The sequence below is a fragment of the Streptomyces sp. NPDC088747 genome (genome assembly GCF_044751025.1).
GTDB lineage: Bacteria > Actinomycetota > Actinomycetes > Streptomycetales > Streptomycetaceae > Streptomyces.
This window is the reverse complement of record NZ_JBIVKZ010000025.1, coordinates 1-55,486: the sequence shown is the minus strand read 5'-3', so window position 1 is coordinate 55,486 and position 55,486 is coordinate 1. Positions and strand designations below refer to the sequence as shown.

At 70.8% G+C, this 55,486-nt stretch carries 54 protein-coding genes (1 of these 54 cut by a window edge); 28 read left to right on the top strand and 26 right to left on the bottom strand.

Going from position 1 to position 55,486, the window contains the following annotated elements; genetic code table 11:
• The 3 genes from ACIP79_RS39485 to ACIP79_RS39475 form a co-directional block, all read left to right on the top strand.
• On the top strand, positions 1-484 hold the 3' end of the coding sequence (locus ACIP79_RS39485; RefSeq protein WP_401232272.1) for a zinc-dependent alcohol dehydrogenase family protein. Its footprint begins 485 nt before the window's first position; 484 of the gene's 969 nt are visible here — the last part of the coding sequence; the start codon falls outside the window, past its left edge; the stop codon is at positions 482-484.
• 103 nt (positions 485-587) lie between these two features.
• Positions 588-896 carry a MiAMP1 family antimicrobial peptide gene (locus ACIP79_RS39480; protein ID WP_383688325.1) on the top strand — a complete coding sequence of 103 codons (309 nt, stop codon included), beginning with the start codon at positions 588-590 and terminating at the stop codon, positions 894-896.
• A gap of 151 nt (positions 897-1,047) precedes the next feature.
• The gene (locus tag ACIP79_RS39475; RefSeq protein ID WP_387184486.1) at positions 1,048-1,581 is read left to right on the top strand and encodes a GNAT family N-acetyltransferase; all 534 of its coding nucleotides are present in this window, start codon (positions 1,048-1,050) and stop codon (positions 1,579-1,581) included.
• Here ACIP79_RS39475 and kstD read toward each other — a convergent pair whose 3' ends face one another.
• Positions 1,582-3,378 carry a 3-oxosteroid 1-dehydrogenase gene (gene kstD / locus ACIP79_RS39470; protein ID WP_401232034.1) on the bottom strand — a complete coding sequence of 599 codons (1,797 nt, stop codon included), beginning with the start codon at positions 3,376-3,378 and terminating at the stop codon, positions 1,582-1,584.
• Positions 3,379-3,628: 250 nt separating this feature from the next.
• On the opposite strand from kstD, the gene ACIP79_RS39465 reads away from it, so the two are divergent.
• Positions 3,629-5,281, top strand: coding sequence for a GMC oxidoreductase (locus tag ACIP79_RS39465; protein ID WP_401232031.1), 1,653 nt, complete (start codon positions 3,629-3,631; stop codon positions 5,279-5,281).
• Positions 5,282-5,305: 24 nt separating this feature from the next.
• Here the strand turns inward: ACIP79_RS39465 and ACIP79_RS39460 are convergent, their stop codons facing one another.
• Both ACIP79_RS39460 and ACIP79_RS39455 read right to left on the bottom strand, forming a co-directional pair.
• A complete protein-coding gene (locus ACIP79_RS39460) occupies positions 5,306-5,785 on the bottom strand; it encodes a carboxymuconolactone decarboxylase family protein (RefSeq protein ID WP_383690883.1) in 480 nt (159 codons plus the stop codon).
• Between the two features lie 10 nt (positions 5,786-5,795).
• On the bottom strand, positions 5,796-6,872 hold the full coding sequence (locus ACIP79_RS39455; RefSeq protein ID WP_401232028.1) for a dihydrodipicolinate reductase: 1,077 nt from the start codon (positions 6,870-6,872) through the stop codon (positions 5,796-5,798).
• 282 nt (positions 6,873-7,154) lie between these two features.
• Between ACIP79_RS39455 and ACIP79_RS39450 the strand changes: the two genes are divergently transcribed.
• Positions 7,155-9,203, top strand: coding sequence for a SpoIIE family protein phosphatase (locus ACIP79_RS39450; protein ID WP_401232025.1), 2,049 nt, complete (start codon positions 7,155-7,157; stop codon positions 9,201-9,203).
• A gap of 166 nt (positions 9,204-9,369) precedes the next feature.
• Here ACIP79_RS39450 and ACIP79_RS39445 read toward each other — a convergent pair whose 3' ends face one another.
• Both ACIP79_RS39445 and ACIP79_RS39440 read right to left on the bottom strand, forming a co-directional pair.
• Positions 9,370-10,371, bottom strand: a complete 1,002-nt coding sequence (locus ACIP79_RS39445) for a GlxA family transcriptional regulator (RefSeq protein ID WP_401232022.1) — start codon at positions 10,369-10,371, stop codon at positions 9,370-9,372.
• On the bottom strand, positions 10,359-11,006 hold the full coding sequence (locus ACIP79_RS39440) for an HD domain-containing protein (RefSeq protein ID WP_401232019.1): 648 nt from the start codon (positions 11,004-11,006) through the stop codon (positions 10,359-10,361). The genes ACIP79_RS39445 and ACIP79_RS39440 overlap by 13 nt, the downstream gene beginning before the upstream one ends.
• A 302-nt stretch (positions 11,007-11,308) precedes the next feature.
• On the opposite strand from ACIP79_RS39440, the gene ACIP79_RS39435 reads away from it, so the two are divergent.
• From ACIP79_RS39435 to ACIP79_RS39420, 4 genes are all read left to right on the top strand, one after another.
• The gene (locus ACIP79_RS39435) at positions 11,309-12,460 is read left to right on the top strand and encodes a S1 family peptidase (protein ID WP_401232016.1); all 1,152 of its coding nucleotides are present in this window, start codon (positions 11,309-11,311) and stop codon (positions 12,458-12,460) included.
• Between the two features lie 143 nt (positions 12,461-12,603).
• On the top strand, positions 12,604-14,103 hold the full coding sequence (locus ACIP79_RS39430; RefSeq protein ID WP_401232014.1) for a metallophosphoesterase family protein: 1,500 nt from the start codon (positions 12,604-12,606) through the stop codon (positions 14,101-14,103).
• Positions 14,104-14,184: 81 nt separating this feature from the next.
• Entirely contained in the window at positions 14,185-14,550 is a 366-nt protein-coding gene (locus ACIP79_RS39425; protein ID WP_401232011.1) for a cupin domain-containing protein, read from the top strand.
• Positions 14,551-14,617: 67 nt separating this feature from the next.
• Positions 14,618-15,238 carry an L-threonylcarbamoyladenylate synthase gene (locus ACIP79_RS39420; protein ID WP_383689004.1) on the top strand — a complete coding sequence of 207 codons (621 nt, stop codon included), beginning with the start codon at positions 14,618-14,620 and terminating at the stop codon, positions 15,236-15,238.
• Between the two features lie 86 nt (positions 15,239-15,324).
• On the opposite strand, the gene ACIP79_RS39415 is transcribed toward ACIP79_RS39420, so the two are convergent.
• Both ACIP79_RS39415 and ACIP79_RS39410 read right to left on the bottom strand, forming a co-directional pair.
• Complete coding sequence (locus ACIP79_RS39415) at positions 15,325-16,035, bottom strand: AAA family ATPase (protein ID WP_401232007.1); 711 nt, start codon at positions 16,033-16,035, stop codon at positions 15,325-15,327.
• A 122-nt stretch (positions 16,036-16,157) separates the two neighbouring features.
• A complete protein-coding gene (locus ACIP79_RS39410) occupies positions 16,158-16,394 on the bottom strand; it encodes a DUF6296 family protein (RefSeq protein WP_401232004.1) in 237 nt (78 codons plus the stop codon).
• Positions 16,395-16,574: 180 nt separating this feature from the next.
• Here ACIP79_RS39410 and ACIP79_RS39405 point away from each other — a divergent pair, with 180 nt between their 5' ends.
• Positions 16,575-19,322: a SpoIIE family protein phosphatase gene (locus ACIP79_RS39405; protein WP_401232001.1), complete on the top strand. Its 2,748-nt coding sequence runs from the start codon at positions 16,575-16,577 to the stop codon at positions 19,320-19,322.
• On the opposite strand, the gene ACIP79_RS39400 is transcribed toward ACIP79_RS39405, so the two are convergent.
• Complete coding sequence (locus ACIP79_RS39400) at positions 19,313-20,941, bottom strand: MFS transporter (protein ID WP_401231999.1); 1,629 nt, start codon at positions 20,939-20,941, stop codon at positions 19,313-19,315. The genes ACIP79_RS39405 and ACIP79_RS39400 overlap by 10 nt on opposite strands.
• Before the next feature lie 203 nt (positions 20,942-21,144).
• Here ACIP79_RS39400 and ACIP79_RS39395 point away from each other — a divergent pair, with 203 nt between their 5' ends.
• Positions 21,145-21,324 (top strand): antitoxin, encoded by a 180-nt coding sequence (locus ACIP79_RS39395; RefSeq protein WP_383689646.1) that lies wholly within the window; start codon positions 21,145-21,147, stop codon positions 21,322-21,324.
• A gap of 43 nt (positions 21,325-21,367) precedes the next feature.
• Here the strand turns inward: ACIP79_RS39395 and ACIP79_RS39390 are convergent, their stop codons facing one another.
• From ACIP79_RS39390 to ACIP79_RS39370, 5 genes are all read right to left on the bottom strand, one after another.
• Positions 21,368-22,228, bottom strand: a complete 861-nt coding sequence (locus ACIP79_RS39390; RefSeq protein WP_401231996.1) for an ABC transporter permease — start codon at positions 22,226-22,228, stop codon at positions 21,368-21,370.
• The gene (locus ACIP79_RS39385; RefSeq protein ID WP_401231993.1) at positions 22,188-23,123 is read right to left on the bottom strand and encodes an ABC transporter ATP-binding protein; all 936 of its coding nucleotides are present in this window, start codon (positions 23,121-23,123) and stop codon (positions 22,188-22,190) included. The genes ACIP79_RS39390 and ACIP79_RS39385 overlap by 41 nt, the downstream gene beginning before the upstream one ends.
• Complete coding sequence (locus ACIP79_RS39380; protein ID WP_401231990.1) at positions 23,120-23,575, bottom strand: MarR family winged helix-turn-helix transcriptional regulator; 456 nt, start codon at positions 23,573-23,575, stop codon at positions 23,120-23,122. Before ACIP79_RS39380 ends, ACIP79_RS39385 begins: the two co-directional genes overlap by 4 nt.
• 103 nt (positions 23,576-23,678) lie before the next feature.
• On the bottom strand, positions 23,679-24,743 hold the full coding sequence (locus ACIP79_RS39375) for an NAD(+)/NADH kinase (RefSeq protein WP_401231987.1): 1,065 nt from the start codon (positions 24,741-24,743) through the stop codon (positions 23,679-23,681).
• Between the two features lie 19 nt (positions 24,744-24,762).
• Positions 24,763-25,467 (bottom strand): GAF and ANTAR domain-containing protein, encoded by a 705-nt coding sequence (locus ACIP79_RS39370; RefSeq protein ID WP_401231985.1) that lies wholly within the window; start codon positions 25,465-25,467, stop codon positions 24,763-24,765.
• Between the two features lie 165 nt (positions 25,468-25,632).
• Between ACIP79_RS39370 and ACIP79_RS39365 the strand changes: the two genes are divergently transcribed.
• Positions 25,633-26,472, top strand: a complete 840-nt coding sequence (locus ACIP79_RS39365; protein ID WP_401231982.1) for an alpha/beta fold hydrolase — start codon at positions 25,633-25,635, stop codon at positions 26,470-26,472.
• Positions 26,473-26,782: 310 nt separating this feature from the next.
• Complete coding sequence (locus tag ACIP79_RS39360; RefSeq protein ID WP_401231979.1) at positions 26,783-27,190, top strand: hypothetical protein; 408 nt, start codon at positions 26,783-26,785, stop codon at positions 27,188-27,190.
• 202 nt (positions 27,191-27,392) lie between these two features.
• Here the strand turns inward: ACIP79_RS39360 and ACIP79_RS39355 are convergent, their stop codons facing one another.
• Positions 27,393-27,566: a CsbD family protein gene (locus tag ACIP79_RS39355; RefSeq protein WP_401231976.1), complete on the bottom strand. Its 174-nt coding sequence runs from the start codon at positions 27,564-27,566 to the stop codon at positions 27,393-27,395.
• A gap of 169 nt (positions 27,567-27,735) precedes the next feature.
• Between ACIP79_RS39355 and ACIP79_RS39350 the strand changes: the two genes are divergently transcribed.
• From ACIP79_RS39350 to ACIP79_RS39340, 3 genes are all read left to right on the top strand, one after another.
• Positions 27,736-28,116: a MauE/DoxX family redox-associated membrane protein gene (locus ACIP79_RS39350; RefSeq protein ID WP_401231974.1), complete on the top strand. Its 381-nt coding sequence runs from the start codon at positions 27,736-27,738 to the stop codon at positions 28,114-28,116.
• Positions 28,113-28,580 (top strand): peroxiredoxin, encoded by a 468-nt coding sequence (locus ACIP79_RS39345; protein WP_401231971.1) that lies wholly within the window; start codon positions 28,113-28,115, stop codon positions 28,578-28,580. Before ACIP79_RS39350 ends, ACIP79_RS39345 begins: the two co-directional genes overlap by 4 nt.
• Before the next feature lie 111 nt (positions 28,581-28,691).
• A complete protein-coding gene (locus ACIP79_RS39340) occupies positions 28,692-28,961 on the top strand; it encodes a hypothetical protein (RefSeq protein WP_401231968.1) in 270 nt (89 codons plus the stop codon).
• Positions 28,962-29,296: 335 nt separating this feature from the next.
• Here the strand turns inward: ACIP79_RS39340 and ACIP79_RS39335 are convergent, their stop codons facing one another.
• Positions 29,297-32,119 (bottom strand): AAA family ATPase, encoded by a 2,823-nt coding sequence (locus ACIP79_RS39335; RefSeq protein ID WP_401231965.1) that lies wholly within the window; start codon positions 32,117-32,119, stop codon positions 29,297-29,299.
• 155 nt (positions 32,120-32,274) lie between these two features.
• On the opposite strand from ACIP79_RS39335, the gene ACIP79_RS39330 reads away from it, so the two are divergent.
• Positions 32,275-32,970 (top strand): LuxR C-terminal-related transcriptional regulator, encoded by a 696-nt coding sequence (locus tag ACIP79_RS39330; RefSeq protein ID WP_387184532.1) that lies wholly within the window; start codon positions 32,275-32,277, stop codon positions 32,968-32,970.
• Positions 32,971-33,179: 209 nt separating this feature from the next.
• The gene (locus ACIP79_RS39325; RefSeq protein WP_383688375.1) at positions 33,180-33,395 is read left to right on the top strand and encodes a hypothetical protein; all 216 of its coding nucleotides are present in this window, start codon (positions 33,180-33,182) and stop codon (positions 33,393-33,395) included.
• Between the two features lie 78 nt (positions 33,396-33,473).
• Here the strand turns inward: ACIP79_RS39325 and ACIP79_RS39320 are convergent, their stop codons facing one another.
• The 3 genes from ACIP79_RS39320 to ACIP79_RS39310 form a co-directional block, all read right to left on the bottom strand.
• Positions 33,474-34,607, bottom strand: a complete 1,134-nt coding sequence (locus tag ACIP79_RS39320; protein WP_401231962.1) for a glycerophosphodiester phosphodiesterase family protein — start codon at positions 34,605-34,607, stop codon at positions 33,474-33,476.
• A gap of 188 nt (positions 34,608-34,795) precedes the next feature.
• A complete protein-coding gene (locus ACIP79_RS39315) occupies positions 34,796-35,677 on the bottom strand; it encodes a hypothetical protein (protein WP_401231959.1) in 882 nt (293 codons plus the stop codon).
• 401 nt (positions 35,678-36,078) lie between these two features.
• A complete protein-coding gene (locus ACIP79_RS39310; RefSeq protein ID WP_387184539.1) occupies positions 36,079-36,312 on the bottom strand; it encodes a chaplin in 234 nt (77 codons plus the stop codon).
• 197 nt (positions 36,313-36,509) lie between these two features.
• On the opposite strand from ACIP79_RS39310, the gene ACIP79_RS39305 reads away from it, so the two are divergent.
• The 3 genes from ACIP79_RS39305 to ACIP79_RS39295 all read left to right on the top strand — a co-directional run bounded on the left by ACIP79_RS39305 (position 36,510) and on the right by ACIP79_RS39295 (position 38,355).
• The gene (locus ACIP79_RS39305; protein WP_383688379.1) at positions 36,510-36,716 is read left to right on the top strand and encodes a hypothetical protein; all 207 of its coding nucleotides are present in this window, start codon (positions 36,510-36,512) and stop codon (positions 36,714-36,716) included.
• Between the two features lie 181 nt (positions 36,717-36,897).
• Positions 36,898-37,725, top strand: coding sequence for an SAM-dependent methyltransferase (locus ACIP79_RS39300; RefSeq protein WP_401231956.1), 828 nt, complete (start codon positions 36,898-36,900; stop codon positions 37,723-37,725).
• A gap of 87 nt (positions 37,726-37,812) precedes the next feature.
• The gene (locus ACIP79_RS39295; protein ID WP_401231953.1) at positions 37,813-38,355 is read left to right on the top strand and encodes a hypothetical protein; all 543 of its coding nucleotides are present in this window, start codon (positions 37,813-37,815) and stop codon (positions 38,353-38,355) included.
• A 6-nt stretch (positions 38,356-38,361) separates the two neighbouring features.
• Here the strand turns inward: ACIP79_RS39295 and ACIP79_RS39290 are convergent, their stop codons facing one another.
• The 3 genes from ACIP79_RS39290 to ACIP79_RS39280 form a co-directional block, all read right to left on the bottom strand.
• Positions 38,362-38,880, bottom strand: a complete 519-nt coding sequence (locus ACIP79_RS39290) for a hypothetical protein (protein ID WP_401231950.1) — start codon at positions 38,878-38,880, stop codon at positions 38,362-38,364.
• A gap of 189 nt (positions 38,881-39,069) precedes the next feature.
• The gene (locus tag ACIP79_RS39285) at positions 39,070-39,573 is read right to left on the bottom strand and encodes a DUF6624 domain-containing protein (RefSeq protein ID WP_401232269.1); all 504 of its coding nucleotides are present in this window, start codon (positions 39,571-39,573) and stop codon (positions 39,070-39,072) included.
• A 65-nt stretch (positions 39,574-39,638) separates the two neighbouring features.
• Positions 39,639-40,034 carry an ATP-binding protein gene (locus ACIP79_RS39280; protein ID WP_401232266.1) on the bottom strand — a complete coding sequence of 132 codons (396 nt, stop codon included), beginning with the start codon at positions 40,032-40,034 and terminating at the stop codon, positions 39,639-39,641.
• A 303-nt stretch (positions 40,035-40,337) separates the two neighbouring features.
• On the opposite strand from ACIP79_RS39280, the gene ACIP79_RS39275 reads away from it, so the two are divergent.
• A complete protein-coding gene (locus tag ACIP79_RS39275) occupies positions 40,338-41,159 on the top strand; it encodes an SDR family NAD(P)-dependent oxidoreductase (protein WP_401231948.1) in 822 nt (273 codons plus the stop codon).
• A gap of 116 nt (positions 41,160-41,275) precedes the next feature.
• On the opposite strand, the gene ACIP79_RS39270 is transcribed toward ACIP79_RS39275, so the two are convergent.
• Positions 41,276-42,688, bottom strand: coding sequence for a hypothetical protein (locus tag ACIP79_RS39270; RefSeq protein WP_401231945.1), 1,413 nt, complete (start codon positions 42,686-42,688; stop codon positions 41,276-41,278).
• Positions 42,689-42,943: 255 nt separating this feature from the next.
• Between ACIP79_RS39270 and ACIP79_RS39265 the strand changes: the two genes are divergently transcribed.
• From ACIP79_RS39265 to ACIP79_RS39250, 4 genes are all read left to right on the top strand, one after another.
• On the top strand, positions 42,944-43,810 hold the full coding sequence (locus ACIP79_RS39265) for a helix-turn-helix domain-containing protein (RefSeq protein ID WP_383687692.1): 867 nt from the start codon (positions 42,944-42,946) through the stop codon (positions 43,808-43,810).
• Between the two features lie 3 nt (positions 43,811-43,813).
• A complete protein-coding gene (locus tag ACIP79_RS39260; protein WP_383687693.1) occupies positions 43,814-44,059 on the top strand; it encodes a DUF397 domain-containing protein in 246 nt (81 codons plus the stop codon).
• A gap of 186 nt (positions 44,060-44,245) precedes the next feature.
• Positions 44,246-44,758 (top strand): hypothetical protein, encoded by a 513-nt coding sequence (locus tag ACIP79_RS39255; protein WP_401231942.1) that lies wholly within the window; start codon positions 44,246-44,248, stop codon positions 44,756-44,758.
• Between the two features lie 26 nt (positions 44,759-44,784).
• Positions 44,785-45,594 carry an SAM-dependent methyltransferase gene (locus ACIP79_RS39250; RefSeq protein ID WP_401231939.1) on the top strand — a complete coding sequence of 270 codons (810 nt, stop codon included), beginning with the start codon at positions 44,785-44,787 and terminating at the stop codon, positions 45,592-45,594.
• Positions 45,595-45,597: 3 nt separating this feature from the next.
• On the opposite strand, the gene ACIP79_RS39245 is transcribed toward ACIP79_RS39250, so the two are convergent.
• From ACIP79_RS39245 to ACIP79_RS39230, 4 genes are all read right to left on the bottom strand, one after another.
• Positions 45,598-46,995, bottom strand: coding sequence for an FAD-binding oxidoreductase (locus ACIP79_RS39245; protein ID WP_401231936.1), 1,398 nt, complete (start codon positions 46,993-46,995; stop codon positions 45,598-45,600).
• Between the two features lie 169 nt (positions 46,996-47,164).
• Positions 47,165-49,759: an AAA family ATPase gene (locus tag ACIP79_RS39240; protein ID WP_401231934.1), complete on the bottom strand. Its 2,595-nt coding sequence runs from the start codon at positions 49,757-49,759 to the stop codon at positions 47,165-47,167.
• Between the two features lie 36 nt (positions 49,760-49,795).
• Positions 49,796-51,928, bottom strand: a complete 2,133-nt coding sequence (glgX, locus tag ACIP79_RS39235) for a glycogen debranching protein GlgX (RefSeq protein WP_401232263.1) — start codon at positions 51,926-51,928, stop codon at positions 49,796-49,798.
• Between the two features lie 49 nt (positions 51,929-51,977).
• Positions 51,978-52,520, bottom strand: coding sequence for a pep a2 (locus ACIP79_RS39230; protein ID WP_383689528.1), 543 nt, complete (start codon positions 52,518-52,520; stop codon positions 51,978-51,980).
• Positions 52,521-52,828: 308 nt separating this feature from the next.
• On the opposite strand from ACIP79_RS39230, the gene ACIP79_RS39225 reads away from it, so the two are divergent.
• Both ACIP79_RS39225 and ACIP79_RS39220 read left to right on the top strand, forming a co-directional pair.
• Positions 52,829-53,095, top strand: a complete 267-nt coding sequence (locus ACIP79_RS39225) for a DUF5133 domain-containing protein (protein WP_383689532.1) — start codon at positions 52,829-52,831, stop codon at positions 53,093-53,095.
• Between the two features lie 77 nt (positions 53,096-53,172).
• A complete protein-coding gene (locus tag ACIP79_RS39220; RefSeq protein ID WP_401231932.1) occupies positions 53,173-55,386 on the top strand; it encodes an alpha-1,4-glucan--maltose-1-phosphate maltosyltransferase in 2,214 nt (737 codons plus the stop codon).
• Positions 55,387-55,486: the final 100 nt, after the last annotated feature.

The window sequence follows — 55,486 nt, the reverse complement described above, 5'->3', positions numbered from 1 at the left end:
CCGCGGAGGCGCCGCCGCGGTGGCGGTCACGACGTCCTCGGCCGAGCGCGGCAAGCGACTGCGCGGCCTCGGTGCCACCCATGTGCTGGACCGCTCCGGCGAGGGAGACGAAGGAGAGGACTCTCCGGCGGGCTATGACGTCATCATCGACGTCGTGGCCGGTGAGGACATGCCGTCGTTCTTCGACAGGCTCAATCCGAACGGGCGCATGGTGGCCGTGGGCGTGGTCGCGGGTCAGCCCCCGGCGGACTTCGGCACCAGGCTGATGGCGGCCTTCCAGAAGTCGATGTCCTTCGCCACCTTCAGCGCGGACACCGTCACCGCGGCCGAACGCCGGGCCGTCCGGGGCGAACAGTTCGCCGCGGCGAGCCGGGGTGAGATCGAGACGGTGGTGCACGAGTTGCTGCCACTTGACCAGGCCGTACCGGCCCACCGGAAGATGGACGCGGGCGAGGTCTTCGGCAGGATCGTGCTCACGCCGTAGCGCCGCATTTCACGACTGGCCGCGAGCCAATGATGAACACAAGGGGTTACAACTGGTTACCCTGTGTGCACATTTGGTTGGGATCGACGCCAGGAGACACAGCATGAAGAGGATCGCTCAGGTCATCACCGCGGCGGCCATGACCGTGGTCGCGACAGCGGGTACCGCCATGGCCTCGCAGTACGTCGCGTACGAGGGCGAGGGCTTCTCCGGGCGCAGCGTGGTGATCACCGCCTGTGGCACCAGCAACATTCCGTACCACGGCTCCTACAAGTGGTACGGGGACGGCCAGTCGGGACGCATGTACAACCAGCCCAACGCCCAGGGCGTCGCCCACTTCACGCTCGCGTCGAACAGGTACGCCGAGCAGCGGACTCCGGTCGGCTGGAAGAGCATCTTCATCGTCTGCTAGGTCCCTCGCCCGTCCGCCTGCCCGGCAGCCGCGCCAGTCGTGGCCGGGCAGGCGGCCGTGGTTCCGCGTGCCGTCCCGGCGCAACGCTCGGCGACGGCCGCCCGGAGCACCCATTGGCCCGATGATCCACCCGTCAGGCAGGATGGGCGCCATGACCGAGATCCACACCCCCCGCCTGCTCCTCCGCCGCTGGAACGACGACGACCTCGTGCCCATGGCCGACGTCAACGCGGACTCACAGGTCATGCGGTGGATCGACGACGGTTCGGTGCGCGACCTGGAGTACACCGCCGAGGAGATCGAGCGGTGGGAGGAGGAGTGGGACGAGGAGGGGTTCGGGCTCTTCGCGGTCGAGTTGCTCGCGTCGGGAGAGGTGGCGGGCTTCGCGGGTCTGTCCGTTCCCGAGTTCCTGCCGGAAGTGCTGCCCGACGTGGCGATCAGCTGGCGGCTCGGCTCACAGTTCTGGGGGCAGGGGTACGCGTCCGAAGCCGCCCACGCCACGCTGGAGTTCGCGCTCCAGGATCGTGGCCTGGAGCGTGTCATCGCCATCAACCGGATGGGCAACGACGCCTCCGAGAACATCATCCGCAAGCTCGGCATGGTGCAGGAGCGCGAGACGACCCACCCCGTGTACGGCTATCCGCTGCACATCCACTCCATCGACCTCACCGAGTTCCAGGGCTGATCAGGCGGCGCCGGTCGCGATGTCCAGAGCCGCGATGTAGCCGAAGGTCATCGCGGGCCCGATCGTGGAGCCCGCCCCCGCGTAGCTGTGCCCCATGACCGCGGCACTGGCGTTCCCGGCCGCGTACAGGCCCGGGATCACCGAGCCGTCGGGCCGCAGTACACGCGCCCTGGCATCCGTACGCAGGCCGCCCTTGGTCCCCAGGTCCCCCGGCACGATCTTGAAGGCGTAGAAGGGGGCGAGCCACAGGGGCGCCAGGCAGGAGCTGGGGAGGACCGCGGGGTCGGTGTAGTAGTGGTCGTAGGCGCTGTCACCGCGGTGGAAGTCGGTGTCCTTGCCGGTCAGGGCCTGGCCGTTGAAGCGGTTGACGGTGGCGCGGAGGGCGGCCCCGGGGACTCCGATCCGACCGGCGAGAGCGTCCAGGGTCCAGGCCTTGTGCACGGCGCCCGACCGGTACCAGGCGTCCGGGAACGCGAAGGTCGGCACGACGTCCCTGAACAGGTAGCGGTTGCGGTAGTTCTGGTCGACGATCAGCCAGGCCGGGATGTCCGGAGCCGTCGGGTGACGCTCGTACATGACGTGCACGACGTCGCTGTAGGGAGCCGCCTCGTTGACGAAGCGCGCGCCGGCCGCGTTGACGAGGAGCCCGCCGGGGAGCGTGCGTTCCGCGAGGCAGAAGTAGGGCTGGCCGGGCAGTGGGATCGCGGGGCCCCACCAGGCGTCGTCCATCAGGTCGAGCGCTCCCCCGGCCCGTTCGCCCGCCTGGATGCCGTCGCCGGTGTTCTCCTTCGCGCCCACCGTCCAGGCCGTACCGATGGGCTGCTGCTGGTAGCGGGCGCGCATGGCCGCGTTGTGCTCGAAGCCGCCGGATCCGACGACGACACCGCGCCGCGCCCTCACCAGGCCCGGTGTGCCGTCACGGGTCACCAGCGCCCCGGTGACGGCGCCGCCCTCCATATGCAGCTCGGCCAGTGGGGTGTTCAGCCAGACCGGGACCTGCGCTGCGAGCAGTCCGGCACGCAGGCCGGCCGCCAGTGACTGGCCCATGGTGAGGGGTTTCTGGCCGAGCAGTGCCGCCTTGGTGCCGCGGGCCAGGCACTCGGCGGCGACGGCCGCGCCCTTCGCACTGACCGCGGAGAGGTTGAGCCACTTGTAGTCGGCGCTGAAGACGACCATGCCGCTCGGGACCGTCATGTACGAGGGGTTCAGGCGGGCGAGTTCGGCGCCCAGGATGTTGCCGTCGAGCTGGTCGGGTTCGATGGAGCGGCCGCCGGGGAGCCCGCCGGGCAGCTCCGGGTAGTAGTCGCTGTAGCCCTCCATCCACTGGAACCGCAGCGGGCTGTTGGCCATCACGAAGGACAGCATGGCGGGGCCCTCGCCGAGGAACGCCTGTTGTCTTGCGGCGGGGATGCCGGGGCCGACGACCGCCGCGAGGTAGGCGGCGGCCTTCGCGGGGGTGTCGGGCACACCGGCCGCGAGGATCACCCGGTTGTTCGGGATCCAGATGCCCGCGCCCGATCGTGCCGCCGAGCCTCCGAAGGTGGCCGCCTTCTCCACGACCACACAGCTCAGCCCCTGCTTCACCACCGTCAGCGCGGCGGTCATCCCGGCCGCTCCTGAGCCGATCACCACGACGTCGTACGTGCCGAGCAGGGGCACGTCAGCGGCCTTCGCCCCACTCGGGAGGCCGGCCGCCAGCGCGAGGGAGGCGCCGGTCGCGCCGAGCACCCGGCGCCGGGAAGGCCCGGGTACGGCTGAGGATTCGGTACGTCTCGCAGGGGTCGCACTCGTGGACATGGCGGGGCGCTCCAACCGGGCGGAGGGACGGGAGAGCGTGCGTGCTGTACCCGGGAGGCAACGGGCGCTGGGCGTCCCGGTTCTGATGCGGCGTCAGGAATGTCGCGCGGGGGTCTTGTGAAGTCAAGGGCCGTGCGGAGCGGCGGAGATCGCCCCCGGATCGGGCGCAAGTTACCTAGAGGTATGTAGTGACTTAACAAGCCAGTAACAGTAGAACGTGTTCTCACTCATCGAGAGTGAGGAGTGTCACATGAACGACACTACCAAGCCCCACAAGGACTCCAGAGGTGTTTCGCGTCGGAGATTCATCACTGGAACAGGTTCTATTCTTGGCGCGGTGACCCTGTCGGCACAGACCGCGTACGGCAGGACGGCGCAGGAACGGGCGGTCGCGGCGGCCGGCCCGATCGCCCCCGGAGCCCATGTCGCCGCCCTGGTGATCGGCACCGGATACGGCGGCTCCGTGGCCGCCCTGCGTCTGGCCCAGGCCGGCGTCGACGTGCACATGATCGAGATGGGCATGGCCTGGGACACCCCTGGCGCGGACGGCAAGATCTTCGCCAACACCACCACCCCGGACAACAGGTCGTACTGGCTGCGCACCAGGACCAAACAGCCGCTCAGCAACTTCCTCGGCTTCCCGATCGACAGGGACATCCCCCGCTACACCGGGATCCTGGACGCCGAGGAGATGGGCGGCATCATCGTCTACCAGGGCCGCGGCGTCGGCGGCGGCTCACTGGTCAACGGCGGCATGGCCGTCACACCCAAACGCGAGAACTTCGCTGCCGTACTCCCCTCGGTGAACGCCGACGAGATGTACGGCACCTACTACCCGCGGGCCAACGCGGCGCTGGGGGTCGGCACCATCGACCCGGCCTGGTTCGACACCACCCCGGCGTACCAGTACGCGCGGGTCGGCCGTAAGCACGCCCAGCGGTCGGGGTTCCCGTTCGTGTTCGTGCCCGACGTGTACGACTGGGACTACATGAAGCAGGAGGCCGCCGGGACCGTCCCGAAGTCGGCGCTGGCGGGCGAGATCCTCTACGGCAACAACTACGGCAAGAAGTCGCTCCAGAAGACCTACCTGGCCCGCGCCTCGGCCACCGGCAGGGTCACCATCTCGCCGCTGCACCAGGTCACTTCGGTGGCGCCGGCATCGGGCGGCGGCTACACGGTCGTCATCAACCAGCTCAACACCAGCGGCAGCACCACGACGACCAAGACGGTCACCGCGGACCGGGTCTTCTTCGCGGCCGGCAGCGTCGGCACCAGCAAGCTGCTGGTCAAGCTGAAGGCCACCGGCGCGCTGCCCGGCCTCAACTCCGAGATCGGCAAGGGGTGGGGAGACAACGGCAACGTCATGTGCGGTCGCGCCAACCACCTGTGGGATCCCACCGGTTCGCTCCAGGCCAGCATCCCGTGCGGCGGCATCGACAACTGGGCCGCCGGTGGCGCGTTCGCCGAGGTCGCGCCGCTGCCCACCGGGATCGAGACCTACGCCTCGTTCTACCTGTCGATCACCAAGAACCCGAACCGCGCCCAGTTCACCTGGAACGCCGCCACCGGCAAGGCCGAACTGAACTGGCAGACCGCCTGGAAGCAGCCGTCCATCGACATGGCCAAGTCGATCTTCGACAAGATCAACGCCAAGGAAGGGACCATCTACCGCACCGACCTGTTCGGCGTCTACAAGATCTGGGGCGACCACCTGACGTACCACCCGCTCGGCGGCGCCGTACTCAACAAGGCGACCGACAACTACGGCCGCCTGCACGGCTATTCGGGCCTGTACGTCATCGACGGCTCGCTGATCCCCGGCAACACCAGCGTGAACCCGTTCGTCACCATCACCGCGCTCGCCGAACGGAACATCGAGAGGATCATCGCCGCCGACCTGTAGCGGCGGCGGCTCCGCCAACCCGGTTCAGTGCGTGGGCAGTACGCACACGGCGTCGAGGCCGAGCACATGGTTGAGCCGGCCGAACGCCAGCCACGAACCGATGCTCATGCTCAGCTCCACGATCTCGCGCTGGCTGTAGAGCGCGGTCATCCGCGTCCAGAACTCGTCGTCGAGACCGTGGTGATCCAGGGCGTACCGCTCGGCGTACTCCGCGGCCATTCGTGTGCGGTCGTCGAAGACATCGGCGGTACGCCACTGGGTCACGGCGTCCGCGAACTCCTCCTCGACCTTCTGGCCCTCCCGCTCGGTCCGCCAGTCGAGGCAGAACAGACAGCCGTTGATCTGCGCGACGCGCAGCCGGGCGGCCTCGAACTCGCGCAGCCCCAGGGTGGTGTGCTCGTACACGGACAGCGAGAAGTTCGCCGCGGCCATCCCGATGCCGGGGACCATCTCGCCCCACACGTACCCGATCGGCTCCTGGCCCTCGGGGATGTCGATCCGCACCGTCATGGGGTCACTTCCTTCCGAGTCGGCCGACTGCCGGGCGCAGCGGGACGTCGAGCGCGTCGTAGAGTCCGGGTTCCGCGTCCACCAGCCAGTCGATGGCGCCGACCAACCGGCCGACCGCGGTGGCGTTCCCGCCGGCGGACCGGTTCTCGCCCTCGTCGCTGGCCTCGACGGTGACCTCGATGCGGGGACTGCCCTCGATGACGACGCGGTGTGCTCCGTCGCCGCCGTCGGGCGGCGTGGGCCAGTCCGGCGCGCAGGACGCGTGAATACGGGTGACGTGCTCGATGACGATCAGGGGCTCACCCCCGACGATCCCCTGCACCTCGAACCGCACCGCGCCCTGAGTGCCCGCCTCGAACTCCCCCATCGTGCGGGTGGTCACGGTCGCGTCGAGCGCCCTGCGTTCCAACGTCTCGCGGATGTCGTCGAGTTCGACGCCCAGGGCCCTGGCCATGAGCCGTAGCTGCCCGCCCCACACCATGGTCGGGATCGACGGCGCGAGCATCAGGGGCTCGTAGTCCATCGGATGCCCCATGCCGATCAGGTGGCGGACGGAGTCCTCCTGCTCGTACGTGGAGTAGTCGAAGATCTCCTGGCAGCGGATGGCGTCGATCGTGGTGCCGAGTCCGCTGACCAGCAGGGGCAGTACGTCATTGCCCCAGCCGGGGTCGACCCCCGAGACGAACAGTGAGCCTCCGCCGGCCGCGATCGCCCCGAGTATCGGGTCGCGGAACTCGGGCGGCGCGCCGCGCTGGTCGTAGAGCGGGTACAGCGCCGGGGTGACGACCACGGCGCCCGCGCGGATCGCGCGGGCGATGTCGTCGAGGGCCTCGTCGGGCCGGATGTCGCCGGTCGCCGCGTAGACGACCGCTCCGGGAGACGCCGCCAGTACGGCTTCGATGTCGTCGGTCGCCGTGACCCCCAGTCCGTGGTCGAGGCCGCCGAGCTCGCCCGCGTCACGGCCGACCTTGGCGGGGTTGTGGACGAGTACTGCCGCGAGTTTCAGCGCCGGATGGGCGTCGACGGCGCGGATGGCCGCGCGGCCCACGTTGCCGGTGCCCCAGACCACCGTGGAAATCATGCGGCGGAGAGTAGCCAGAGGACCTCGATGTTCATAGAGCCGTGACGGGTGGAATATCCGATCGGCCGGGAGGCGTCCGGGGCCGTACGCGGGGTGCGCGGGCCGTCACCCGTACGGCCGCGTGCGGGCTGCGGCGGATTTCCTCCGGCGCACCTGTCACCTGGGGTTCCCGCGTCGCCGCGTGGTTCAGCTGTTGCCCCCTGGGGCACGTTGTGACGTAATCGGAGCACCCGCAGGGCGGATCTCGGCGAGCCGGTGGTGCCGCGCCGGAAGGAGCGGCGCATGCACGGGTACGCGACCGGGGACGACGACGAGATCACCGCGGCGCCCGGAGGACTGCTCGACCTGTTGCAGGTCGCGGCCGTGGTGGTCGACAGTGACGGGCACATCGGACTGTGGAGTCCCGAGGCCGAACAGCTGCTCGGATACCGGGCCGAGGAGGCGCTCGGCCGGCGCACCGACGAACTCCTCGTCTCGCCCGACAACCTGCACCGGGCCCGCCAGGCGTTCGCACAGGTGCGGTCGGGGGCGCGCTGGGCCGGAGTCTTCCCCATGCGGCACAAGGACGGAACCGAGCGTCCCGTGGAGTTCCGCACCATGCGACTGCGCGACCGGGACGGGCGGATCCACATCCTGAGCCTGGTCACGGACGCCACCACCGTGCGGCGCGTCGAGCGGGACCTCGCCCTGTCCCACAGCCTCGTGCAGCAGACCCCGGTGGGCATCGCCGTCTTCGACAACGACCTGCGCTGGGTGGGCGTCAATCCGGCGCTGGAGCGGATCAACGGGCTTCCCGAGGAGGACGTCCTGGGGCGCCGGGTCGGGGAGATCCTGCCGTTTCTCGACGTGGAGGCCATCGAGTCCCGGATGCGGCTCGTGCTGGCCAGCGGCAGGCCCCTGCTGGACCAGCAGAACGTCGGCCGCACGGCGACGGGCGACCCCGCCGACCGCGCGTTCTCGGAGTCCTACCACCGCATCGAGGACGCCGAGGGCCGTGTGCTGGGCCTGGCGATGTCCATCATCGACGTCACGGAGCGGCAGAAGGCGGCGGCCGAGGTCTCGCAGGCCCGCGAGCACCTCTCGGTGATCGCGGACGCCGGGGCGCGGATCGGCACCACGCTTGATCTCCAGCAGACCGCACGGGAACTGGCCGACGTGGCCGTGCCGCAGCTCGCGGACCTCGCCGCCGTCGACGTACTCGAAGCGGTCGTCGCCCGCGGCACCACCACGGCGGTCACCGAGGACGCCCAGGCCGAGTTCCGGGCGCTGGCGGTGGCCGCCGGATACCTCACGGACGCCATCCACGCCGCGGATCCGGTCGGTGAGCTGGCCACCTACGGCCCGACCCGCATCATCACCCAGTGCGTCCGGGAGGCCAGGCCGATCCTCGTGGAGCGCGTGGACTCCGCCATGATGCGGCGCATCGCCAGGGACTCGCACGCCGCCCAGACGCTGCGTGCGGCCGGTGTCCACTCGTATCTGGCCGTCCCGCTGGTGGCCAGGGGCGAGGTGCTGGGCACGCTCAGTCTGTACCGCACGGTCAACACCCGGCCGTTCGACGAACAGGACGGCGTCCTCGCCTCGGAACTCGCCGCGCGTGCGGCGATCTGCGTCGACAACGCCCGGCTCTACGGCCGTGAGCGCACGGCCGCTCTGACCCTCCAGCGCAGCCTGCTGCCCCGCACACCGGTGGACCACGAGGGTCTCGACATCGCCGTGCGCTACCTGCCCGCCCTCAGCGAGGTCGGCGGGGACTGGTACGACGTGCTGCCCCTGAGCGGCGGGCGGACCGGTCTGATCGTCGGTGACGTGATGGGCAAGGGCGTCCAAGCGGCCGCGGTCATGGGGCAGTTGAGCACCGCCACCCGTGCACTGGCCCGGCTCGACCCGTCCCCCGCCGAGTTGCTGGGCCACCTCGACGACATCGCGGGCTCCCTCGGCGACGCGATCGCCACCTGCGTCTACGCCGTGTGCGAGCCGCGCCGGGGCACCTGCGAGCTGTCGAGCGCCGGACACCTCCCGCCGGTCGTGATCCGCCCCGACGGCAGCGCCGACCTCCTCGACATCCCCGGTGGCGTACCGCTGGGCGTCGGCGGCGTTCCCTTCGGCACGATGGAGGTGGAGCTGCCGCCGGGCTCCCTGCTCGCGCTGTACACGGACGGTCTGGTCGAGAACCGCACGGAGCCCATCGACGCCGGCCTTGACACGATGACCCGGCTCCTGCAGAGCACCCGGCAGTCCCTGGAGCGAACCAGCGACATGCTCCTGGGCGCCCTGCGCCCGGAACCGGACGACGACGTGGCGCTACTGCTGGCCCGCACCCACGACTGACGAACCGGCCGGACGGGGCCCGATCCGCCCCCGACCGCGCCACCCGTCGAGCGGAAGCACGCCCGATACACCGTGGGCGAGACGCCGAGCCTCTCCCGGCCACCCCGCACCCGGAACCCGACAACGACGAAGCACTCCCCCTGACCACACACGACCGACGAACCGGTCACCCGGGGAACTCCCCCGCACCGCCCGTCGAACGAAAGCGCGCCCGGTACGCCGTGGGCGAGACGCCGAGCGTCTGCTGGAACACGCGGCGCATGGACTCCGCCGAGCCGAAGCCCGCCTCCTCGGCGACGACGTCGACGGTGTCGCTGCCGGATTCCAGGAGGGCCCGCGCGGCTTCCAGGCGCACGGACTCGACGTACTGGCCCACGGTCGTGCCCGTCTGCGCGCGGAAGAGCCTGCTGAGGTGGCGGGTGCTGACGCCGGCTCCGCGGGCGAGGGCGTCGAGGTCGCGGGCGGCGGCCGGGTCGGCTCCCACGAGGTTCATGACGCGGCGGACGACCAGATGGGTGGCGTCCCGTGGGGTCAGCCGGGCGCTGAACTGGGACTGGCCGCCGGGGCGCGCCATGAAGACGACGAGTTCGCGGGCGACTTCGCGGGCCGTGTCGGGGCCGTGGTCCTCCTCGACGAGGGCCAGGGCGAGGTCGATGCCCGAGGTGACGCCCGCGGAGGTGATGACGTCGCCGTCCCGGACGAACAGCGGATCCGTCTCGACCCGCACGCGCGGATAGGCGCCGGCGAGTTCACCGGCGAGCCGCCAGTGGGTCGCGGCCCGCCGGTCGTCGAGGGCTCCCACCTCCGCCAGGAGGAAGGCGCCCGCGCACACGGAGGCGACCCGCCCGGCGCGCGCGGCCAGTTCCGCGGCGGCGGCGACCAACGCGTCGTCGGCGACCACGGGCCGCCAGTCGCTGCTGCCGGGCACGAGCAACGTGCCCAGCCGGCCGGGGACTTCGCCCCAGCCGCCGTCCACGCCGACGCGCACACCGGCCGAGGTGCGGATGTCGGCGCCGGTGACGGACACCAGACGCACGTCGTACCGGGCCCCGTAGGCGTTGGCCGACGTCAGGACCTCCACCGGGCCGGTGACGTCCAGCAGTTGCACACCGTCGAAGACCAGCACCACGACGACGTGAGCGGAGACGGCCGGAGTCACTCGGGCCACGGGGAGTCCAGGATGGTGCGGACGAAGTCACCGCGCTCGAAGCCGGGTACGTAGTGCTCCAGTACGTCGGCCTTGACGTTGCCGAAGGTGGTCTCGGGCTTGGGACGGATCCCGTCGCTGAAGGCGCCCAGGATCCGCTTCTTGAAGTCGGGCCGGGGGTGCAGGGCGACGATGCCCGCCCGGTCGGCGGCGGAGATGTCGTCGTAGCCGATGCCCAGGACGTCGTACTCCACACCGGCCGTCACCAAGGCCACCTCCGGCTCCATGAACTGCGGGATGCCGGGAGTGGTGTGCAGGGCGATCGCCGTCCACACACGGCGGACGCTGTCCTCGGGGACGTCGTGCGAGCGCAGGAAGCGGCGGGCCTCGTCCGCTCCGTCCACCTCGAAGCGGCGTCCGCTGGAGTGGAAGCGCTCGGAGAGCCCGAGGTCGTGGAACATCGCGCCGACGTAGAGGAGTTCGGGGTCGAAGCTCAGGTCGTGGTTGCGGCCCTGCAACGCGCCGAACAGGTACACGCGCCGCGAGTGGTGGTAGACGAGGTCGCTCGTGGTGTCCCGGACCAGTTCGGTGGCCTCCCTGGCCACTTTGGTGTCCGGCACGCTCACCCCGGCGACCGGGTTCGGGTCGGTGGTCATGGTGTTCACCCGCTCTCTTGGTCGATGCCGCCGCCGGTGCGTCCGGCGACACCGTCCAGCCTCGTCGGAGCGGTGGCACGGCGCCATGGCCGCAGGGCCATACAACCCACAGATACGGACACGCGCGCGCCGTACGTGGCTCAAGCGCGACCGGAGCCTGGTCAGCGGGCCGAACAAACCCTGTGATTGGCATGGACCTGTCCATGATCACCGGCTAGCGTCGACCGCGCACCTTCGTGAGAGCGCTCTCACCCTGCCCTTCCGCTCCTACCCCACGACCGGAACGACGAAAGGCAACCCCCTTGAGACGCACAACAGTTCTGCGCTCCTGCCTGTCCGCCGCCCTGCTCCTGAGCACGGTGGCCGCCGGCGCCGCCACCCAGGCGTCCGCCGCCCCCGCCCCCACCGCCGCGGACAGGGCCGCGGCCTCCCCCGGCCTGATCACCGCCATGCAGCGGGACCTCGGGCTGTCCGAGGCCCAGGCCACGGCCCGGCTCAAGGCCGAGACGAAGGCCCGTACCGTCGAGCGGGCCGCTGAGCGCGCCGCGGGCGGCTCGTACGGCGGGTCCTGGTTCGAGGCCAAGAGCGGCAAGCTCGTCGTCGCGATCACCGACGACGCGCGGAGGACCGCCGTCCAGGCCACCGGCGCCCGGGTCACTCTCGTCGAGCACAGCGAGCGCCAACTCGACGCCGCCATGGCGCGGATCGACAGGCTCGACGCGCCCTCCGGCGTCAGCGGCTGGCACGTCGACGCCAAGAGCAGCTCGGTCGTCGTCGGCGTGGTCTCCACACAGAAGGATGACAACGATGTCCAGGCGTTCGTCGCCCGAGCCCGTGAGGCCGGTCCTGTGACGGTCACGGAGACCGCGAAGGCTCCCCGTACCTTCGCCGCCGGGACCGTGGGCGGCGACCCGTACTACACGGGCAACGTCCGCTGCTCCATCGGCTTCTCCGTGTACGGCGGCTTCGTCACCGCCGGACACTGCGGGCAGCCCAGCGCGAGTGTCCGCGGCTGGGACGGCAGCTACATCGGCAACTTCCAGGGCTCCTCGTTCCCCGACAACGACTATGCGTGGGTCAACGTCGGCAGCGGCTGGTGGACCGTGCCCGTCGTGCTGGGCTGGGGCACCGTCTCCGACCAGCTCGTCCGCGGCTCGGGCGAGGCTCCCGTCGGCGCGTCCGTCTGCCGTTCGGGCTCGACCACCCACTGGCACTGCGGCACCGTGCTCGCCAAGAACGAGACGGTCAACTACAGCCAGGGCGCCGTGCGCCAGATGACGAAGACGAGCGTCTGCGCCGAACCCGGTGACTCCGGCGGCTCGTTCATCAGCGGCGACCAGGCCCAGGGCGTCACCTCCGGCGGCTGGGGCAACTGCTCCAGCGGCGGTGAGACCTGGCACCAGCCCATCAACGAGATCCTGAACCGCTACGGGCTCACCCTGCACACCGCCTGACCGCCGTCGGGTCCGGTCCGGCACACCCCATGTGCCGGACCGGTGAGCGGACGTCACGAAGTCGGTCCCAGGTGCCGGGAGTTGTCCCGCCCCGAACCGTCCCCGCTCAGCGCCCGCCGGAAGATCGTTGTTACGGTTTCCCGATGCCCGACTCATCACGTGACACCGCAGAGGGCGCCGGCTGGGGAACCCCGGAACCCGGCGTCTACCAAGAACTGATGCCGCGCAGGGTGGAGAAGCTCTCCTGGCTCAACCCGAAGACGCTGTGGCCCGCCCGCAACGGAGTGCTCGCCTCCTGGTTCGGGGACCCCACCGGCTCCACCCGCGGCCGATGGGTGGAGCAGCGGCTCGCCGCCGGGGCGCCGGCTGACGCGGTGGTCCGGCGCGATGATCCGGACGACTTCTCCTTCATGGTCATCGGCGACACCGGTGAGGGCGACGCCCCCCAATACGCCGTCGTGCCAGGGTTTCTGAGGGTCGGTCAGGACACCAGCTTCGCCGTTCTCGCCAGCGACGTGGTCTATCCGGTGGGCGACGCCGACGACTACGGCACGAAGTTCTACCGCCCGTACAAGGACTATCCGGCGCCCATCTACGCGATACCCGGCAACCACGACTGGTACGAGGACCTCCAGGGCTTCATGCGCGAGTTCTGCGACGCGCCGCCCCTGGCACCGCGGGCCGCACCGCGTCGGTTCTCGCGGGCCTGGCTGCGCTCACTCCTGTGGCACACGCCGGGCAGGCCCGACGAGCAACGCCTCGCCGAGGCACGCCAGTCGCGCTCCGCACCCAGCCAACGGGCCGTCCAGCCGGGCCCGTACTGGGCCATCGACGCAGGGCCGGTGCGCATCATAGGAATCGACACCGGGCTCCTGGGCACCGTCGACGCCGAGCAGGGCCGCTGGCTGCGCGAAGTCTCCGAGGGAGAGCGCCCCAAGGTCCTCATCACCGGCACGCCCCTGTACGTGGACGCCGAGTACCACCCCTGCCCCATCGAGGGCGGCGGCACCGTCGACGACATCGTGCGCGATCCCGGGCACCACTACGTCGCGGCGATAGGCGGCGACATCCACAACTACCAGCGCTATCCGGTACGGGTGGACGGTCGCACCATCCAGTACGTGGTCGCGGGCGGCGGCGGGGCCTTCATGCACGCCACCCACACCATCCCCCCGGTCACGGTCGCCGGGGTCACGGAGGCAGACTTCCGCTGCTACCCGCTGCGCGGCGACTCCCTCGCCTTCTACAGCAGGCTCTACGGACGCCGCCTCCACCTGCGCCGCTTCTTCACGCTCACCGACGCCCAGGCCACAGCGGTCATCGCGGAACGGCTCGGCATCCCCCCGACCCGCGCTCAGGGCGAACCCGCCCCGATCACCCCGCGCACGCGCCTGGTCGCCGCCCTGCTGGGCGCCGGCCGCCGGCCCGGCCGGGCCTCGCGCCTGCGGCTCCCGGTGCGCAAGACCTACACGCAACTGTTCTCGCCCGGATCGGCGACGTACAGCCCGCCCTTCTTCAAGTGCTTCCTGCGGCTGGACGTCACCCCGGGCTCGATCCGGCTGCGTTGCTTCTCGGCGACCGGGAACCGGAAGCAGGAACTCGACCCGCCCGTCGAGGACGAGGTGATCATTCCGCTGCGCTGACCTCCGCGTCGCCCGGTTGGCGCACCCGGGTGGACAGGCGGACGATGGAGTGCAGGGGTTCCGATGTGAAGGGAGGCCGTCATGATCGAGGTCAAGACGGTCGACAAGCCGGACGAGCGGCGCGATTTCCCCCGCGGTCACCTCGAAGCCGTCCACCTCACCGGGCTCGACTTCGCGGTGGGTACCTTCGAGCCGGGATGGCGCTGGTCCGAGTCCGTGGGTCCCATCGCGGGAACCGAGAGCTGCCAGGTCCATCACAACGGCTATGTCGTCCAGGGACGGATGCATATCCGCATGGACGACGGCGGCGAGAGCGAGGTAGGACCCGGTGACGTGTTCGTGGCCCCGCCCGGACACGAGGCGTGGGTCGTGGGAGACGAACAGACCGTCGTCCACGACTTCGCGGGAGGCATGGCGAGGGAGTACGCGAAGGCGTCGGACGGTTAGTCGGGCGGTTGGGCGACAACCGGGGAGGCGGTCGGAAACGCCGCCTCCACGGACCTAAGCTCGACGTATGGCCAAGTACTTTGACGTGCACCCGGAGAACCCGCAGCCGCGCACCATCAGCCAGGTGGCGGAGACCATCCGCGGCGGAGGTCTCGTCGCCTATCCGACGGACTCCTGCTTCGCGCTCGGGTGCCAGCTCGGCAACCAGAAGGGGCTCGACCGGATCCGCTCGATCCGGCGGCTCGACGACCGCCACCACTTCACCCTGATGTGCCAGGACTTCGCGCAGCTCGGTCACTTCGTGCACCTCGACAACGCGGTGTTCCGGGCGATCAAGGCGTCCACCCCCGGCAGTTACACCTTTATCCTCCCCGCGACGAAGGAAGCCCCGCGCAGACTGCTGCACCCGAAGAAGAAGACCGTCGGCGTGCGGATTCCCGACCACGTCGTCGCCCAGGCGCTCCTCGCCGAACTCGGTGAGCCGCTGTTGTCGAGCACCCTTCTCCTGCCGGACGAGGAGAAGCCACTGACCCAGGGGTGGGAGATCAAGGAAGAGCTCGATCACGTCGTGGACGCGGTCCTCGACTCCGGTGACTGCGGCACCGAGCCGACGACCGTCATCGACTTCTCCAGCGGGGAGGCCGAGATCGTACGCCGGGGAGCGGGCGACCCCTCCCGGTTCGAGTAGGCCGGCCTCCGGGGGCGTACGGCCGCGGGTCGAGGGCGGCCTGTGCCCCCCCGCCACTACGGCTACCGCTACGGCTACGGCTACGGCTACGGCTCAACGATGTGCCGCAGATAGGCCTGTGGGTCCGCGAGGTAGCGGCGCCAGTGGTCCACGAGGCCGAGCTCCTGCCAGCCGGTCCTGCGCATGCCGTGCCCGCCGACCTCGACGATGTCCGCGCCCGGCAGGGCGGTCAGGAGTGGGGAGTGGGTGGCGCAGATGACCTGGCCGCCCTCCTTGGTCAACCGGTCGATGTGCCCGATGAGTTCGAGGCACGAGGAGAACGAGAGCGCCGCCTCCGGCTCGTCCAGGACGTAGAGCCCCGCTTGCAGGAACTTGCCGCGGAACGCCGCGAGGAAGCCTTCGCCGTGGCTCACCGAATCGGGCGAGAAGCCCTCTCTGCCGAGGGCGTCGAGGGCGGTCTCGGCCCGCAGGAAGAAGCCCTTGCGGGCCGACCAGCTCGCGGCCATACGGCGTCCGCGCGGCGCCGCGTCGAACCTCATCCGCTCACCGAGCGCCGACTTGCCACGCGGTGAGGCGTAGCGCCAGTCGTGCGAGCCGCCGTAGGAGTCCAGCCCGAAGGCCTCCGCCAGCGCCTCGACCAGGGTCGATTTACCCGAACCGTTCTCACCGACCAGAAAGGTCACCGGCGCCGCGAACCGCAGCCCCTCATCGAGCAACTGCCGTACGCAGGGCACCGACCACGGCCAGCCGTCCTGGTCGTCGGAGGATCGGTGGGCATACGCGCGTTCGACAATCACCGTCCCAGTGTCACCCACCGCACGGATCCGCTCATTGTGTCCCGCGCGGACCCAGGCGCCGTTGACAGGGTCCGCGTGGCGTGAACTACCTTCTGGGAAGGGACGGTTCGACGGCCACGAGTTCAGGGAAGCGGTTCGGCGGAGGGAGACGCCGGTGCCTGGTAGGCGCCGCTGGCCAGCATCCGTACCTCCCCCGCCGGGCTGATCTCCGCGCGGAGGATGCCGGTGGGATCGCAGTACACGGGGTTGCCGCCGGGTCCCACGGTGTCGGTCCGTTCGACGATCACCTCATCGGTCTCGGTCCCACTGCCTGCCGGCCGGTGGGTGAAGGACAGCCGGTAGCGATCCGTGGTTTCCATGACGACCTCCAGCGCTTGAGACGGTTCCAAGAGACAAATGGCGACAAAGACACACTCCTCCATCATGCGTCCGGGCGCCCCCGGACGGCATAGTCACCGACCGGGCCGTTCCTCCCCCGCCCTCGTCACAACGTGTGACGCCTCTCGCCTCCGGGCGCCGGGCAGTGTAGACATATGCACATGGTCCGACTAACGGGTCGATCCTGGGCCCGGTCGAGCCGGGCACCCCACAGACCGCCCGATCCACGGGGGCCGCAGGAGGACGGGCCACGCCGCAGTCCCCTGCGACGGCTGTGGTCGGCGCTGAGCGGTCGCAGCGTCGCCGGCCAGGTTTTCGTGCTGCAAGTGGTCATCGTGCTGCTGCTGGTCGTCTCCGCGGTGGTGGCGCTGGTGCTCCAGGTGCGGCACGACAGTTCGGTGGAGGCCCACAACCGGTCACTGTCCGTCGCCGAGACCTTCGCCAACTCGCCGGGCATCGTCGAGGCGCTGCGTTCCCCCGACCCCACCGCCGTGCTCCAGCCACGGGCCGAAGCCGCGCGCGAGGCGACGAAGGTCGACTTCATCGTCGTCATGAACACCGACGGGATCCGCTACACCCACCCCCTCCCGGACCGGATCGGGAAGAAGTTCGTCGGGGACATCTCCCCCGCCCTGGCCGGCCGCTCCATCACCGAGGAGATCAACGGGACCATCGGGCAGCTGGTACAGGCCGTGGTCCCCGTCGAGGCACCGGACGGATCGGTCGTCGGCATCGTGTCGGCCGGTATCACCACGGCGAACGTCGGCGGTGTCGCGGACCGGCAGCTGCCGCTCCTGCTGGCCGCCGCCGCCGTCGCGCTGGCCCTGGCCACAGCGGGGACGGCGCTGGTGAGCAGACGCCTGCTGCGCCAGACCCGGGGCCTGGGCCCGTACGAGATGACCCGGATGTACGAGCACCACGACGCGGTGCTGCACGCCGTCCGCGAGGGCGTGATCATCATCAGCGGCGACGGGCGGCTGCTGCTCGCCAACGACGAGGCACACCGCCTCCTCGACCTGCCCAAGGACGCCGAGGCGCGGCCGCTCGCCGAACTCGGGCTCGATCCCGACATGGCCGGCCTGCTGGCCTCGGGACGCGTCGCGACGGACGAGGTGCATCTCGTCGGAGACCGGCTGCTCGCGGTCAACCAGCGGCCCACCGACCTCAAGGGCGGCCCGTCCGGCAGCGTCGCGACCCTGCGTGACTCGACCGAGCTGCGGGCGCTGTCCGGGCGGGCCGAGGTGGCACGCGAGCGCCTCAAACTCCTGTACGACGCGGGGGTGGACGTCGGCACAAGCCTGGACGTGACCCGTACCGCCGAGGAACTGGCTGAGGTCACCGTGCCGCGGTTCGCGGACTACGTCACCGTGGACCTGGCCGAGGCCGTGCTGAGCGGCGAGGAACCGGAGAACACCGGCCGGCTGCGCCGCACCGCGTCCAGCGGAATCCACGACGACGCTCCCCTCTACCCCGTGGGCCGGCAGATCACCTTCGTCGCCACCTCGCCGCAGGCCCGCAGCCTCAGCACCGGCGAGTCCTTCATCGAACCCGACCTCAGCAAGGCCGCCGGCTGGCTCGCCCAGGACCTGGAGCGGTCCGCACAGGTCGTGGCGTACGGAATCCACTCACTGATCACCGTGCCGCTGCGGGTGGGCCCGCTGGTGATGGGCGTCGTCAACTTCTGGCGTTCCGAGAAGCCGGAACCCTTCGACGTGGAGGAGCTGACGCTCGCGGAGGAACTGGTGGCACGCGCGGCCGTGTCCATCGACAACGCGCGCCGCTACACCCGCGAGCACACCATGGCCGTGACGCTCCAGCGCAGTCTGCTGCCGCGCAACCTGCCCGAGCAGACCGCCCTGGACATCGCCTACCGCTATCTCCCCGCACAGGCGGGCGTGGGCGGCGACTGGTTCGACGTACTGCCCCTGTCCGGCACCCGGGTCGCCGTCGTCGTGGGCGACGTCGTCGGGCACGGACTGCACGCGGCGGCGACCATGGGCCGGCTGCGTACCGCCGTGCACAACTTCTCGGCGCTGGACCTGCCGCCCGACGAACTGCTGGGCCTGCTCGACGAGTTGGTCGGCCGGATCGACCAGGACGAGAACACGGAGGACGGCGGCGCCGCGGTCACCGGCGCCACCTGCCTGTACGCGATCTACGACCCGATCTCCCGTACATGCACGGTCGCCAGGGCCGGTCATCCGCCCCCCGCACTGGTGCGCCCCGACGGCCGCGTCGAGTTCCCCGAGGTGCCCGCCGGTCCGCCGCTCGGTCTCGGCGGTCTGCCGTTCGAAACGGTCGATCTGGTGATCGAGGAGGGCAGCCGGCTGGTTCTCTACACCGACGGGCTCGTGGAGGACAGGGAACGGGACATCGACGTGGGTCTCGACATGCTGGCCACCGCCCTGGCCGGGTCCGACCGGTCACCGGAGGACACCTGCCGGGCCGTACTGGACGCGCTCCTTCCCGCCAGGCCCAGCGACGACATCGCGCTGATCGTGGCCCGCACCCACGCGCTGGACGCCGACCGGATCGCCGACTGGCAGGTGCCCGCCGACCCGGCGGCCGTCGGCGAGGTACGCGCCTCGGTCACCCGGCAGCTCGCCCGATGGGGCCTGGAGGACATGGCGTTCACCACCGAGCTGATACTCAGCGAGCTGGTCACCAACGCCATCCGCTACGGCAGCGGGCCGATCCAGGTACGGATGCTGCGTGACCGCAGCCTGATCTGCGAGGTCTTCGACAGCAGCAGCACCTCGCCCCATCTGCGCTACGCGGCCACCACGGACGAGGGCGGACGCGGTCTGTTCCTGGTCGCGCAGCTCTCCGAACGCTGGGGCACCCGCTACACCGCGGCGGGCAAGGTGATCTGGGCCGAGCAGCAACTGCCCGCCGACGCTCAGCCCTGAGGAGGCCGGCCCTCGTGTGTCCCCGGCGGGCGTGCGTTCGTGTCGGCCGGGCTCCCGGTGGCGTCCCCGGCCTCGGCGAGCGGCAGGGCACCGCCGCCCTGGAGCCGCTCCAGGTCGTCGGGGCGCACCTGGATGACGACCAGGGCGATCAGCGCGGCCACGACGGCGAAGACGGCGGCGACGACGAACGAGCTGGAGATGCCGGAGGCGAGCACCTGGTCGCTCCAGGGCTTGGGGAGCTGGCCCGTCCTGCGGAACTCCAGCCGCTGCGCCGGGCTCGCGTCCGCCATGAACCGGGCGACCTGGTCGGTGGCCTCGTTGCGGCTGGCCGTCCCGAAGACAGTGACCAGGACGGACAGGCCGAGCGAACCGCCCACCTGCTGAGTGGCGTTGAGGATCCCGGAGGCGGCTCCCGTGTCCTTGGGAGCCACACCCGACACGGCCATCAGCGTCAGCGAGACGAACTGGAGGCCCATGCCGAAGCCGAAGACCAGCATGGGGCCGAAGATGCTGCCCGCGTACGTGCTGTCGACATCGGTCAGGGTCAGCCAGCCGAGTCCCACGGCGGCCAGCACCGCGCCCACGGCCATGAAGGGCTTCGGCCCCCACCTGGGCAGGAACTGCGAGGCGCATCCCGCGCCGATCGCGATGATCACGCTGACCGGCAGGAAGGCGAGTCCGGCCCGCAGCGGGCTGAAGCCGAGGATGTTCTGCACGAAGAGGGTCAGGAAGAAGAACATGCCGAACATCGCGGCGGCCAAGCTGAGCATCATCGCGTAGACACCGGCGCGGTTGCGGTCGCGGAACATCCACAGCGGGGTGATCGGCTGCTTGGACCGTTGCTCGACGAAGATGAACAGGGCGAGGAACACGACCGCCGCCACGAAGGCCGCGACGGTCACGCTGTCGCTCCAGCCCTCCTCCGAGGCCCGGATGAAGCCGTAGACCAGCAACACCATGCCGAGCGTTGAGGTGAGTGCGCCGAGGATGTCGAAGTGTCCGGCGTGGCGTTCGGACTCCCGGATGTAGCGGGGCGTCGCCAGCACGATCAGCAGGCCGATGGGCACGTTGACGAAGAGGACCCAACGCCAGTCGAGCCACTCCACGAGCAGGCCGCCGGCGAGCAGGCCGATCGCGCTGCCGCCCGCCGAGACGGCCGCGAATACGCCGAACGCCCTGTTGCGTTCCGGCCCTTCGCGGAAGGTCGTGGTGATCAGCGACAGCGCGGTGGGTGAGGCGATGGCACCGCCGACGCCCTGGAGCGCGCGGGCCGCCAGCAACTGCCAGGATTCCTGGGAGAGTCCGCCGAGCAGCGAGGCGAACACGAAGAGCAGCACGCCGAACACGAAGACCCTGCGTCTGCCGAGGATGTCGCCGAGCCGACCGCCGAGCAGCAGCAGACCGCCGAAGGTCAGCGTGTAGGCGTTGATCACCCAGGAGAGGTTCTCGGTCGAGAAACCGAGCGATGTCTGGATGTGCGGCAGAGCGATGTTCACGATGGTGATGTCGAGGACCACCATCAGCTGGCAGGAGGCGATGACGAGGAGGGCTATACCGCTGCCTCTGCCACGCTCAGGGGAGTCGGCGGGCTGCGAAGGTGTGGTCCGAGCGCCTGTCATGGGATGCCCCGCGTCTCAGTTCAGTGGTGGACGTGGACGATCACCACATCGACGTTAGTGCCGGGCACCCGACCCCACCACTCGATCATGCGGGTCTGGCGGCCGTCGCCGCACGTCGCGCGGGGTGTTCCGGCGCTGAGATGCGGGGACCCGGCACCACGGGAACACTGGGGCATTGGGGGCACAAGCGAGAGGACACCATCATGTCCGTGATGGACAAGCTGAAGAGCATGCTCAAGGGCCACGAGTCGCAGGCCGGCAAGGGCATCGACAAGGCGGGCGACGCGGTCGACAGCAAGACACAGGGCAAGTACAGCGGGCAGGTCGACACCGGGCAGGAAAAGCTCAGGGACCAGTTCGGTACGCGCCCCGAGGACCGGTAGGGCCGCGCCCGGCCGGTTACGCGGCCGGGCGCGCTCGCCGGGCTCAGCGGGCCAGCCGCCCCAGCAGTGAGGAGGCGGACCAGATGCCCAGAGCCGCGGCGACGGCCAGAACGCCGAAGTCGAGTGCCAGGTGGGCGGGCGTGCCGAGCAACAGCCCGCGCAGCGCGTCCACTTGGTAACTCAACGGGTTCACCTTGCTGACGACCTGGAGCCAGCCGGGCATGATGTCCACCGGATACAGGGCGTTGGAGCCGAAGAACAGCGGCATCGTGATGGCCTGACCGATGCCCATCAGCCGGTCCCTGCTGAGCACGATGCCCGCGATGGTCATCGAGAGGCAGGAGAAGAAGGCCGACCCGAGGATGACGGCCACCGCTACACCCAGCAGGCGAAGGGGATTCCACGTCATCCCCACGCCGAGCAGTGCGGCGATGACGACGACCACGACGGCCTGGATCACCGCTTTGAGGCCGGAGGCGAAGGCCTTGCCGGTGATGAGCGCCGACCGCGGTGTCGGGGTGACGAGCAGTTTGGTGAGGATCCCCGCGTCACGTTCCCAGATGATCTGGATGCCGTAGAAGATGGCGATGAACATCGCGGACTGGGCGATGATGCCCGGCGCCAGGTAGTCGATGTAGGGGATGCCGCCGGTGGGTATCGCCTTGATCCTGGTGAAGGTCTCGCCGAAGATCAGCAGCCACAGTGCGGGCTGGACCGCCCGCGTGTAGAGCTCCGTGCGGTCGTGGCGGATCTTCTGGAGCTCGACGGCGCACATGGCGCCGACCCGGGCGGGCAGCACCCGCCAGCCGGTGCGGGCCCGGGGTGGGATCAGCAGCAGTTCGAGGCCGGCCGGGTGGACGCGGTCAGCCGACCCGGGTCGCGGTACGGCGGGTGCTTCGGACATCGCGGAAGTCTCCTGACTTGTCGTCGAGGCCGCTGCCGGCGATGTCGCGGAAGACGTCCTCCAGCGTGGGCAGTTCACCGGGTTCCGTGGTGCCGCGCCGTTCACCGAGGCCGGCCCGCAGCTCGCCGGGCGTACCGAGGGCGTGGACACGGCCGTGGTGCATCAGGGCGACGCGGTCGCAGTACTGGTCGGCCTCGTCCATGTAGTGGGTGGTCACCAGGACGGTCATGCCGGTGGCGGCCCGTACGGCGTTGATGTGCTCCCAGACGCTGGTCCTGGCGATCGGGTCGAGGCCGATCGTCGGTTCGTCGAGGATGAGCAGCCGGGGCGCGCTCACCAGGGCCTGGGCGAGTTCGAGACGGCGGACCATGCCTCCGGAGTACGTCTTGGCGAGCCGGCCGGCCGCGTCGGAGAGGTCGACGGCCGCGAGCGCCTGGTCCACACGTGCGGCGCGTTCGCTGCGTGCGACGTCGAAGACGCGGGCGAACAGTTCCACGTTCTCCCGGCCCGTGAGTCCGGAGTCGGCGGAGAGTTGCTGCGGTACGTAGCCCAACAGGCGCCGTACCGGCATGCGTTCGCGGGCGGCGTCGTGTCCGAACACGCGGACCTTGCCGGCGGGGACCGGCAGGAGTGTGGTGATGCAGCGGATGGCCGTGGTCTTTCCGGCGCCGTTGGGACCGAGCAGGCCGAACACCTCACCGTCGCGGACGGACAGGTCGAGTTCGTCGACGGCGGTCGTGTCGCCGAAGGTGTAGGTGAGCGCGGAGCAGGTCACGGCGTCGGTACGCGGATCGGGTGCCACGGTCGGTCCGTCGTCGGCGGCCTTCGTGGTGCTCGGTTCCCGAACGGTTTCCTGGCCCACGGCGTCTCCCTCCTGGCTCGTGTGACGTGTCATGTCTCCTCGGCCTCCTCGTGCAGATTCGTCGCGAGCCTGCGCAGGGCCGGGAGGGCCGCCTCCAGCGCGGCACGGTCGGCCTCGTCGAGACGGGTCACCTGGCGGCGTACGAGTGCGGCGCGGCGCAGGCGCCAGTCGCGCAGCCGGGCTTCGGCCACCGGGGAGGGCAGCAGTCGCGCGGCGCGCCGGTCGGCGGGGTCCGTCTCTCGGATCAGATAGCCCTCCGCCGCCAGCCGGTTGACCAGTGTCGAGACCGAATTGCCGGCCAGATAGAGCTCCTTGGCGGCCTCCGACACACCGATGCCCGGCCGGTCCACGACCAGACGCAGCAAGTCGATCTCGGCGCCGCGCAGTTGCGGAGCGGACATGCCGCTCCGCAGCCGCCGCCTGATCAGCCTCTGCAGGCCGCTCAGGGCATCGGCAAGCGCCTCGGGGAAGGTCTCCGACTCCACGCTCCGACGATAGCTCTGCGTCAGAGGTATTTCGGAAAAGGGAGGGTCAAGAAAGGGCAAGCAGTGGGCAGTGGGCAGTGGGTTCAGCGTAGGCCCGGCAGGCTCAGCGTGGCATCGGTGGCGGCCGCAGTCGCAGATGCGCGAGATCCGGCGGGATCGGGGAGTCCGGCCAGAAGAACGGCGCGGGGTCCCCGTCCGTCGCCGTGGCGGGTGCGTCGGTGAGCCGGAACCTGTCGCGGAGCCTGCCGTAGAAGTCGGTGGGACGCAGCCGGATGAGGCGCGCTCGCTGCGGGGCACGGAAGACGCCGATCCAGTCGCCGGGATCGAGCACGCCGCGCAGCTGGCCGTCGACGCTGACCGCGGCCTGTCCCGAGTGCGGCAGGACGCGCAGTGCCACCGGTTCGTCGGGGCCGGCGACGACACTGCGGTCGAAGGTCATGTGGGGCGCGATGGGGGTGAAGACGACCGCGTCCATGTGCGGGGAGAGGACCGGGCCTCCGGCGGCGAAACTGTAGGCCGTGGAGCCGGTGGGGGTGGTGACCGCGACGGCGTCGGCGGAGTAGAAGGCCAGCAGGCGGCCCGCCAGATAGACGCCCACGCTCACCTGGTGGTCCCGGGCCAGTTTCTCCACGACGACGTCGTTCAGCGCGTAGACGTCGAGGGCCAGCCCCCAGCCCCCTCCCTCGGTGCTCTCGGGGCGCACCCGCGGGGGCGGAAGGGCGGGGCCGCGGCCGTAGCGCAGCAGGGCTTCCATGCCGTCGGGGATCTCCAGGGCCCGGGAGGCGCGCATGGTCAGCGTCATGCGTTCCTCGACGGTCGCGCGGCCCTGGTGGACCGCTTCCAGCGCCTCGCCGACGTCGCACGCCTCCACCTCGGTGAGGAAGCCGACCTTGCCCAGGTCGACCCCGAGGACGCTCGCCCCGCTCTTGAGCGCGATCCGCGCCCCTCTGAGGAACGTACCGTCGCCGCCGAGGGTCACCACGAGGTCGGGGTTGCCCGCCGCCTGCGCCTCGGCCCGGCCGCTGAGGCGCTGGTGGTCCTTGGCCCACACGTCGATGTCGGTGCAGGGGATGCCGTGGGCGGCGCACCAAGCGTGCACGGTGCGGGCCACGTCCTGGGAGGCCGGGCGGCCCATGTGGACCACCAGGCCGACGCGCTGTACAGCCATGGAAACCTCCAGGGAGCGCTCAGGTCGGTCTCTCACCCGTCTCACAGACCCGGCGGGCCACCTCGCGGAGTTTGATGTTGTGGTCCTGGGAGGCCTTCTTGAGGACGCCGAAAGCCGTTTCCTCGGTCAGGCCATGGCGTTCCATGAGGATCCCCATGGCCTCGCCGATCTCGTGACGGGTCTCCAGGGCGTGGCCGAGCTGCTGGTGGGTGCGGGCCGCGGCGAAGGCGACGGCCGCGTGCGAGGCCAGGACCCAGCCCGCGCGCTGAGCCACCTCGTCGAAGGTGCCGGGGCGGTGGGAGTACAGGTTGAGCGCGCCCAGCTCGTCGTCCTCGGTGTAGAGCAGGAAGCCCATCATGCTTCCCATGCCCAGTTTCCTCAGCTCCGGGGCGAAGCGGGACCACCGTTCGTGCGGATCGTTCAGATCCTTAATGGCGTAGACCTGTGTGCGGTCGGTGACGGCGTCGAAGCACGGCCCCTCCCTGAGGTCCTGCTGGATCCGGTCAGCCGTGCGCACCACCTGGTCCGTCGCGGCCAGAGCCGTCACCTCACCCCGCCGCACGGTGAGGATGCCGGCCGCGTCACAGCCGTTGATCAGCACCGTCGCGTGTTCCACGATGCGGTCCATGGTGGCCTGGACCGAGTCCTGGGCCAGCAGATCGCGTGCCATTTCCGCCAGGGCCACGGCGAACCGCTCCCAGTCCTCACGGGACTGATCCGACATGTACCCACCTGCTTTTCCGTGGCAGCGCGAACACCGCTCACTCGGGCCTCCATCTTGCCACCGGCGTGCCCGCGCCGCGCAGAGCGGGCATTCACAGGGCTCCGGGCCCCGCGGCTCCGGTGAATCCTGTTGCTCCGGCCGTGCCGCGCTGCCAGGGTCTTGGCCATGCCCCGTTTCTCCACACCCGACGGAACCGAACTCACCTACCACGTGTTCGGAGACGGATCTCCGGTGGTCTGCCTGCCCGGCGGCCCGATGCAGGCGTCCGTGTACCTCGGCGACCTCGGCGGCCTCTCGGCGCACCGGAAGCTGGTCATGCCGGATCTCCGGGGCACCGGGCAGTCGCAGACGCCGACGGACCCCTCCTCGTACCGCTGCGACCGGCTGGTCGACGACGTGGAAGCCCTGCGCGAGCAGCTCGGCCTGGACAGGATGGACCTGCTCGCGCATTCCGGCGGTACGAATCTGGCGGCGCTGTACGCCGCCCGGCACCCGGAGCGGGTGAGCAGGCTCGCGCTGATCACGCCGAGCGTCCTGGCCGTCGGACTGACCGTCCCCGGGGAGCTCCGCCGCGAGACGGCGTGGCTGCGGCGGGACGAGCCGTGGTTCCCCGACGCCTTCGCCGCCCTGGAGGCGGTCACCGAGGGCCGGGCCACGGAGGACGACTGGCGGGCGATCACGCCGTTCCGCTACGGCCGCTGGGACGAGCGGGCGCGGGCCCACCACGCCGCCGAGGAGGGCCAGCGAAATGACGAGGCGGCGGCCGCCTACGGCGCCGAGGGCGCTTTCGACCCGGCGGGCACCCGCTCGGCGCTCGCCCTGCTGGGGGCGCCGGTTCTGCTGCTCGCCGGTGAGGCCGACCTGAACTCCCCTCCTGCCGCCACGGCAGAGCTCGCGGGGCTGTTCCCCAACGCCCGGGTGGTCGTCCAGCCGGGCGCCGGACACTTTCCGTGGCTGGACGACAGCGAGCGGTTCGTGGTGACCACGGCGGGGTTCCTCGGATAGACCGCGAAATACGCGAGGGACGCCCCCCGCGACTGCGGGGACAAGTGGGGCCACGGACAGGCAAAGATCATCGGAGACGTCATCAAGGTGTGGAACGGAGGAAGTTGAGCATGCGTCTGACAAGGCGGGCAGTGCTCCGGCGTTGTCCCGTCCGCATTGTCAGTGCCCTCGGGAACAATGCTGAGCAGCGAGAACGTCACCGCCCCGGGCGGTACGCGATCGAAACCCGTCCGTCGAAAGGCCGCCCGTACATGACGCTCCTCCCCCACCACCGCGCCGTGCCGCAGGCCCTGACCGGAGGCCGGTGACCATGCTCCGAGCCATTCCCCGCACACCCGCTCCGCTCAGCCCCGGCGGTGCCGAGATCCTGCGTCTCGTGACGGAACAGCGCGCGCCGGTCTTCCTCACCGTGCACCCCAACGGGCGTCGTCGGTACGGCTACTGGCAGGCCGTCGGTTCCGAGGCCGGCCGCGGGGGCTGCCACGTGGCCCTGCCCACCGCCGAGTGCGACGCGCTGCACGCGGCGGGCCGGATAGAGCTGGGGGATCCCGTGATCGACCCCGGGAAGACCACCTACCCGGTGCGGGTGGCGATACGCCCGGCGCCGTCCCTGGCAGGCTCACGGCGGCAGGCCGTGACCGGTTCACCCCGGCAGGCCGTGACCGGCGCAGCGCGCCTGGCGCCGGTCGACTCGCCGCGGCAGGCTCTGACGGCGTGAGCGCCCACGCGGAGGCGTTCGCGCACATGGCGGTTATCGCGAACATGCCGGCTTTCGCGAACACTTCGGCCTTCGGGGGCACGTCGGCCTTCGCGAACCCTTCAGCCTTAGCGAACACGTCGGCTTCCGCGAACACGCCGGCGGCGGACAACGAAGCGGGCCCGCCACACCGAGGTGTGACGGGCCCAGCGGCGTAGCGGCGTCAGTGCCGGAAGACGTCCTTCATCTTCTCCTTGGCCTGGCGGGCGTCGCCCTTGGCCTGGTCCGCCCTGCCCTCGGCCGTCATGCGCTCATTGCCGACAGCCCTTCCGGCGGCTTCCTTGGCCTTGCCCTTGGCCTGCTCCATCTTGGCCTTGTTCTTCTGGTTCTTGGCCATCGTGGTTCACATCCTCGCTGGCTCGACTCATGCGATCCACTGGTACGACTCACCGGCGAAGCGCGCCTCAAACATCAGGGTCCGACTGCCGCCGCCGTGCGCGTACCCCCCTCGCCCACGCGGACTTACTATCCAGTAAGGTCGCGCGACAGACTCCCGAGGAGGAAACGTGCCGAGGTCGGAACGCTCACCACTGTTGCTCGCCGGCCTGCTGGCCACCGCGGGCGCCGCTCACTTCGTCGCACCGCGCCAGTTCGACGCGATCATCCCGAGCGCGCTGCCCGGGCGGCCCCGGGCATGGACCTATGCGAGCGGTGCCATGGAGCTGGCGCTCGCGGCCGGGGTGGCGCTGCCGCGTACCCGCCGGGCCGCCGCGCTGGCGACCGCGGCCTTCTTCGTCGGGGTGTTCCCGGCCAACGTCCAGATGGCCGTGGACTGGCGCGACAAGCCGACGCCGCTCAAGGCCGCCGCCCTGGCGCGACTTCCGGTGCAGGTTCCCCTCGTACTGTGGGCACGAGGCGTCGCCAAGGGTGGGAAGGGACAGTCATGACACGTGGTGTCGGGGTGGGTGACACGGTCGAGGACTTCGCTCTGCCGGACGACACGGGTACGGTCCGCGGGCTGTCGGAGCTGCTGGCCGACGGTCCGGTGGTGCTGTTCTTCTATCCCGCGGCTCTCACCTCGGGCTGCACCGCCGAGGCGTGCCACTTCCGCGATCTGGCCGCGGAGTTCGCCGCCGCCGGTGCGCGGCCGGTCGGGATCAGCGGTGATCCGGTCGAGCGTCAGAAGGAGTTCGCCGGACAGCACACGCTCGGTTTCCCGCTGCTGTCCGACGTCGACGGAACGGTCCGCGAGCGGTTCGGGGTGCGACGCGGCTTCTCCCTGGCGCCCACCAAGCGCGTCACCTTCGTCATCGGGCAGGACCGTACGGTTCTGGAGGTGGTCCGCAGCGAACTGCGGATGAGCGCACACGCCGACCGCGCCCTCGCCGCGCTGGGCGCCCGCAGGAGCTGAGGCATTCGGCCGGCGAACACATGGCCCCGGCCGCGGGGGCGTACTCACCCGATTCGGCGCCATCGGCGAGCAAGGGCGTACCACCGGCGGCTGTTTCCGCGTTGCAGCGGCATGGAACGCACAGCCACCGCGACCGGGAGCCTCCTGGACCTGGGAACGCGTCCGCTCGCCGAGTTCGACGATCCGCAGCGGGCACACCCGCCGATCTACGCGTCCCTCGTGGCCGAGTGGCGGGCAAGGGGACGGACCGTGCCCGGCCAGGACGAGTCGCCGTGCGCCGTTCCCGCCACCCCGCCCGGCGACGACGTGACGCTCGCCGACAGCGGCCGGTGGGAGCGGGTCCCCGTCGGCCGGGCCGAACCCGTCGGCGCACCCACGTGAACAGGCCCCGCCCCTTGCGGATGGTGGACGGGACCTGCTCACCGCGCCTCATTCTCAGCGCCCCGCCCGGCTTCCGGGAGGGTGCGCGACCCGGCCCCACCCGCGATCCGGTGCGCACCCCGTGTGAACGGCGCGCTTTCGGGGGCGGTGCCTGGCCCGTCGTCGCTCCGATCGGGCCGTACGACCGCCGGCACGGGCCGCGTTCGACGACGGCACCGCGGACGGGGAGCCGCCCGGCCAGCAGGCGAACAGCGGCTGTGGGCCCGTACCGACGCTGAGCGCACACGGCCGACGGTCGGCCCCACCGGGCCTCAGGCGGCACGCGCTCCCGCGCCTCAGCCGCCCCGTACCGGCCCGGCCTCCCGCTCGCCCATCGCGGCGGGGAGTTCCGCCCTGCGGCGGATGCCCAGCTTGCGGTAGGAGCTGGTGAGGTGGGTCTCGACGGTGCGCCGGGCCAGGTGCAGGAGCTCCGCGATCTCGGTGTTCGTCCGCCCGTCGGCGGCGAGGGCGGCGATGCGGCGTTCGCTGCCGGTCAGCGCGGCCCAGCCGGTGAGCGCCGTCGCGGCGCCCCGTGAACGTGGCTCGGGCAGCGCCTCCTGCGCGAGGGCCCGCATGCGCACCGCGCCCAGCCGTTCCGCTCGCTCGGCCGCCTCCCGCAGCGCCTCCCGCGCGCGTGCCCGGTCACCGGACGCGGAGAGCTGCCGCCCCTGCGCGATGAGGGCGGGGATCAGCTCGGTCCACGCGGAGGCGTCGCGGAGCAGGTGGACGGCTCTCGCCGCGAGTTCCAGACCTCGTCTGCCTCCGGTCGCCGTGGCGAGCCCCCGCATCGCCCGGCCCACCAGCCGGGGGGTGTTCCACACCAGCGCGAGCCGCATCTCCTCGCGGGCCAGGGCGAGGGCCTCCTGCGGACGTCCGAGCGCGACGCGGCAGTCGGCGGCCGCGCTCCGCCAGGGCGTGACGACCGGGCTCACCACGTCGCGGGCCGTCTGCCGGCGCCCGCATTCCAGGAAGTCGCTGAGCGCGCCGGCCTGATCACCCGACGCGGACCGCAACACGCCCCGCGCGTAAAGGAACCGGTTGAGTTCCCAGGATTCGCGCGCGTCGCGGAGATCGAAGCTGTCCGCGAGGCGGGCGGCCTCCGGGATACGTCCTGTCTCGACCAGGGCGATCACGGCGTGCGCGTGCGCGTTGGCCGGGTCGGTCCGCGCGTGACGGGGTTCGGTGACCTGCCAGGCGGCGGGGTCGGCCAGCAGATCCGCGTACGCTCCCCGGACCGCGGCGATGTCCGCCCGCACGTTCAGCAGTGCCGGATTCATGGGGTGCAGCAATAAAGGTCGCTGTACGGCCAGTCCGCGCGACACCAGCCGTTCGGCCTCGTCCGGTTCGTCGGCCCACTGCGCGACGGCGGCGGCCGTGCCCAGCAGGAAGGGTTCCGCGAGCGGGTCGGTGGGTTCGTCGAGGAGCGCGCGCATCCGTGTCATCGCCGTGGCCGCCGAGATGTGGGCCGCCGTCGACTCGTGGCGCACCAGCAGTGCCCGCCCGGCCGTCCCGATGAGATGCGGCGACCGTTCGGCGGTTTCGTACAGCCACCGGTAGGCCTCCTGTCTGACCGTCTGGTCATGGTCGGACAGCAGTGCGGAGGCGTTCTGCAGGAGCCGGATCAGATCGGGGTGGTCGGCCAGCTGCCCGTCCAGGCCGCGGAGCGCGTCGACCGCGGCGCGCGCCTCGCCCCGCAGGGCCAGCGCCGTACCCAGCGCGACCGCGGCGCGCGCCCGGTCCTCGGGCATCCCCGGCAGCCTTGTCGCCTCGGCGAGCCGCGGTATCCCCGCCGAGGAGCGCGCGACGGCGAACTCCAGGGATCCCAGCTCCGTGAGGACCGTGGCACGGCGGCTGGGCGTCAGCGGCTCCTCCAGCGTCCGGCGCAGGTAGGACACCGCGTCACCGGTTCTGCCGTGCCGGACCGCGACGGTGGCGGCGTCCAGGAGCACGGCCACGGCCCACTCCGCGCCCGGGCCGACCGCGGGAGTCCGCAGCAGTTGCCCTGCCACCGCCTCGGCGTGGTCGCCGCGGCTGAGCATCACCTCGGCCGCCGTACGGTGGGCCGCCTGCCGTCGGACGCTCGGCCAGCCGCTCAACACCGCGTCCCGCAGCAGGGGGTGGGCGTAGCGGGGCCGCCCGTCCTCGTCGCGGCACAGTAGCCCGAGGCGGGTCATCGCGGTGAGCCAGCCCGGCACCCTCGCGGGGTCGACTCCCGCCATCCGGGCGAGCAGTTCGGCCGTGCCCTCGGCCTGCCCGTCGTCCAGGGCGTCGTCGTCGAGGGCCGCGAGGGCGCGGGCGACACCGGCGGTCGCGGGCCCGGCGCTGTCCAGCCACCACGAGACGGCTGCCGGGTAGGCGCCCGGGTAGAGGGCCGCGCAGGTCTCCGGCACGGATTCGGGCAGCGGATCGTCCGGGTCCTTCGCGCGGAGATCGTCCAGCAGGGCGCGCAGCAGCAGCGGACTGCCCGCGCCGGCCCGTACGCAGTCGTCCACCCACCCCTGTTCCGCCGTCCCGGTCTCCGAACGGACCAGCTCCGCGGCGGCGTTGGCGCTCAGCGGGGAGAGCGTGTGGGTGCGTACGAGGGTGGGTGAGAGCGTGTGCGCCAGGCCCTCCGAGGGCGGGTCGATGTCGTACTGGCAGCGCTCGGTCACGATGAGCAGGAGAGGCAGTGTGTCGATCCGCCGGGCGGCGTCGACGAGCCAGCGGCGTGAGGACCCGTCGGCGAAGTGGATGTCGTCCACGGCCACCAGGAGGGGCGCGTCGGAGGCGTAGGCGCGGAGCCGGTTCCACAGCTGTGCGGCGTACGTCCTGTCGTACGAGGGGGCGCCGTGGTCCGGACGGGGCTCGGCGGCGTTCACGGGTTCGGTCTCCGAGGACAGCAGCCTGAGGACGGCGGAGAAGGGAACCGCGTCGTCGTCGGGCGCGCAGCGGGCACGCAGCACCCGCACGCCGCGGGTCTGTGCCTGCGCGGCGACCGCTTCCAGGAGGGCGGTGCGGCCGGTTCCGGACGCCCCGCGGAGCAGCACGAGGCGGCCGGACCCGGCCTGGGCGCGATCCGCCTCGGCCGCCACCAGCTCCACGGCTTCCCGGCGTTCACGCAGTGGTCCGAGTTCGCACATCGATGCCTCCTTTTGTCGGCGTCTCATGATCGATCTCGTGGTGCGTCTCGTGGTGCTCCACGATTGCGCGGGTACACCGGGCACAGAAGGCTGTGCCAGGCCGATCAGTCACTGACGGCACGGGGGCCACCGGCACGCGGACTTGGGAGTAACGGTTGCGCAGCTCACAACGGCCCCCCGACGCGGGCGCGTCACACCCGCCCACCGGGACGGGCGAAGCGGATTCCAGAGGCCGGATACCCGTGGTGGTCCACGCACCGGACCCGATCTCCCGGGCCGGGGTACGCGGCCTGGTGGCGCGGCAGCCGGTGATCGATCTCCTCGACGACGTGGCGGCCGGCCCCGGCACGGTCGCCGTCCTGGTGAGCGAGACACCGGACGAGAGCACGCTCGCGCGGCTGCGCCAGCTGGTGCGCGGTGACGGAGCGCGCGCCGTGCTGGTGGTGGGCACGATCCGGGAGGCCGAGCTCCTCGATGTCATCGAGTGCGGGGTCGGGGCGATCGTCTGGCGCCACGAGGCCAGTGCGCACCGGCTGGTGCAGGCCGTGCTCGCGGCCTCTCGGGGCGACGGCGACCTGCCCGCGGATCTCCTGGGACGCCTCATCACTCAGGTGGGTTCACTCCAGCGCGGCGCGACGGGCCAGTCCGGCGCCCCGCTCTCCGGTCTGTTACCGCGTGAGATCGATGTCCTGAGGCTGGTGGCCGAGGGACTGGACACCGGGGAGATAGCGAGCAAGCTGTCCTACTCCGAACGCACGGTCAAGAATGTCATGCACGGGCTAACCACTCGGCTGCACTTACGCAACCGCGCACACGCCGTGGCCTATGCCCTTCGCGAAGGCTACATCTGATCGAACGTACCTTCGCAAGAGGGCCGTTCGGGCAGCCGGGCCGGACCGGAGGGGAACCTCGGGTCCGGCCCGCTCTTCGTGGTCAGGTGAACGTGTCACTCCTTGATCGGGTGTCTCCGGTTCTGTCCGAACTGAGAGGATGAGTCCCGCGGCGACGCCGCGGCCTTACCTTAGAGGCGAGGCACCGACCCCGAGGAGAAGCACCAACCGTGCACGACGCACCGATCTACGCCCAACTGATATCCGAGCGCGGCGACATACCGCTCCAGGTCCGCACCGAGGCCCACCGGCTCCAGCGCGAGCTCGACTGGATCGTCAACGCCGATCCCGCCTCCGCGGGTCTCCTTTCGAGACCTCAGGCCCCCTCGGTCCCCAACTCCCGGGCTCTGCCTCCCGGTTCGGGGTCGACCGGCTGGCTCTCCTGACGGAAGCGTCGAAGGAGTAGCCCCGCAACTCCAATGGAGTCCTGGCCTTTTCGGCGCCGCCGTCGGAGTTATGGCCGTTCAGGTTCCGACGGACGGAGTGTTGTCCTTCGACCGTAGAACTACCGGTATCGCCTGGGCAGTTCGAAGCCTCGCTGGGCCAGCAGGGGTTCGCAGCCGGTCCGGGTAGTCGGTGATCAGTCCGTCCACGCCGTCGTCGATGAGCTTGTTCATGGTCGCCGGGTCGTCGACGGTCCAGGGGATCACCTTGAGGCCGAGCCGGTGCGCGTCGCCGACCATCCGGGCGGTGACGTAGGGCACGTATCCGGCGTCGGTGACCTTGCCGTTCTGCGGGCTGCCGTGGACCGGCGAATAGGCGCTCGCCCCGAAGGACTTGACCGCCCTGAGCGGATCGCCGCCGAAGTCGTCGATGTCGATGCCGCCGAGCCACGGGGAGGCGCCGGGCTTGCCGACCTGGAGGAAGTCCTTGTTGTCGAGTGCCACCAGCGGCAGCCGCGGCTCGGTCTCCCGCATCGCCATCAGCGCGCCCCAGTCGAAGCTCTGGACGGTGACCTGGCGCAGCATGCGGGCCCGGCGGACCTCCCGGGCGGTCACCTCCACGAACTGCTCGCGCGGTGCGGTCTCGGCGGGTGCGCCCGCCTCCACCTTCGTCTCGACGTTGAGCTTCACGTCGTACGCGCGGTAGCTCCTCACCAGCGCGAACACCTCACGGAGCAACGGCATCCTGGCGCCGGGCGCGGCCACCTGCTCGGGGAAGTCGGGCAGCGTGAGCGAGCCGCAGTCCAGGGTCCTGACCTGGGCGAGGGTGAGGGTGTTCACGTACTTGCCGACGTAGGGGTACTGCGGGTCGCCCGGGACGACCGGCGAAGTGTCCTTGCACTTGGCGCCGTTGACACGCCGGTCGTGGGTCACCACCGCCTGGCGGTCCTTGGTGATCTGGACGTCCAGCTCCAGGGTGCTCACGCCGGTCCTGAGGCCGTTGGCGAAGGAGGCGAGCGTGCTCTCCGGCCGCAGTCCGAGTCCACCGCGGTGCGCCTGGAGGTCGAAGGTCCTGGGCTTGGGCCGATGCCGCTCCCCCGCGCCCCCGGATGCGTCGAGCGCCCCCGCGGGTGTCGCGAGGACGCCCGCGGCGCAGGCCAGCGCGGCGGTGCAGGCGAGTGTGGCGGCAGCGGCGGAGGTACGCCATCCGGTCATGGGTGGGCCATCCCTTTCGGTCCGTTCACGGGTCCGCTTCGGTCCGTTCGCGAGTCCGCGCGGAAGTCGGCCCACAGTATGAGCGAGGGTGGCCGTGCCGGGGGTGCCCGAGGTGGTGGCGGGGCGAAGCCTGGCTTAAATCCAGGCAGTCGGGCCCGCGCTTGCCCGGACACCCCCGGCGGTGTGGCTCAGCTCTTGGTGAACTTGTACGTCTTGCTGTCGGTCAGGACGCAGAAGCCGGGCGAGATGACGATCACGCGCAGGGTCGCGGTGCGCCGGTCGTAGTCGATGCCCTCCGACTCGAAGGTCCCCGAGCAGCCGCTGCGCAACGGGAGTTGCCGCAGCGCCGTGACATGGCCGGTCACGTTCGCGGTGCCGTTCGGCTCGGCGGACAGGTCGACCTGGAGAAGCGGTTTGGTGATGCCGAAGAGCGTGCCGGCCGGGTCGTCGGAGGAGCACAGCAGCCGCGTGGAGGTGACGAAGTCGCAGCCCTGCACGTCACGTACGGCGTGATCGAGGGTGATGGTGGATGCCTGCGGGAGGTTCGCCGAGGGCGAGGTGCTCGGGTTCACGCCCGGGGTGGGGAACACCAGGAACCTGGTCATCGTGCCGTACTCGCCGTTCACCATCCACGAGCCGCCCGGTGTGACGGCGACCCAGGAGTTGTTGAGCGCCTCCCCGGAGTTGAGCGTGTGGACGTACTCCGACCACGCGCCGCCCGGCGCCTGCACCCGGAACATCTTGGCGTTGCCGCCGTCGGCCTGGTACGGCTCGACGTAGTAGCCGTTGTAGGAGGCGTCCGGGTCGCCGACGTGGTTCCAGCCGCGGGAGTAGACGTCGAAGGGAATCGTGCCGACCCCGGTGTAGCGGTTCGGGCTGCCGGCCGGGACCTCGACGGAGGTCAGGCCCTGGCTCTCGGACAGCGGGTCGGCGCGGTCCGAGCCCACCTCGGTCCAGGTGTCGGCGGCAGCGGCGGGCGCGGTGGCGGAGACGGTCAGGACGGCGGCCGTGGCGAGCGTGACGACACCGGCCAGGGCCGCGTGACAACGTTGCCGGACGGGCATGCGCATGTGGTCTGCTCCTCGGTGGGGGGGCGCTTGTTTCGGCGCACAGTCTGGCCTCCCACGACGGGCATGTACAGACCAATGTATGGACGCCAGGCGTCAACTCACCGTCCAGCAGAGGACAGTTGCGCACGTGCCGTGACACCGGTCTTCCGCACGCCCGGCACACGGCGCCTCACCCTCACCGCGACATCCGCGGTCACACGTACGGCGACACGTACGGCGACACGTACGGCGACACGTACGGCGACACGTCAGGAGACCCCTCCCGCGCCCCTCCCACCACGCCGCCACGCCGCCCGCATGCATCCTCCATGCCTCCCCCATCCCCCTGCGGCACCTCCCCCGGTGCCGGAACCGACAAGGCGGCGCCGGGCAGGCAGAGCCCGCCCGGCGCCGCCCTCGCGTCAGCGGTTCTCGCACTCGTTCCCGGTGGCCGGGTTCAGGAGCCCCACCACGTTGATGGAGTCGCCGCAGAGGTTGAGGTCGAGGTCGAGCGGGATCTGGACGACGTTGCCCGACAGGACGCCGGGGCTGTCCGCGGCGACACCGGTCGGGTCGGGGTCGGCCACGGCGGTGCCGGCCGTGAACAGCAGGGCCGTGCTCGCCAACCCGGTGGCGGCCATCAGACGGAAACGCATAGCAAGCTCCGATCGATAGGTGGGGCTGTGGGTGTCCCTCCACCATCACCTCGGCGGCCGCCGGGCGACATCGTTGTACGCCCGAACGGGGCCACGGCCCCGCCGGACCAGCCGAGCCGTACCGGGCGGAACGCGTCGCGCGAGCCGCGCGGAAAGCCCGTAGCGTGAGAGGAGATCAGGTGGAACAGGGAGAGATCATGTCAACCAGCCAGCCCGACGCGTCCTCGCCGTCCGACGACACGACGACCCCCGACGACCTGCTGCACACCGGCTCCGAGGGCGATGTGACCCCCGAGGATCTGGTGCTCGCCGCGGGCTTGGATGTCACCCCGGAGAACCTCGCACGGGCCGAGCGCAAGCTGGCGGCGGAGGGACCCGCGGCCCTCGACAAACTGCTGCCCTAGCTGCGAGGTCCTCCCGGGACCGGCGGCCCGTACGTCACTTCGAAGTGGCCGACAGCATGCGGCACTTGGCCGGAACCCGTACGCAGGTGACAAGTTGGGGAGCCGAAGCGGAGCGTGGGCCGGGTTCGAACGTCTAGGTTGACGTCTAGCCCATTGATTACGCCGCGCAGGAGGCGCCCCCGTGTCTGAGCCCGACCCCCAGTTCGCAGCCGCCGCAGAGATACGTGCCCGGATCGACACCACCAAGCCGCACTCCGCGCGCTTCTGGAACTACTTCGTCGGCGGCAAGGACAACTACGAGGTCGACCGCGAGATCGGCGACCACATCAAGGAGATCTTCCCCGGGCTGGTCGACGTGGCACTCTCCAGCCGCCGCTTCCTGGGCCGCGCGGTGCGCTATCTGGTCGAGGAGCAGGGCATCCGCCAGTTCCTGGACATCGGCACCGGGCTGCCGACCGCCGACAACACCCACGAGGTGGCACAGCGACTCGCCCCGGACAGCCGGATCGTGTACGTCGACAACGACCCCATGGTGCTCGCGCACGCCCGCGCGCTGCTCACCAGCACCCCCGAGGGCAAGACGGCGTATCTCGACGCCGACCTGTACGACCCGGAGGCCATCCTGAAGGCCGCCGAGGCCACGCTCGACCTCTCGCAGCCGGTCGCCCTGATGATCCTCAACACCCTCGGCCACGTCGCCGACTACGAGCGGGCACGCGGGCTGGTGTCCCAGGTGATGGCCGGCCTCCCGGCGGGCAGTCACCTCGTGATCAGTGACAGCACCGCCACGAGCGAGGGCATGATCGCGGCCTCCGACGCGTACAACTCCAGCGGCGCCGTGCCGTACTACGTGCGCAGCGTCGAGGAGATCGGCGGCTTCTTCGAGGGGCTCGAACTGGTGGAGCCCGGCATCGCCCCGGTCACCGACTGGCGTGCCGACTCCGAGGGTTCCGCGGACGCCGAGCCGTCCGTCGACGCGTACGGCGGGGTGGGCCGCAAGCTGTCCTGACCCGGACGTACCTGGTGGGGCGGGAACCCTGCGAGAAATCACCCGCCCCCTCACTCCGGAACAGGCGCTCCTGCGACACTGAAACCTATGGATCCCCGACACCTGAGACTCGGCCGCCGTCGCATCTGGATGCTCAGCGCGGTCTGCTTCCTGGTGCTCGGACCGATCGGCTACTTCCTGGGTGGCTGGGTCCCCTTCGTACTGCTGGCCGTCACCCTGCTCGTGGCCACGTCGGTCTCGCACTGGCGTGCCCCGTCCTGGCTCGCGCCCGCCATCGCGAAGGGCCAGCGGGAGAGCCGTCGCGACGTCGCCACCTTCTGTGTCGTCATAGCCGTCAGCGGTTACGCCCAGCCCCTCGCGCTGCCGCCCGACGCGCCCCGTGACATGTCGGCGCTGCGGCTGGAGGCCTACCGGGCCGCCGCCGACGACGACCTGTCCGAGGAGCTGCGGGGCCTGGCCGCCGACGCGCTGGCCGCCGCGGACCACGCGCACGAGGAGGACACCCCGGCCGCCTGGCGGGCCGCGCGGGTGAGTTCCGAGCGGCTGGCCCACGCCTCACAGGAGGGCAACCCCTACGTGCGGCAACTCCTCATCCAGTGGGTCGAGGGAAACCCGGCCGCGGAACACTGAGACGGTTCACGACTCCGCTTCCTTCCGCAGAAAGTTGCTCACCTGGCAGGCGAGGCTCTCCCTGCCCGTGCCGGGACGCTCACCGGCGTCCACGGGAAGCTCGTACGGCTCGATCCCGCCCGCCCACAGAAACCGCTCGGTCCACTCCTCGTCGACCTTCAGCTGGATCTGGATGTCCACCCGGGTCAGCCGGGTGTCGGGGCAAGCGGCGTACAGCACGGCGGTGGCCCGGCGCAGCGGATAGACGTCGAACCCCTCGATGAACTGTGAGTTCCGCCAGTCCATGAACGCGCTCTCGCCGTCGTCACCGACGCGGACGTCGACCTGGCCGTCCTCGAGGTGGATACCGAAACGCTCACTCGTGCGGTTTTCGACGGTGACACGGAATCGGAAGTAGCTGAGTTCCTCCGCGGCGTCGTCCCGGCCTCGCGGGGGGTCCGCCTTCTCCAGGCCGTGGACGCGGACCCGCAGGCCGGCACGTTCGTCGTACTCCTGCCAGTCCTCGACCACGTTCGGCTCGCGCACAGTTCACCTCTCCACCTCAGAGAGCTGTTTCCTATCTGTGCCCTCAACGCAGTGTCAAATGAGCGGGACATGCCGTAGCCAGGCGTTTCGCCCTCCTTGATCGGCGATCAAGCCGTGCGCAGCCAGAACCTTTCCGGGGCGGGCTCGCCGACGATCCGCCACGTGCCGTACATCACGTTCCGCGGTGTCTCACGCGCCGGCGCGCAGGGTCCTCATCTGCTCGTCGAGCGGGCCGAGGCCGACATCGCGGCGGCGCTCGTCAAGGGTCTGCGGACGGCGGACCGGATACGGGCGGAAGGTCGCGGGGTCGACGCGGGTGCCGTAGAACTGCGGCTGCCCCTGTTCGACCGCGCAGTGGTCGGCGATGTAGGCGTGGTGCAGGGCGGGACAGCGCCCGTCCGCCGCCGCCTGCGCTATCAGGTCGCGGCACATCAGCTGGAAGTCGAGGTCCGTGGAGTGCAGGAGGATCATGAGGGCCGCCGTAGAGGCGGGGGCGCCGACGACGTCGGCGGCCGGCCAACCATGGTGGTCGACGATCGTCCGCAGGGCTGCGGCGTTGGCTCCTCGGCACTCGTTTATGGCACGGCGGCACTGCGGCACGGGGTTCGCCCTGGCCTGCCGCATCAGACGATGCTCCTCGCCGGCCCTGCGCTCCAGTTCACCGGCGAGCGCCGTCGCGAGCGCCGGCACCATCCCGCGGCCCGCCACCCGGTCCCGTGGCGCGTGACCGCCGGCGGCGAGGCCCCCTGGGTGGCCTTTCATCGCGCTCCCTGAAACGCCAGGGTGAACCACACCCTCTTGCCCGTGGTGCCGGCTTCGGGCGGCGCGATCCCCCAGTCGTCGGCCAGCGCGGTCACGATGGCCAGTCCGCGTCCCGACTCCTCGGCCCGGTCCGCCGTACGCGGACATGGCAGGGCGGACGAGCGGTCGGCGACCGTCACGCGCAGGTCGCGCCGGGTGCACTCGATGGTGACGGTGACCGCGTCGGCCGCTCCGGAGCTGCCGTGCCTGATGGCGTTGGCGAACAGTTCGCCGGTCGCGAGGACAGCGTTGTCGACGCAGTCGGGCGGCAGGCGCAGGCGTAACAGATACTCGGCGACCATGGTCCGCACGCCTGACGCGCGGGACGGGTGGGCGGGGACGGTCGTCCGCAGCAGATGGGTCCTTCGCGCGGGGATTGCGGGAGACGGCGGCGGTGTCTGCGTCCCCGCGGCCTCGGCGGGCCTGATCCTCCCCGTCGGCGTCCGACCGTCCGCCGGGTCATGTGCCAGTGAGGGCGACGGCCCGTGGCGATGCGCCCTGGACACCGTCATCGATCCTCCTTCTGGTGCAGCACGGTGGGGGACGGTCTGGGTGGCTGCCCGTGCAGCCAACACGCCGGAGCAGGGGAGTGACCAGGGGTAATCGGGGTTGTCCGGTTGCGGGCCCGTAGTGGCATGGGATGTATGTTCGATCGCGTGAGGAACGTCAGCGGGTCCGGGGCAGCCGCGCACCCGAGCGGTGCCACCGGATGGCCCGGGGTGCGGGGAAAGCGCGTACTGGTCACCGGCGGCAGCAGAGGGCTCGGCGAGCGGATCGTGCGGCTGCTGGCCGCCGAGGGCGCACGCGTGGCGACCTGCGCGCGGGACCCGCACGGCCTGGCGGCGCTGGCCGGCTCGCTGGACACTCCGCTGTTCACCCAGCCGCTCGACGTCACGGAACCCGGCCGGCTGGAGGCCTTCGTCGCGGCCTCGACGAAACGTTTCGGCGGCCTCGATGGGGTGGTGGCCTGTGCGGGCGGGTCTCGCGGGGGCGCCTTCGAAGAGGCGGACGCCGCGGACTGGACGGCGACCTGGGAAGTGAACGTCGGCCACACCGTGCGGCTGGTGCGGGCCGCGGTCCCGCACCTGCGTGCCGCGGGCGGCGGCTCGGTCGTGGTGATCTCGTCGATCTCCGGCTGGAAGCCCGGCCCGCCCGTCCAGTACGGCGTCGCGAAGTCCGCGCAGATCCACCTGGCGGCGTCGCTCGCCCGGGAACTGGGCCCGGACGCGATCCGGGTGAACGCCGTCTCCCCCGGGTCGATGCTCATCCCCGGCAAGCGCTGGGACCGTATGCGGCGGGAGGACCCCGAGGCGTTCGCCGAGTTCGTCGCGGCGGAGTTCCCGGGCGGCGAGCCGGTCACGCCCGACGAGGTCGCCCGCGTGGTCGCCTTCCTGCTGTCCGACTGGTCGAGCGGCATCTCCGGAGCCCATGTCCCCGTGGACCGCGCCCAGAACGCGCCGTCTCCCGACGGCTACTGAGAGACGAAGGACCGCGAGAGGTTCGCGGGGTTCGAGGGGTTCACGGGGTTCGCAGGTTTCGCGGGTTTCGCGGGGGTCGCGGGTTTCGCGGGGCGCTAAGACACCGCTGACGCCCGTCATGCCACCGCTCCCAGCACCGGACGGGCCCTGTGTTCGAACTCCTGCACGACGGCCTCGTGCCGACGGGACTCCAGCCGCCCGCGGAAGTCGCGCAGGGCTTGGATCGACCGTTCGCTGTGCACGGTGCTCAGCGTGTCGAGCGCCTGGGTGGCGGTGCCGAGCGCCTCGTCGAGGCGGCCCTGCTGGAGGTGGGCGGTGGCCAGCACGGAGCGGCTGATGGCCTGGCGTCTGCGCCGGTCGGCGTTGGCGCTCAGCGACTCGCTCGCGGTGCGCTCCGCCTGCGCGCCGAGTCCGAGATCACGGAAACAGAGCGCGGACTCGGCCTGGAGATAGTGGTGGTCGAGGTAGCGCACCCACACCGACTCCTGCGCGGCTCCGCGGCTCACGGCCAGCTGCCGCTCCGCAAGGCGCAGCGCCTCGGTGGCCTCTCCGGGCCGGTTCAGGGCGGCGTGTCCGCGCGCCGACATCGCGTACAGCCGCATCAGACCGAGAGGGCTCCCCGAGTCCCTGGCGGTGGCGAGACCGGCCCGGGCCAGGGCCACCCCCTCGTCCGGGCGCCCGAGATTGGTGGCCAGATGGGAGAGCCCGGCCAGGATCTGGCCGCCGAGGACCCGGTCCTGCCCCTCGGCGCACAGGCGCAGCGCCTGGATCATGTAGCGCTGCGCGAGGCCGTACTCCCCCGCGTCGTACGAGCTCCAGCCGGCCATCGCGGCGAGGCGCGCGGCGGCGGCGTACAACTGGCGGCGCAACTGCGGCGGTGTGCCGCGCCTCTGGAGCATCGGGACGACCTCGGTGGTGAGGTAGTGGACGATGCTCGTGCGCACGCCGCCGCCGCCGTACTGGTTGTCCATCTGGTCGAACATGGCGATCATCGCGTGCACCTGTTCGGCCGGTCCGCCGCGCGCCGACAGGTTCGGCCGGTCGGCGTCCTGGTGCTCCAACAGCCAGAGCAGCCAGTCACGCTGCGGGGTCGCCAGCGCGCCCGCGACGAAGGGGACCGAGCCGAGGAGGCTGCGGCGGGAGATGTCGGTGGACCCCAGCTCGGCCAGGGTGTGAAGGGTCTCTGCCACGTCTTCGCCATAGACCAGCGCCCGGCCCGCGACCGGACGCTGCTGATCGGGGAGGAAACCTACGTCCGCGGGCGACACGGCGCGGCCGAGTCGCTCGGACAGCACGGCGGCGATCAACTCGGGAGTGGTTCCCCGAGGTTGCTGGCCCTGGAGCCAGCGGGTGACCGAAGCCTTGTCGTAGTGGGAGTCGGCGCCCTGACGGCGGCCCAGTTCGTTGACCCGCAGGGCGAGTGAGGCGTAGGAGCAGGCGGCGTCCTTGAGGGCGGCCGCCAGCGCCTTGTTCGCCCCCGCGGGGGTCCTGCCCGGGTTTCTCGATTGTCCGTCGGTCACGGTGGCCATCCCGGTCTCGCATCACGGTCGCGTGCGGCTGCGTCCGTCCGTAGCCGCACCCGATGGAACAAGTCCCGCACGGCCGCACGCAGTTGACCTTCCGCCCCGCTGACGGTGCGACAGGTCACTCGATCACTATGGTGGCCTACACACTCAGCATGCAACCTGCGTTCTGATAATTTCAGAACGATCCGCATCGCTCTGTCTCTGTCATCGACCGCGTGGCACACTGCTCGCTGTGATTGCCGTACCGGGAGGTAGGACGTGAGCGAGAACCGCTCTGGCGGCAGCGCACCCACGGTCCTGCGGATGGTCCTCGGCAAGCGGCTGAGGCAACTGCGGGAAACGGCCGGGGTGTCGTTCGAGGACGCGGCACGCGCCATCGAGGTCACCCCGCTCACGGTCCGCAGGATCGAGAAGGCCGAGGTCGGACTCCGCATCCCGTACGTGCGGGAGTTGCTGCACACCTACGGGGTCCCGGCCGCGGAGATCGACGACTTCCTCGCCATGGCCAGGGAGGCGAACCAGCCGGGCTGGTGGTACAAGTACCGCGACGTGCTGCCGGAGTGGTTCAGCGCCTACGTGAGCCTGGAGAGCGAAGCCAGCGTCATCCGTCTCTACGAACCCCACTACGTTCCCGGCCTGTTGCAGACGTACGACTACGTCACCGCCCTCATGCGGGTCGGCTTCCCGAACGAGTCGAAGGAGGACATCGCCCGCCGGGTCGACCTGCGCGTCAAGCGCCAGGACCTGCTCGCCAAGCCGGACGCGCCCGCGGTCTGGGCCATTCTGGAGGAGACGGTGCTGCGCCGCCCGGTGGGCGGGGCCGAGGTGATGCGGGCCCAGATCGACCACCTCCAGGAGGTCCTGGACATGCCGAAGGTCCGGATCCAGATCATGCGCTTCGGGGTGGGGGCGCACCCTGGCGCGTTCGGGCCGTTCCACCACTTCCGCTTCGGCTTCTCCGAACTGCCCGACGTCATCTACACCGAGAGCCTCGCCGGCGCGGTCTACGTGGACCGTCCCGACGACGTCGTCAGCTATCTGGAAGTACTGGACCGGATGTCCGTGCAGGCGGAGCCGGTCGCTCGAACCAGGACCATCCTGGGTGAACTGCGTAAGGAGTTGTGATCCATGGAATCCATGGGCCCCATCAACAGCGGAATGCCGGCGGTCGACCTGGGTACCGAGGGCTGGGAGAAGCCCTGGAGCGGTACCAACGGCGGGAGTTGCGTCGAGGCCAAGCGCCTGCCCGACGGCAGCGTCGCCTTTCGTCAGTCCAGGGATCCGGAAGGTCCGGCCCTGGTCTACTCCCGGGACGAGATGGTCTCGTTCCTCCAGGGTGCCAAGTCGGGCCAGGCGGACTTCCTGATCGCCTGAGGCACGCCACCTCTGCGCCTCACCACCTGAGGCGCGCCCCTTCCGCCGTAGCACCGGCGCCGCGGCGCCCGCGAGCCCGCCACTACGGCCGCACAACCGGACAACCCGCACGCACCCTCCCGCCGTGCGGGTTGTCCCCTCCACACTGGGGAAGTCTGTCGTCCTGCGGAGGGAGTGGGTGCGGGGATGCTCCTCCACCAGGCTCTCAGCCAGTGCCGGACACTGGTCGTCGAGGGCCCCGACGGCATCGGCAGAAGCGGCCTGACCGACCGGCTGACCCGCCATGGATTCATGATCCGGCGCTCGCGCGGTCACCTCCACCATGTGGACCCGATCCGCCCCTACCGCGAACTCCTGGACTCTCCGGGCAGGTTGGCCGTCGAGGGCGGTCTCATCCACGAGCTCGTCTACGGACCACTGCGCCGAGGGCGTTCCCGGGTGACCTGGATCCAGGCGATCGACTTCGCCGAGGCGGTCGCCGAACGCGACGGCGCACTCGTCCATGTGACGGGCGCGGTGGACGACACCGAGGCGGTCAGCGCCTATGAGCGGGCGTTCCGCACCCTGGCCGAGCACGCCCCCGTAGTGACCCTCGACGCGGAGGAGGTGGGCCCGCCGGTTCCCGGCCCCGCTCCGCCGCGCGCCCAACTCAGGCGCTGTACACAGACGTTGACGATAGGTTGGCGACAGACCGCGTGACGCACGGTAACGGTAGGAGATATTCCATGGCAGACGGCCGGCCCACCCCCGACCAAGAGGCATTGTCCAAGATCGACACCACGGTGCCGCACTCGGCCCGCATCTGGAACTACTGGATGGGCGGGAAGGACAACTACGAGGTCGACCGGGAGGCGGGCGACGCGTACCGCGAAGTCGCCCCGAACATCGAGACGATGGCCCGAGCCTCCCGTGACTACCTGATCCGCACGGTGACCTTCGTCGCCGGCGAACTCGGCATCCGCCAGTTCCTCGACATCGGCACCGGCCTCCCCTCGTACGACAACACCCACCAGGTCGCCCAGCGCATCGCTCCCGAGTCGCGCATCGTCTACGTGGACAACGACCCTCTGGTGCTCCGTCACGCCCAGGCCCTGCTGACCAGCACACCCGAGGGCGTCACGAACTACATCGACGCCGACCTGCACGAGCCCGAGAGGATCATCGAGGCGGCGGGCAAGATACTGGACTTCGACCAGCCGGTCGCGCTGATGCTCATGGGCATCCTCGGCCACATCCAGGACTACGAGGAGGCCAAGTCGATCGTCCGCCGCCTCCAGGGCGCCCTGCCCTCCGGCAGCTACTTCGTGCACTACGACAGCACCGACACCGACGCCGCCCTCAAGGAGGCCCAGCAGGGCTACGACGACACCGGCGCCGTCCCGTACGTGCTGCGCAGCCCCGAGCAGGTCACCGCCTACTACGAGGGCCTGGAACTGGTGGAGCCGGGCATCGTGTCCTGCCCGCTGTGGCGTCCGGAGCCCGGTACGTCGCCCGAGCCCACGGACGTCCACGGCGGTGTCGCCCTCAAGCGGTGACGGTCAGGACCCCGACGCCGGTTCGATGTTCTGGTTGAGGCAGAACAGGTTGCCGGGGTCGTGGTCGGCCTTGATGCGGGCCAGGCGTGCGTAGTTGTCCCGATAGCTGGCCCACACGCGCTCCTGGCCCTCGTCCATCATCATGTTCACGTAGGCCCCGCCCGCGGAGAACGGGTGCAGGGCGTCGAAGTAGTCGACCGTCCACCGTTTGATGAGGCCCGCGTTGGCCGGGTCGGGGTCGACGCCGGCGTAGACGGATGCCCAGCGGGCGTCGCGGTAGCTCCACGCGGTGTCCGCCGAGGCGTGGTCGTGGACCGCGCCGTCGATGGGGTAGAGGTGCGCCGTCGACTTCCATGTCGGCAGTTCCGCGCCGAACTTGGCGTGCAGTTCGACCGCGTCGCCCGGGATCTCGTTGACGAAGTCCGCGCGCCAGTACCACTGGTCGGCGGGCGGGTACACCGTGTCGAAGGCCGACTGGAGTGCGGGGTAGGGCATCGGCGCGGGACCGTGCAGCAGCGGCTGGGGCAGCGCGTCGAGGAACGGCGCCATCTGCCGTGCGGCCTCGTCCGTGTCGTCCCCGACGTAGCACCACACGACGCCGCAGACCTTGCGCAGATGGAGTGCCTCGGGGAAGGGCGGCCCCGGCGGGACGGAACCGACCATGAAGAAGGCGTTCAGTTCGCGGGGTGCGTTCGAGATGAAGTCCCGGTAGACGGGCAGGACTTCGGCGGTGAGTTCGACGGGCCAGAAGGTGGGCCCCGCCACCACGGTGCTGACCTCGTGCAGCCTGAAGAGGAACGACCTGACGACGCCGAAGTTGCCGCCGCCCCCGCGGATCGCCCAGTAGAGGTCGGTGTTCTCGTCGGCGCTCGCGCGCACCTGCTCGCCGTTCGCGAGAACGAGGTCGGCCTCCAGGATGTTGTCGATCGTCAGCCCGTACTTGCGGGTGAGGTGGCCGAGGCCGCCGCCCAGGGCGATGCCACCGACCCCCGTCGTGGAGATGATGCCGCTCGGTGTGGCCAGGCCGTACTCGTGAGTGGCACGGTCGACCTCGCCCCAGACGCAGCCGCCCCCGACCCGCACCGTGCGCGCCTGCGGGTCGACCTCGACCTCGTTGAGCGGGGAGAGGTCCAGGACCACTCCCCCGTCGCAGGTCCCCAGGCCCGCTCCGTGATGGCCGCCGCCGCGGACCGCGAGCAGCAGACCGTGGTCGCGGGCGAAGCCCACCACCTGTGCGATGTCGTCGGTACTCGCGCAGCGCGCCACGAGGGCGGGCCACCGGTCGATCATCCCGTTGTACACCTTGCGGGCCACGTCGTACCCGGGGTCGTCCGGGCCGATCAACTGTCCCTTGAATCCGTTGAGTTCCTGCCTTGCCGCCTGTGCGGTCGTGATGGACATGAGCATCCCCCGTGAAACCGGGGACCGGTCGCGGGCACCCCTGCCGGGCCCCCGCCCGCTCCCCTTCTGACGGACCCGTTCGGATCCGATACGTCTGTTCTATGCGAAGGTCCCGTTACGTGGACATCCGTGCCCGCCACCTACCTCGCGCCCGGCGGCTACCTACGTTTCACCGGCGGGGCAGCATGCCCAGTTGCACGGCACGGGCGGCGGCCTGACGGCGGCTGCGGACGCCGAGCTTGTCCAGGACGGCGGAGACGTGGTTGTCGACCGTGCGCACCGACACCACGAGGCGGTCGGCGATCTCGGTGTTCGTCATCCCCTGCGCCACAAGTCCCATGACCTGCAACTGGCGTTCGGTGAGGCCCGCGGGATTGTCCCGGGTCGCCGCGAGCGGGCCCCGCGGGATGCGACGCGTGCCGAGTGCGCGCAGCTCCCCGCGGACCAGTTGGGCGAGCGGACCCGCGCCGAGCGCGTCCAGGGCGGCGAGCGCGGTGAGCTTGTCCTCGGGGTCCGGGCTCTCGGCGAGGGCGGCGGCGTGCTCGTAGGGGCATCCGGCCGCCTCCCAGAGCAGCGCCGCCTCGCGCCGGCGCCCCGCGGTCTGCAGCGCGTATGGATGCCGCGAACCGTCCGCGGGAACGTCGTGTCCGGCCTTGGCGAGCCAGTATCCGAGTTCGGCCCGGTGCGCCGCCGCGTCCAGCCGGCAGGCCTCCGCGAACGTCTCTCGCGCCACGGCCGCCACCGCCGCGTGGTCGCCGCGCAGCCAGGCCGACTCCGCGCGGGCCGCGGCGACCGGCCCGGTACGCTGGAGTTCCCTGCTGCGCACCGCGATCTCCCAGGCCTGCGTGAGCAGTTCGTCGCCGCCGTCCCGGCCGCGGCGCACCCGTACCCGGCCCAGCACGGTCAGCGCGGGGCAGCGGGCGGGCACGAAGTCGTGGGCGCCGGCCTCCGCGTGCCTCTCCGCTTCGTCCCAGGCTCCGGCCGCGAGCCGGCGCATGGCCAGTTCGACGTTGAGGTAGTTGAGGAAGCCCAGGTGTTCCGCCCGGTCGGCCAGTTCCACGGCCGGGGCCAGGAAGCGGTCGGCCTCGGCGTACTCCAGGTTCTCCAGCAGACTCCAGATGATGTTGGCGTAGGCGCGGCAGGCGTGTTCGACCTCGCCGGCGGCGAGCGCCACCTTCAGGCTCTCCTCGACCTGCGCCCGTCCCAGCGGGTCGCCGGCCCGCCAGCGTGCGGAGCCCACGTTGTTGAGGGCGTGCGCGAGGATCTCGTCGGCGCCGGCCCGGCGGGCCAGGTCGATGGCCCGCTCGCCGAACGCGATCGCCCGCGCGTGCTGGTCGGACAGCATGTGCAGCTGGGCGGTGTTGCTCAGGGCGAGCGCGAGCAGCCGGTCGTCGCCCGCCCCCTCCAGTACCGCGATGGCCTCTCTGGCGGCCGACCGCGCCTCCTCGGCGTCACCGGCCCACCACTGGATCCGCGACAGCCACCGCAGGTCCGCGCCGAGCGCCCGCGCGTCCCCCAGGGACCGGCGCAGCGCGACCGCCTCCCGCTCCGCGTCGACGGCGGCCACGGAGTCGGCGATGGTGTAGCTCTCCACCGCGTAGCGCTCGAGGAGGCCGGCGAGTTCCGTGGGGGTGAGCCGGTCACGCTGACGGAGTACGAGCCTGAGATGGGCGGCTGCTTCGCGGTGGGCGCCCGCGCGGGAGGCGTCGTGTGCGGCGCCGGGGCCGTGCCGGGCGATCGCGTCCAGGTCGCCGGCCTGCGCGGCGTGATGGACGATCCGGGAGGCGTCGGAGCCGGGCGCGGCGACGAGCGCGGCGAGCACGCTCCGGTTCAGCTCGATCCGTCGCGCGGCCGGCAGCGAGTCGACGACGGCCCGGCGGATCAACTCGTGCCGGAATCCGGCCCGTTCCGGGGTGACCACCATCAGACCGCGCTGCTCGGCCGCCGCCAGCTCGGCGACGTCGTCCGCCAACAGAGCCCGGACCAGGGATCGTTCCACGGCGGAGGGCACCACGGCGAGCTGTTCCAGAGCGTCACGCGTGGTGTCGTCAAGACCGCGCAGCCGCGCCAGTACGGCGTCCACCACGGTCGGCGGCACACCGCCGGTGCCGCCGGCAGCCACCACCTCGGCCACGAAGAAGGGGTTGCCCGAGGTCACTTGGTACACCCGCGCCGGATCCAGGTCGCTGGTGGCGCTGAGCCGGCGTACGGCGTCCGGGGACAGCCGGGAGAGCGGCAGCCGGTGCACCCGTTCCGCGCGGGACACCTGGCCGAGCAGGTGCCGCAGTGGATGCTCGCGGCCCAACTCGTCGTCCCGGTAGGTCAGGACCAGTACCGCGGGCAGCCGCTCCACGCGCCGGACGAGGAACCGAAGGACGTCCAGCGATGCCTCGTCCGCCCAGTGCACGTCCTCGACGACGAGTACCGCAGGATGCGGCGCCCGGCTCAGCTCCGCCCGCAGGGCGTCGTACACCAGATGACGGTCACCACCCTCGGGGAGTACGCCCGCCAGTTCCGGGCCGACACTCGCGGCGAGATCGCGGAAGGGACCGAGCGGCCGGCGTGTGGTGAGGTCGTCGCACTCCCCCAACAGCACGCGTACGTCGGGGTGCAGGACCTTCGGAAGCGCCTTCACCAGGCTGGACTTGCCGATCCCGGCCTCTCCGAAGACGAGCGCCACGGAGCCGGCGCCGTCGGCCGCTTCCCGCGCGGCGGCTGCCAGTTGGGCGAGCTCGTGGTCGCGCTCCAGGATCCCCCGATCCACGGGGCAATTCTGGCACGCGTGCCGCCGTCCAGTAGGTCAGGACACGGGCCGGTCCCGTGCCCGCTCGCTGCGATGGGGCCGGGAGAGCAGCAGGAGGCTGCGCCCCTCGACGCTGACGTCGGTGCCCGCCTTGCGTTCCGACTCGTCCGGCAGTCCCTGCGGGTCGGCGGTGTCGATCCGTACGGTCCACCGCTCGCCGTAGGTGGTGTCGGGGAGGCGGAAGGTCACCGGCTCCCAGTAGCTGTTGAGGAGCAGCAGGAAGGAGTCGTCGACGACCGGTTCGCCGTACGGGTCCGGCTCGGCGATCGCGTCGCCGTTGAGGAAGACGGCGACGGTGTGCGCGTCGGGGCGCAGCCAGTCCTCGTCCGTCATCTCGCGCGCGTCGGGGCGCAGCCACATCAGGTCGGGCAGCGGCTGGTGCTCGTGTGTCGCGGTCTCGCCGAGGAAGAAGCGGCGGCGGCGCAGGACGGGGTGGGCCGCGCGCAGCGCGATGGCGCGTCGGGTGAAGTCCATGAGTTCGCGCTGTTCTTCGGTCAACCGCCAGTCGATCCAGGAGAGTTCGTTGTCCTGGCAGTAGGCGTTGTTGTTGCCCTGCTGGGTGCGGCCCAGTTCGTCGCCGTGCGCGAGCATCGGGATGCCCTGGGACAGCAGCAGGGTGGCGAGCAGGTTGCGCTGCTGGCGGGCCCGGAGTTCCAGGATCCCCTCGTCGTCGGTGGGGCCCTCGGCGCCGCAGTTCCAGGAGCGGTTGGTGCTCTCGCCGTCCTGGTTGCCCTCGCCGTTGGCCTCGTTGTGCTTGTCGTTGTACGAGACCAGGTCGCGCAGGGTGAACCCGTCGTGCGCGGTGACGAAGTTGATGCTGGCGCGGGGCCGGCGCCGGTCGTGCTGGTAGAGGTCGGAGGAGCCGGTCAGCCGGGAGGCGAACTCGCCGAGCGTGTGGTCGCCTGAGCGCCAGAAGTCCCGCACGCTGTCGCGGTACTTGCCGTTCCACTCCGACCACAGCGGCGGGAAGTTGCCGACCTGGTAGCCGCCCTCGCCGACGTCCCAGGGCTCGGCGATCAGTTTGACCCGGCCGACCACCGGGTCCTGCTGGATCAGGTCGAAGAACGCGGAGAGCCGGTCCACCTCGTGGAACTGCCGTGCCAGGGTGGCCGCGAGGTCGAAGCGGAAGCCGTCGACGTGCATCTCGGTGACCCAGTAGCGCAGTGAGTCCATGATCAGCTGGAGCACGTTCGGGTGCCGCATCAGGAGGCTGTTGCCGGTACCGGTGGTGTCGTAGTAGTGCGCCGGATCGCCTTCCACCAGGCGGTAGTAGGCGGAGTTGTCGATGCCGCGGAAGGAGAGTGTGGGGCCGTTCTCGTTGCCCTCGGCGGTGTGGTTGTAGACGACGTCGAGGATCACTTCGAGCCCGGCGGCGTGCAGCGCCTTCACCATCGACTTGAACTCGGTGACCTGCTCCCCGCGTGTGCCGTGCGCCGCGTAGGCGTTGTGCGGCGCGAAGAAGCCGATGGTGTTGTAGCCCCAGTAGTTGGACAGGCCCCGGTCGCGCAGGAAGCCGTCCTGGACGAACTGGTGCACCGGCATCAGCTCGACCGCCGTGACTCCGAGCGAGGTCAGGTGCTCGATGACCGCCGGATGGGCGAGCCCCGCGTAGGTGCCGCGCAGTTCCGCGGGGACCTCCGGGTGCGTCTGGGTCAGACCTCGCACGTGGGCCTCGTAGATCACCGTCTCGGCGTACGGTCGCATCGGCGGGCGGTCGTCGCCCCAGCCGAAGAACGGGTCGGTCACCACGCCGAGCAGGGTGTGGCCGGCGCTGTCCGCCGGATCGGGTCCGTCGGGCGCGCGCTCGAAGAGCGAGGCATCGTTGTCCGCCTGCCCGTCGACCGCTCTCGCGTACGGATCGAGCAGCAGCTTCGCCGGGTTGCAGCGGTGTCCGGCGGCCGGGTCCCAGGGCCCGTGCACCCGGTAGCCGTAGCGCTGCCCCGGCCCGACTCCCGGCAGGTAGCAGTGCCAGACGAAGCCGTCGACCTCGGTGAGCGTGACGGTGCGAGGAACGCCCAACGCGTCGATCAGTACGAGATCGACGCGTTCGGCGACTTCGGTGAACAGGGCGAAGTTCGTTCCTTCGCCGTCGAATACCGCGCCCAGTGGATAGGGGCGGCCGGTTCGGATAGGCACGTGATCACCGTAAGGCGATCACGGCCTTCCTGTCCTCACGGGATCACCCGACGGCGATCGCGGGCTCGGCCTCGTCATGCGAGCCGACGAGCACGATGCCGGGGTTGTCACGGGATCCGGCGAGCGCCGGGACGGGCAGCGCGCGGGGCATCCGGCGCGCCTCCCGCAGGCTGGGCGCGGGTGCGGGCGGCACCAGCGGGGCGTGCTCGGCGGCCCGGGCCCGCCACGAGAACCAGATGATCTTGCCGCCGGCTCCGGTGGCGCAGCAGCCCCAGCCGTCGCTCAGGGCGGCGATCTGCGCGAGGCAGCCCTGTGGGGTGTTGTGCGGGCGGATGTCCTGGTTGTTGTCCGAGACGGCGGTGATGAGGTGCTGGCCGTTCCACCACATCTCGATGGTCGTGTTCTTGTCCGCCGCGTGCTCCTCGATCGTGTGGAGCAGCGCTTGGGCGCAGTGACAGACGGACTCGACGAGGTTCTCGAGGTTCCAGTACCGGAGGTGGGCGGCCAGGATGCGCCTGACCTGTCCCACTCGTTCCGCGCTGACCTCGACGTCGAGGTGGTAGTAGCAGGGGACCGCAGCTTTCATTTTCGTTCGCTCCTCACCGGCGAAGCTCCGCTGCTTCTCGCCCCTGCGGGACGAGCCCCGAACACGTAGCGTGAGCGCTGATCGCTTCTGAGTCAGATCCCAGAGTGGGAGCGCTGCTCCATTCGTGCAACCCGAGACCGGCTCCAAATGTGGTTGAAGAGCCAACAAGACGCTCGGTGGTCACACAGGCACCATGGGTGAGGGCATCGGTCTCGGTAACGGGTCGGTGTCCCTGCGTGCACGGTCCTCACTCGCCATCCGGGCGAGCCGTGCGTGTTCGAGAGAGTGGGAAGGTGACCAGCGTGAAGCTGCTGCTGCCCGCCAAAGCCGAGGTCGCCAGGCATCTGGAGCAGTACCGGGCCTGGGAACGTCTGCTGCTCGCGGCCCCCGCCGACCACAAGGTGCGGGGCTACTTCGAGAACACGGGATACACGCTCTGCGTGCTGATGGGCAAGCGGTGCGCGCGCGAGGCCGCGCACGCCGCCGAGCGCTATCTGCGTGCGGTTTCCCCGCTGGCCAGGGCCCGAGGTGCCCAGGACCGCGGGCCGGGCCGGGCGGTGGGCCGGTGTCCCTGACGGCACCGGCGCGTCGAAGTGTTCCGACGCGGATCTGAAACCGCAGGCTTGTCCCGACGACGGCGGAGGCGAAACCCATGGACGTGAATCCGGACAACGGCAGCATTCCGGCGGTGGATGTAGGCGCGCTCGACATCCTGGCCATCTCGGCCAGGAAGGGCCGCTCGATCAGCGTGCCGATCGTCGCCGGCACGCCGGTCGCCGGTGCGCGCGCGGCCTCCGCGCCGACGTCGGCCACGGCCACCCGCCCGGCCACCGTGCCGTCGGCGGCTGCCCGTCCGGATTCCGACGCCGTCCGCTCGTCCGGCGTACCTGCCGTGGATCCGCACGCCGTAGACGTCCAGGTCGTGGACGTCCATCCGGTCGTCGAGCGCGGCAGGCGCCCGGCCAAAGCGGTGTGCGGCGAGACCTTCGAGGTCACGGCCACCGTGTTCGGCGAGGGCCATGACGCGGTCGCCGCCAACGTCGTCCTGCGCGATCCGAGCGGCCGCCCCGGACCGTGGACGCCGATGCGCGAACTCGCCCCCGGCACGGACCGGTGGGGCGCCCACGTCACCCCGGGAGAAGCGGGCCACTGGACCTACACGGTGGAGGCGTGGCGCGATCCGCTGACCGCCTGGCGTCACGCCGCCGGGATCAAGGTCCCGGCCGGTATCGACACCGGGCTGATGCTGGAGGAGGGCGCCGAGCTGTACGAGCGGGCTGCCTCCGGGGTCCCCGAGGCGGCGGGCCGGGAGGCCGTGCTCGCCGCGGCGGACGCCCTTCGCGACGAGTCCCTGCCGCCCACCGCGCGTCTGGAGGCAGCCCTCGCCTCGGCGGCTGACACCGTCCTGGTGAGGCACCCGCTGCGTGAACGGGTCTCCGCCTCCCAGCCGTTGCCCCTTCTCGTGGAGCGGAAGCGGGCCCTGTACGGCTCCTGGTACGAGTTCTTCCCCCGCTCCGAGGGCACCCCCGAGCAGCCGCACGGCACCTTCCGTACCGCGGCCGAACGGCTGCCCGCCATCGCCGAGATGGGCTTCGACGTCGTCTACCTGCCGCCGATCCATCCCATCGGGACGACCTACCGCAAGGGTCCCAACAACACGCTGTCCGCGAGCCGTTCGGACGTGGGCGTGCCCTGGGCGATCGGCTCCCCGGAGGGCGGCCACGACGCCGTCCACCCGGACCTCGGCACGATCGACGACTTCGACGCGTTCGTACGCCGGGCAGCGGGCCTGGGGCTGGAGATCGCGCTGGACTTCGCGCTCCAGTGCTCTCCCGACCACCCCTGGGTGGAGAAGCATCCGGAGTGGTTCCAGCACCGCCCGGACGGCACGATCGCGTACGCGGAGAACCCGCCGAAGAAGTACCAGGACATCTACCCGATCTCCTTCGACAAGGACATGCCGGGGCTGGTCTCCGAGACCGTGCGGCTGCTTCGCTTCTGGATGGACCACGGCGTACGGATCTTCCGCGTCGACAACCCGCACACGAAGCCGGTGGTGTTCTGGGAGCGGGTCATCGCGGAGGTCAACCGCACCGACCCGGACGTGATCTTCCTGGCGGAGGCGTTCACCCGCCCCGCCGTCATGCAGAGGCTCGCGGCGGTCGGCTTCCAGCAGTCGTACACCTACTTCACCTGGCGCGACACCAAGCAGGAACTGACCGACTACCTCCGCGAACTCGCGGGTGAGACAGCCGCGTTCATGCGACCCAACTTCTTCGTGAACACGCCGGACATCCTCCCCGAGTACCTCCAGCACGGCGGCCGGCCCGCCTTCGAGGTGCGTGCCGTCCTCGCCGCCACCCTCTCGCCGTCGTGGGGGATGTACGCCGGATACGAGCTGTGCGAGAACGCCGCGGTCAGGGCGGGCAGCGAGGAGTACCTGGACTCCGAGAAGTACCAACTGCGGCCCCGCGACTGGGAGTCCGCCGAGCGCACCGGCGGGACGATCGCGCCGCTGATCACGGAGCTGAACCGGATCAGGCGCCACCACAAGGCCCTTCAGGAACTCAGGAACCTGAGTTTCCACCGAGCCGACAACGACGCCCTGATCGCCTACAGCAAACGCACGGGTGACGACACCGTCGTGGTCGTGGCGAACCTGGACCCCCACCACGCCCAGGAGGCGACGGTCTCGTTGGACATGCCACGACTCGGCCTGCGTGACGACGACTCCGTACCGGTGCGCGACGAGCTCACCGGCGAGACCTACCACTGGGGCAGCGTCAACTACGTGCGCCTGGAGCCCGGAGCGGCCCATGTGCTCGCCGTCGGCCCCGCGCCCAGGAACGAGGGGTCTCCCGCATGATGGTGAACGAGCCCGTCCCGGATACGTTCGAGGACACCCCGGCCAAGGACCGCGATCCCGAGTGGTTCAAACGCGCCGTCTTCTACGAGGTCCTGGTCCG

Bases quoted from the DNA above. Each gene is read 5' to 3' on its own strand.
- ACIP79_RS39480 (WP_383688325.1), top strand. From the start codon at position 588: ATGAAGAGGATCGCTCAGGTCATCACCGCGGCGGCCATGACCGTGGTC.
- ACIP79_RS39475 (WP_387184486.1), top strand. From the start codon at position 1,048: ATGACCGAGATCCACACCCCCCGCCTGCTCCTCCGCCGCTGGAACGAC.
- kstD (WP_401232034.1), bottom strand. From the start codon at position 3,378: ATGTCCACGAGTGCGACCCCTGCGAGACGTACCGAATCCTCAGCCGTA.
- ACIP79_RS39465 (WP_401232031.1), top strand. From the start codon at position 3,629: ATGAACGACACTACCAAGCCCCACAAGGACTCCAGAGGTGTTTCGCGT.
- ACIP79_RS39455 (WP_401232028.1), bottom strand. From the start codon at position 6,872: ATGATTTCCACGGTGGTCTGGGGCACCGGCAACGTGGGCCGCGCGGCC.
- ACIP79_RS39450 (WP_401232025.1), top strand. From the start codon at position 7,155: ATGCACGGGTACGCGACCGGGGACGACGACGAGATCACCGCGGCGCCC.
- ACIP79_RS39440 (WP_401232019.1), bottom strand. From the start codon at position 11,006: ATGACCACCGACCCGAACCCGGTCGCCGGGGTGAGCGTGCCGGACACC.
- ACIP79_RS39430 (WP_401232014.1), top strand. From the start codon at position 12,604: ATGCCCGACTCATCACGTGACACCGCAGAGGGCGCCGGCTGGGGAACC.
- ACIP79_RS39425 (WP_401232011.1), top strand. From the start codon at position 14,185: ATGATCGAGGTCAAGACGGTCGACAAGCCGGACGAGCGGCGCGATTTC.
- ACIP79_RS39420 (WP_383689004.1), top strand. From the start codon at position 14,618: ATGGCCAAGTACTTTGACGTGCACCCGGAGAACCCGCAGCCGCGCACC.
- ACIP79_RS39410 (WP_401232004.1), bottom strand. From the start codon at position 16,394: ATGGAAACCACGGATCGCTACCGGCTGTCCTTCACCCACCGGCCGGCA.
- ACIP79_RS39405 (WP_401232001.1), top strand. From the start codon at position 16,575: ATGGTCCGACTAACGGGTCGATCCTGGGCCCGGTCGAGCCGGGCACCC.
- ACIP79_RS39400 (WP_401231999.1), bottom strand. From the start codon at position 20,941: ATGACAGGCGCTCGGACCACACCTTCGCAGCCCGCCGACTCCCCTGAG.
- ACIP79_RS39395 (WP_383689646.1), top strand. From the start codon at position 21,145: ATGTCCGTGATGGACAAGCTGAAGAGCATGCTCAAGGGCCACGAGTCG.
- ACIP79_RS39390 (WP_401231996.1), bottom strand. From the start codon at position 22,228: ATGTCCGAAGCACCCGCCGTACCGCGACCCGGGTCGGCTGACCGCGTC.
- ACIP79_RS39385 (WP_401231993.1), bottom strand. From the start codon at position 23,123: ATGACACGTCACACGAGCCAGGAGGGAGACGCCGTGGGCCAGGAAACC.
- ACIP79_RS39375 (WP_401231987.1), bottom strand. From the start codon at position 24,743: ATGGCTGTACAGCGCGTCGGCCTGGTGGTCCACATGGGCCGCCCGGCC.
- ACIP79_RS39370 (WP_401231985.1), bottom strand. From the start codon at position 25,467: ATGTCGGATCAGTCCCGTGAGGACTGGGAGCGGTTCGCCGTGGCCCTG.
- ACIP79_RS39365 (WP_401231982.1), top strand. From the start codon at position 25,633: ATGCCCCGTTTCTCCACACCCGACGGAACCGAACTCACCTACCACGTG.
- ACIP79_RS39360 (WP_401231979.1), top strand. From the start codon at position 26,783: ATGCTCCGAGCCATTCCCCGCACACCCGCTCCGCTCAGCCCCGGCGGT.
- ACIP79_RS39355 (WP_401231976.1), bottom strand. From the start codon at position 27,566: ATGGCCAAGAACCAGAAGAACAAGGCCAAGATGGAGCAGGCCAAGGGC.
- ACIP79_RS39345 (WP_401231971.1), top strand. From the start codon at position 28,113: ATGACACGTGGTGTCGGGGTGGGTGACACGGTCGAGGACTTCGCTCTG.
- ACIP79_RS39340 (WP_401231968.1), top strand. From the start codon at position 28,692: ATGGAACGCACAGCCACCGCGACCGGGAGCCTCCTGGACCTGGGAACG.
- ACIP79_RS39335 (WP_401231965.1), bottom strand. From the start codon at position 32,119: ATGTGCGAACTCGGACCACTGCGTGAACGCCGGGAAGCCGTGGAGCTG.
- ACIP79_RS39320 (WP_401231962.1), bottom strand. From the start codon at position 34,607: ATGACCGGATGGCGTACCTCCGCCGCTGCCGCCACACTCGCCTGCACC.
- ACIP79_RS39315 (WP_401231959.1), bottom strand. From the start codon at position 35,677: ATGCGCATGCCCGTCCGGCAACGTTGTCACGCGGCCCTGGCCGGTGTC.
- ACIP79_RS39310 (WP_387184539.1), bottom strand. From the start codon at position 36,312: ATGCGTTTCCGTCTGATGGCCGCCACCGGGTTGGCGAGCACGGCCCTG.
- ACIP79_RS39305 (WP_383688379.1), top strand. From the start codon at position 36,510: ATGTCAACCAGCCAGCCCGACGCGTCCTCGCCGTCCGACGACACGACG.
- ACIP79_RS39295 (WP_401231953.1), top strand. From the start codon at position 37,813: ATGGATCCCCGACACCTGAGACTCGGCCGCCGTCGCATCTGGATGCTC.
- ACIP79_RS39285 (WP_401232269.1), bottom strand. From the start codon at position 39,573: ATGGTGCCGGCGCTCGCGACGGCGCTCGCCGGTGAACTGGAGCGCAGG.
- ACIP79_RS39270 (WP_401231945.1), bottom strand. From the start codon at position 42,688: ATGGCCACCGTGACCGACGGACAATCGAGAAACCCGGGCAGGACCCCC.
- ACIP79_RS39260 (WP_383687693.1), top strand. From the start codon at position 43,814: ATGGAATCCATGGGCCCCATCAACAGCGGAATGCCGGCGGTCGACCTG.
- ACIP79_RS39255 (WP_401231942.1), top strand. From the start codon at position 44,246: ATGCTCCTCCACCAGGCTCTCAGCCAGTGCCGGACACTGGTCGTCGAG.
- ACIP79_RS39250 (WP_401231939.1), top strand. From the start codon at position 44,785: ATGGCAGACGGCCGGCCCACCCCCGACCAAGAGGCATTGTCCAAGATC.
- ACIP79_RS39245 (WP_401231936.1), bottom strand. From the start codon at position 46,995: ATGTCCATCACGACCGCACAGGCGGCAAGGCAGGAACTCAACGGATTC.
- ACIP79_RS39230 (WP_383689528.1), bottom strand. From the start codon at position 52,520: ATGAAAGCTGCGGTCCCCTGCTACTACCACCTCGACGTCGAGGTCAGC.
- ACIP79_RS39220 (WP_401231932.1), top strand. From the start codon at position 53,173: ATGGACGTGAATCCGGACAACGGCAGCATTCCGGCGGTGGATGTAGGC.